General features: G+C 68.8%; 52 protein-coding genes and 1 pseudogene (2 of these 53 cut by a window edge). 17 read left to right on the top strand and 36 right to left on the bottom strand.

Features of this window, described 5'->3' with window-relative positions:
* Positions 1 to 27: the 3' end of a dicarboxylate/amino acid:cation symporter gene (locus tag AC3A84_RS00255; RefSeq protein ID WP_487967766.1), read on the top strand. It extends 1317 nt beyond the left edge of the window; 27 of the gene's 1344 nt are visible here — the last part of the coding sequence; its start codon lies off the left edge, out of view; the stop codon is at positions 25 to 27.
* Between the two features lie 177 nt (positions 28 to 204).
* Positions 205 to 1422 (top strand): MFS transporter, encoded by a 1218-nt coding sequence (locus AC3A84_RS00260; protein WP_487967767.1) that lies wholly within the window; start codon positions 205 to 207, stop codon positions 1420 to 1422.
* Between the two features lie 26 nt (positions 1423 to 1448).
* On the opposite strand, the gene AC3A84_RS00265 is transcribed toward AC3A84_RS00260, so the two are convergent.
* Positions 1449 to 2282 (bottom strand): phosphatase PAP2 family protein, encoded by an 834-nt coding sequence (locus tag AC3A84_RS00265; RefSeq protein ID WP_487967768.1) that lies wholly within the window; start codon positions 2280 to 2282, stop codon positions 1449 to 1451.
* Between the two features lie 246 nt (positions 2283 to 2528).
* On the opposite strand from AC3A84_RS00265, the gene AC3A84_RS00270 reads away from it, so the two are divergent.
* Together AC3A84_RS00270 and AC3A84_RS00275 are read left to right on the top strand one after the other, a co-directional pair.
* The gene (locus AC3A84_RS00270) at positions 2529 to 3614 is read left to right on the top strand and encodes a diacylglycerol/lipid kinase family protein (RefSeq protein ID WP_487967769.1); all 1086 of its coding nucleotides are present in this window, start codon (positions 2529 to 2531) and stop codon (positions 3612 to 3614) included.
* Between the two features lie 10 nt (positions 3615 to 3624).
* On the top strand, positions 3625 to 4437 hold the full coding sequence (locus AC3A84_RS00275) for a metallophosphoesterase family protein (RefSeq protein ID WP_487967770.1): 813 nt from the start codon (positions 3625 to 3627) through the stop codon (positions 4435 to 4437).
* 15 nt (positions 4438 to 4452) lie between these two features.
* Here AC3A84_RS00275 and AC3A84_RS00280 read toward each other — a convergent pair whose 3' ends face one another.
* The 3 genes from AC3A84_RS00280 to AC3A84_RS00290 form a co-directional block, all read right to left on the bottom strand.
* Positions 4453 to 5283: an urease accessory protein UreD gene (locus AC3A84_RS00280; RefSeq protein ID WP_487967771.1), complete on the bottom strand. Its 831-nt coding sequence runs from the start codon at positions 5281 to 5283 to the stop codon at positions 4453 to 4455.
* Between the two features lie 81 nt (positions 5284 to 5364).
* Positions 5365 to 5889, bottom strand: a complete 525-nt coding sequence (locus AC3A84_RS00285) for a nucleoside deaminase (protein ID WP_487967772.1) — start codon at positions 5887 to 5889, stop codon at positions 5365 to 5367.
* Positions 5886 to 6932, bottom strand: coding sequence for an ABC transporter substrate-binding protein (locus tag AC3A84_RS00290; protein WP_487967773.1), 1047 nt, complete (start codon positions 6930 to 6932; stop codon positions 5886 to 5888). The genes AC3A84_RS00285 and AC3A84_RS00290 overlap by 4 nt, the downstream gene beginning before the upstream one ends.
* A 603-nt stretch (positions 6933 to 7535) precedes the next feature.
* Between AC3A84_RS00290 and AC3A84_RS00295 the strand changes: the two genes are divergently transcribed.
* On the top strand, positions 7536 to 8477 hold the full coding sequence (locus AC3A84_RS00295; RefSeq protein WP_487968209.1) for an isopenicillin N synthase family dioxygenase: 942 nt from the start codon (positions 7536 to 7538) through the stop codon (positions 8475 to 8477).
* A gap of 58 nt (positions 8478 to 8535) precedes the next feature.
* Here the strand turns inward: AC3A84_RS00295 and otnI are convergent, their stop codons facing one another.
* The 7 genes from otnI to AC3A84_RS00330 all read right to left on the bottom strand — a co-directional run bounded on the left by otnI (position 8536) and on the right by AC3A84_RS00330 (position 14312).
* Positions 8536 to 9345 (bottom strand): 2-oxo-tetronate isomerase, encoded by an 810-nt coding sequence (otnI, locus tag AC3A84_RS00300; RefSeq protein ID WP_487967774.1) that lies wholly within the window; start codon positions 9343 to 9345, stop codon positions 8536 to 8538.
* Positions 9346 to 9408: 63 nt separating this feature from the next.
* Positions 9409 to 10161, bottom strand: a complete 753-nt coding sequence (locus AC3A84_RS00305) for an AAA family ATPase (RefSeq protein ID WP_487967775.1) — start codon at positions 10159 to 10161, stop codon at positions 9409 to 9411.
* Between the two features lie 9 nt (positions 10162 to 10170).
* Positions 10171 to 10653, bottom strand: a complete 483-nt coding sequence (locus AC3A84_RS00310; protein ID WP_487967776.1) for an N-acetyltransferase family protein — start codon at positions 10651 to 10653, stop codon at positions 10171 to 10173.
* 50 nt (positions 10654 to 10703) lie between these two features.
* Positions 10704 to 11495, bottom strand: coding sequence for an ABC transporter permease (locus AC3A84_RS00315; protein ID WP_487967777.1), 792 nt, complete (start codon positions 11493 to 11495; stop codon positions 10704 to 10706).
* Positions 11492 to 12316, bottom strand: coding sequence for an ABC transporter ATP-binding protein (locus tag AC3A84_RS00320; RefSeq protein ID WP_487967778.1), 825 nt, complete (start codon positions 12314 to 12316; stop codon positions 11492 to 11494). Before AC3A84_RS00320 ends, AC3A84_RS00315 begins: the two co-directional genes overlap by 4 nt.
* Before the next feature lie 118 nt (positions 12317 to 12434).
* Positions 12435 to 13469: an ABC transporter substrate-binding protein gene (locus AC3A84_RS00325; protein ID WP_487967779.1), complete on the bottom strand. Its 1035-nt coding sequence runs from the start codon at positions 13467 to 13469 to the stop codon at positions 12435 to 12437.
* A gap of 219 nt (positions 13470 to 13688) precedes the next feature.
* Positions 13689 to 14312: a LysE family translocator gene (locus tag AC3A84_RS00330; protein WP_487967780.1), complete on the bottom strand. Its 624-nt coding sequence runs from the start codon at positions 14310 to 14312 to the stop codon at positions 13689 to 13691.
* 93 nt (positions 14313 to 14405) lie between these two features.
* Between AC3A84_RS00330 and AC3A84_RS00335 the strand changes: the two genes are divergently transcribed.
* Complete coding sequence (locus tag AC3A84_RS00335; RefSeq protein ID WP_487967781.1) at positions 14406 to 14864, top strand: Lrp/AsnC family transcriptional regulator; 459 nt, start codon at positions 14406 to 14408, stop codon at positions 14862 to 14864.
* A gap of 49 nt (positions 14865 to 14913) precedes the next feature.
* Here the strand turns inward: AC3A84_RS00335 and AC3A84_RS00340 are convergent, their stop codons facing one another.
* The 14 genes and pseudogenes from AC3A84_RS00340 to cydD all read right to left on the bottom strand — a co-directional run bounded on the left by AC3A84_RS00340 (position 14914) and on the right by cydD (position 33729).
* Positions 14914 to 17220, bottom strand: a complete 2307-nt coding sequence (locus tag AC3A84_RS00340) for an NADP-dependent malic enzyme (protein ID WP_487967782.1) — start codon at positions 17218 to 17220, stop codon at positions 14914 to 14916.
* 180 nt (positions 17221 to 17400) lie between these two features.
* Positions 17401 to 17580 (bottom strand): annotated as a pseudogene (locus AC3A84_RS00345) (purine permease); the annotation flags it as partial.
* A 14-nt stretch (positions 17581 to 17594) separates the two neighbouring features.
* Positions 17595 to 18350, bottom strand: a complete 756-nt coding sequence (locus AC3A84_RS00350) for a GntR family transcriptional regulator (protein WP_487968211.1) — start codon at positions 18348 to 18350, stop codon at positions 17595 to 17597.
* Between the two features lie 104 nt (positions 18351 to 18454).
* Entirely contained in the window at positions 18455 to 19201 is a 747-nt protein-coding gene (locus AC3A84_RS00355; protein WP_487967783.1) for an aspartate/glutamate racemase family protein, read from the bottom strand.
* Positions 19202 to 19225: 24 nt separating this feature from the next.
* Positions 19226 to 20728, bottom strand: coding sequence for an NCS1 family nucleobase:cation symporter-1 (locus AC3A84_RS00360; RefSeq protein WP_487967784.1), 1503 nt, complete (start codon positions 20726 to 20728; stop codon positions 19226 to 19228).
* Between the two features lie 332 nt (positions 20729 to 21060).
* Complete coding sequence (locus tag AC3A84_RS00365) at positions 21061 to 21750, bottom strand: GntR family transcriptional regulator (RefSeq protein WP_487967785.1); 690 nt, start codon at positions 21748 to 21750, stop codon at positions 21061 to 21063.
* A gap of 31 nt (positions 21751 to 21781) precedes the next feature.
* Positions 21782 to 23614: a methyl-accepting chemotaxis protein gene (locus tag AC3A84_RS00370; RefSeq protein ID WP_487967786.1), complete on the bottom strand. Its 1833-nt coding sequence runs from the start codon at positions 23612 to 23614 to the stop codon at positions 21782 to 21784.
* A gap of 162 nt (positions 23615 to 23776) precedes the next feature.
* Positions 23777 to 25054 carry a C4-dicarboxylate transporter DctA gene (locus AC3A84_RS00375; RefSeq protein WP_487967787.1) on the bottom strand — a complete coding sequence of 426 codons (1278 nt, stop codon included), beginning with the start codon at positions 25052 to 25054 and terminating at the stop codon, positions 23777 to 23779.
* 286 nt (positions 25055 to 25340) lie between these two features.
* The gene (gene ggt / locus AC3A84_RS00380) at positions 25341 to 27194 is read right to left on the bottom strand and encodes a gamma-glutamyltransferase (protein WP_487967788.1); all 1854 of its coding nucleotides are present in this window, start codon (positions 27192 to 27194) and stop codon (positions 25341 to 25343) included.
* 153 nt (positions 27195 to 27347) lie between these two features.
* Entirely contained in the window at positions 27348 to 27470 is a 123-nt protein-coding gene (gene cydX / locus AC3A84_RS00385; protein WP_487967789.1) for a cytochrome bd-I oxidase subunit CydX, read from the bottom strand.
* Between the two features lie 43 nt (positions 27471 to 27513).
* Entirely contained in the window at positions 27514 to 28668 is a 1155-nt protein-coding gene (gene cydB / locus AC3A84_RS00390; protein WP_487967790.1) for a cytochrome d ubiquinol oxidase subunit II, read from the bottom strand.
* Positions 28665 to 30290: a cytochrome ubiquinol oxidase subunit I gene (locus AC3A84_RS00395; protein ID WP_487967791.1), complete on the bottom strand. Its 1626-nt coding sequence runs from the start codon at positions 30288 to 30290 to the stop codon at positions 28665 to 28667. Before AC3A84_RS00395 ends, cydB begins: the two co-directional genes overlap by 4 nt.
* Before the next feature lie 53 nt (positions 30291 to 30343).
* Positions 30344 to 32056 (bottom strand): amino acid ABC transporter ATP-binding/permease protein, encoded by a 1713-nt coding sequence (locus tag AC3A84_RS00400; RefSeq protein ID WP_487967792.1) that lies wholly within the window; start codon positions 32054 to 32056, stop codon positions 30344 to 30346.
* Positions 32053 to 33729, bottom strand: coding sequence for a thiol reductant ABC exporter subunit CydD (gene cydD, locus AC3A84_RS00405; protein ID WP_487967793.1), 1677 nt, complete (start codon positions 33727 to 33729; stop codon positions 32053 to 32055). Before cydD ends, AC3A84_RS00400 begins: the two co-directional genes overlap by 4 nt.
* A gap of 225 nt (positions 33730 to 33954) precedes the next feature.
* On the opposite strand from cydD, the gene AC3A84_RS00410 reads away from it, so the two are divergent.
* The 3 genes from AC3A84_RS00410 (at position 33955) to AC3A84_RS00420 (ending at position 37459) form a co-directional block, all read left to right on the top strand.
* Positions 33955 to 34515, top strand: a complete 561-nt coding sequence (locus tag AC3A84_RS00410) for a GbsR/MarR family transcriptional regulator (RefSeq protein WP_487967794.1) — start codon at positions 33955 to 33957, stop codon at positions 34513 to 34515.
* A gap of 359 nt (positions 34516 to 34874) precedes the next feature.
* Positions 34875 to 35843 (top strand): glycosyltransferase family 2 protein, encoded by a 969-nt coding sequence (locus AC3A84_RS00415; RefSeq protein WP_487967795.1) that lies wholly within the window; start codon positions 34875 to 34877, stop codon positions 35841 to 35843.
* Positions 35843 to 37459 carry an ArnT family glycosyltransferase gene (locus AC3A84_RS00420; protein WP_487967796.1) on the top strand — a complete coding sequence of 539 codons (1617 nt, stop codon included), beginning with the start codon at positions 35843 to 35845 and terminating at the stop codon, positions 37457 to 37459. Before AC3A84_RS00415 ends, AC3A84_RS00420 begins: the two co-directional genes overlap by 1 nt.
* Positions 37460 to 37568: 109 nt before the next feature.
* On the opposite strand, the gene AC3A84_RS00425 is transcribed toward AC3A84_RS00420, so the two are convergent.
* The 4 genes from AC3A84_RS00425 to AC3A84_RS00440 form a co-directional block, all read right to left on the bottom strand.
* Positions 37569 to 38804 carry a M20 family metallopeptidase gene (locus AC3A84_RS00425; RefSeq protein WP_487967797.1) on the bottom strand — a complete coding sequence of 412 codons (1236 nt, stop codon included), beginning with the start codon at positions 38802 to 38804 and terminating at the stop codon, positions 37569 to 37571.
* Complete coding sequence (gene uraD / locus AC3A84_RS00430; protein ID WP_487967798.1) at positions 38801 to 40576, bottom strand: 2-oxo-4-hydroxy-4-carboxy-5-ureidoimidazoline decarboxylase; 1776 nt, start codon at positions 40574 to 40576, stop codon at positions 38801 to 38803. The genes AC3A84_RS00425 and uraD overlap by 4 nt, the downstream gene beginning before the upstream one ends.
* A 76-nt stretch (positions 40577 to 40652) precedes the next feature.
* A complete protein-coding gene (puuE, locus tag AC3A84_RS00435; RefSeq protein ID WP_487967799.1) occupies positions 40653 to 41606 on the bottom strand; it encodes an allantoinase PuuE in 954 nt (317 codons plus the stop codon).
* A gap of 17 nt (positions 41607 to 41623) precedes the next feature.
* Entirely contained in the window at positions 41624 to 42301 is a 678-nt protein-coding gene (locus tag AC3A84_RS00440; RefSeq protein WP_487967800.1) for a GntR family transcriptional regulator, read from the bottom strand.
* Positions 42302 to 42389: 88 nt separating this feature from the next.
* On the opposite strand from AC3A84_RS00440, the gene uraH reads away from it, so the two are divergent.
* Entirely contained in the window at positions 42390 to 42740 is a 351-nt protein-coding gene (uraH, locus tag AC3A84_RS00445; RefSeq protein WP_343591588.1) for a hydroxyisourate hydrolase, read from the top strand.
* Positions 42741 to 42804: 64 nt separating this feature from the next.
* On the opposite strand, the gene AC3A84_RS00450 is transcribed toward uraH, so the two are convergent.
* On the bottom strand, positions 42805 to 43281 hold the full coding sequence (locus AC3A84_RS00450; protein WP_487968212.1) for a hypothetical protein: 477 nt from the start codon (positions 43279 to 43281) through the stop codon (positions 42805 to 42807).
* 206 nt (positions 43282 to 43487) lie between these two features.
* Between AC3A84_RS00450 and xdhC the strand changes: the two genes are divergently transcribed.
* From xdhC to AC3A84_RS00465, 3 genes are all read left to right on the top strand, one after another.
* Positions 43488 to 44330 (top strand): xanthine dehydrogenase accessory protein XdhC, encoded by an 843-nt coding sequence (gene xdhC / locus AC3A84_RS00455; protein ID WP_487968213.1) that lies wholly within the window; start codon positions 43488 to 43490, stop codon positions 44328 to 44330.
* Between the two features lie 230 nt (positions 44331 to 44560).
* Positions 44561 to 45790, top strand: coding sequence for a urate hydroxylase PuuD (locus tag AC3A84_RS00460; protein ID WP_487967801.1), 1230 nt, complete (start codon positions 44561 to 44563; stop codon positions 45788 to 45790).
* Between the two features lie 91 nt (positions 45791 to 45881).
* Positions 45882 to 46541 carry a DedA family protein gene (locus AC3A84_RS00465; protein WP_487967802.1) on the top strand — a complete coding sequence of 220 codons (660 nt, stop codon included), beginning with the start codon at positions 45882 to 45884 and terminating at the stop codon, positions 46539 to 46541.
* Positions 46542 to 46630: 89 nt separating this feature from the next.
* Here AC3A84_RS00465 and AC3A84_RS00470 read toward each other — a convergent pair whose 3' ends face one another.
* The 3 genes from AC3A84_RS00470 to tsaE all read right to left on the bottom strand — a co-directional run bounded on the left by AC3A84_RS00470 (position 46631) and on the right by tsaE (position 49141).
* On the bottom strand, positions 46631 to 46855 hold the full coding sequence (locus tag AC3A84_RS00470) for a YMGG-like glycine zipper-containing protein (protein ID WP_092939704.1): 225 nt from the start codon (positions 46853 to 46855) through the stop codon (positions 46631 to 46633).
* Between the two features lie 238 nt (positions 46856 to 47093).
* A complete protein-coding gene (locus AC3A84_RS00475; RefSeq protein ID WP_487967803.1) occupies positions 47094 to 48599 on the bottom strand; it encodes an N-acetylmuramoyl-L-alanine amidase in 1506 nt (501 codons plus the stop codon).
* The gene (gene tsaE, locus AC3A84_RS00480; RefSeq protein ID WP_487967804.1) at positions 48596 to 49141 is read right to left on the bottom strand and encodes a tRNA (adenosine(37)-N6)-threonylcarbamoyltransferase complex ATPase subunit type 1 TsaE; all 546 of its coding nucleotides are present in this window, start codon (positions 49139 to 49141) and stop codon (positions 48596 to 48598) included. Before tsaE ends, AC3A84_RS00475 begins: the two co-directional genes overlap by 4 nt.
* 12 nt (positions 49142 to 49153) lie before the next feature.
* On the opposite strand from tsaE, the gene queG reads away from it, so the two are divergent.
* Positions 49154 to 50221 (top strand): tRNA epoxyqueuosine(34) reductase QueG, encoded by a 1068-nt coding sequence (queG, locus tag AC3A84_RS00485; RefSeq protein ID WP_487967805.1) that lies wholly within the window; start codon positions 49154 to 49156, stop codon positions 50219 to 50221.
* 56 nt (positions 50222 to 50277) lie between these two features.
* On the opposite strand, the gene AC3A84_RS00490 is transcribed toward queG, so the two are convergent.
* The gene (locus AC3A84_RS00490) at positions 50278 to 51183 is read right to left on the bottom strand and encodes an AEC family transporter (protein WP_487967806.1); all 906 of its coding nucleotides are present in this window, start codon (positions 51181 to 51183) and stop codon (positions 50278 to 50280) included.
* 229 nt (positions 51184 to 51412) lie between these two features.
* Between AC3A84_RS00490 and AC3A84_RS00495 the strand changes: the two genes are divergently transcribed.
* The gene (locus AC3A84_RS00495; protein ID WP_487967807.1) at positions 51413 to 52375 is read left to right on the top strand and encodes a tripartite tricarboxylate transporter substrate binding protein BugE; all 963 of its coding nucleotides are present in this window, start codon (positions 51413 to 51415) and stop codon (positions 52373 to 52375) included.
* A 198-nt stretch (positions 52376 to 52573) separates the two neighbouring features.
* On the opposite strand, the gene AC3A84_RS00500 is transcribed toward AC3A84_RS00495, so the two are convergent.
* Together AC3A84_RS00500 and AC3A84_RS00505 are read right to left on the bottom strand one after the other, a co-directional pair.
* Positions 52574 to 53485, bottom strand: a complete 912-nt coding sequence (locus AC3A84_RS00500) for a DMT family transporter (protein ID WP_487967808.1) — start codon at positions 53483 to 53485, stop codon at positions 52574 to 52576.
* A 118-nt stretch (positions 53486 to 53603) separates the two neighbouring features.
* On the bottom strand, positions 53604 to 54743 hold the full coding sequence (locus tag AC3A84_RS00505; RefSeq protein ID WP_487967809.1) for an aromatic ring-hydroxylating oxygenase subunit alpha: 1140 nt from the start codon (positions 54741 to 54743) through the stop codon (positions 53604 to 53606).
* 278 nt (positions 54744 to 55021) lie between these two features.
* Here AC3A84_RS00505 and xseB point away from each other — a divergent pair, with 278 nt between their 5' ends.
* The gene (gene xseB, locus AC3A84_RS00510; protein WP_092937226.1) at positions 55022 to 55267 is read left to right on the top strand and encodes an exodeoxyribonuclease VII small subunit; all 246 of its coding nucleotides are present in this window, start codon (positions 55022 to 55024) and stop codon (positions 55265 to 55267) included.
* A 2-nt stretch (positions 55268 to 55269) separates the two neighbouring features.
* Positions 55270 to 55491, top strand: the 5' end (the start) of a protein-coding gene (locus AC3A84_RS00515) for a polyprenyl synthetase family protein (protein ID WP_487968214.1). Its footprint extends 711 nt past the window's final position; 222 of the gene's 933 nt are visible here — the first part of the coding sequence; its start codon is at positions 55270 to 55272; its stop codon lies off the right edge, out of view.

Below are 55491 nucleotides of genomic sequence, written 5' to 3' on the forward strand. Positions count from 1 at the left end.
AGCCCCGTGCCGGTGGCTGCCGCCTGAATTTCTGGCCGGGCCGCGGGCCCGCGCCAACTCCCCCAAAGCGGTGCAGCCTGTGCGGGCTGCACCGCTTTGGCTTTTGGGGTCGCTGGCGCGAGGCAGAGAGCGTGCTAATGTCGCCGGCCCGGTCGCATTGCCGACCTCGAACCGCAACGCCGAACCCGCGCTGCGCCGCCTGCCATGTCCTCCGCGCCTCTGCCTCCCGTTTCCCCCGCTCCGTCTGCTTCCACCGAACACGACAGCCGTACGCTGCTGCGCGCCGTACTGGCGCTGGGCGTTGGAGGCTTTTCCATCGGCACCGGCGAATTCGTCATCATGGGCCTGCTGCCCGAGGTGGCGCGCGATATCGGTGTCTCCATCCCCGAAGCCGGCCACGTCATCAGCGCCTATGCGCTGGGCGTGGTGGTGGGCGCGCCGGTGCTCGCGGTGCTGGCCGCAGGCTGGGGGCGCCGCGCGCTGCTGATGGCACTCATGGCCGTCTATGCCCTGGGCAACTTCGCCTCGGCCATCGCGCCCACGTACCACTCGCTGGCCGCGATGCGCCTGCTGACCGGCCTGCCGCACGGCACCTATTTCGGCGTGGCGGCACTGGTGGCCGCCTCGCTCGCGCCGCCCGGCAAGCGCGCGCGGGCCGTGGGGCTGGTGATGCTGGGTCTCACCAGCGCCACGCTGGTGGGCGTGCCCATCGCCGCCGCGCTGGGGCAGGTCTTCGGCTGGCGCGCCGCCTTCGTCTTCGTGGGGCTGATCGCCGTGCTGGCCGTGGCGCTGGTGCGCGGCGGCGTGCCGCACATTCCGGCGCCGCAGGGAGCGAGCCCGCTGCGCGAGTTGGGAGCCCTCAAGCGCAAGCAGGTCTGGCTCACGCTGGGCATCGCGGGTATCGGCTTCGGCGGCATGTTCGCGGTGTTCAGCTACATCAAGCCCACGCTGATCGAAGTGGCCGGTCTGCCGCTGTCCGGTGTGCCTTTCGTGCTGGCGCTCTTCGGCCTGGGCATGGTGGCGGGCAACCTGGTGGGCTCGCACATGGCGGACAAGGCCCTCATGCGCACCGTCGGCCAGCTACTGGTGTGGTCGGCTGCCGTGCTGGTTTTCTTCGTGTTCGCCGCGCACCATGTGGCGACGGCGGCGGTGGCGACCTTTCTGCTGGGCACCGTGGTCGCCATCGGCCCGGCGCTGCAGATCCGGCTCATGGACGTTGCGGGCGAGGCGCAGACGCTGGCCGCTGCGCTCAATCACTCGGCCTTCAACGTAGCCAATGCCCTGGGCGCCTGGCTGGGCGGCCTGGCCATCGCGGCTGGCCTGGGCTGGACGTCCACCGGCTGGGTGGGCGTGGTGCTCAGCGTGGCCGGCATGGGCATCTTCGCCTGGTCGCTCGCGGCCGAGCGCGCCGCCCGGCGCTGAGCCGGACCCAGAACGCGTTCACGTTCTTATTGGGCCACCGGCCTGCGTAGCCGGTGCCAGTGCGTGGCGCCGCGCAGCACCAGCAGGCAGCAGGCCAGCCAGGCGCTGCCGGTGATCCAGCCGGCCAGCACATCGCTGGCGAAGTGCACCTGCAGCACCACCCGGCTCCAGCCCACGGTGACGACGATGGCCGCCGCCAGCAGCAGGGCCGGCCGATGCCAGCGCGCCGGCAGCAGCCGAAAGGCGAGGAAGGCCAGCATCCCGTAGGCCACCAGCGATGAACTGCTGTGCCCGCTGGGGAAACTGAAGCCCTCGGCCACCGCGATCTCGTGCGTGTGCACCGGCCGCACGCGCTCGAAGCTGTGCTTGAAGGCCCGCGTCAGCAGGCCGTTGCCGGCCAGTGCCACCACCCAGCCGGTGGCCAGCATGCGCCGCCCGTGCAGCCAGAGGGCCACGGCGACCACCACGGCCAGCACGGCGAGCACGGCCGTATCGCCCAGGTGTGTGAAGCGCGCGAACAGGGTCAGCGTGAACGTCGATGCGCTGGCGCGCAGGGTGGCGGCCAGGCTGTCGTCCAGCGCCGCCCAGGCAGTCGGCTGGCCCCAGGCATCGGCCAGCAGCGCCAGCACATGGGCGCAGCCCCAGAGCAGCACGCCCGCCAGCGCCATGGTGGCAGCCAGGGCCACCGGGCCTGAGGGGCGGGGCAGGCGGGTGGCCCAGGGAGCGCAGTGCGGCGCTGCGCGCGTGCTGCCCGCATGCACGAGCCAGGCCAGACCGAGCGCCAGCGCCAGCCCGGTCAGCCACACCGCGTAGGGGTGGGAGCCGGCCCAGGCGCCCCAGGCGGCGGTGGTGGCGTTCATCGGCGGCCTCCGGCGAGGCGGGGCGTTGGGGCGGGCTGGGGCAGAGCGCGGAAGGAGGTCATCGGCATGCTGGGTCGGAAATCAACCGACCATTGTCCTCAATGCGCTCGCCTAGCCCTTCGGGCCCGGTGCGCAACTGGGGGCATTTCGCGGCATTGGCTGACACGGGCTGGCGGCGCGCCGCAGTGCCTTGGGGCCTTGCGGGTTCCACAATCGACCGCTGCCTTCAAGCAAGGTGTTCACGACATGACGCAAACCTCTTCCCCCGCCTATATGCCGCCCCGGCCCGCCGCCGACGCGCCCCTGCACATCGTGGTGCCGCTGCGCCCCGGTGCCGATCTGGACGAGCTGCGCGCCAAGCTCGACGCCGTGCCGCACCTGCAGCAGCGCGCCGTGCGCTGGCATGTGCCCCGGGCGCGGGCCGATATCGTGCAGCTGTCGCAGGAGGCCGCGCGCAGCGCCAAGGCCGATGGCGGCCTGGTGGTGGCGGCCGGCGGCGACGGCACCATCAATGCCGTGGCCACCGCCGCGTGGGCCGAGGGCGTGCCCATGGGCGTGCTCCCCATGGGCACCTTCAACTATTTCGCCCGTGACCAGTCGCTCTCGCTGGAGCCGCAGCAGGCCGTGCAGGACGTGCTCACCGCGCTCGAGGGCGGGGACATGCGGCCGGTGGGCGTGGGCTTCGTCAACCAGCGCATGTTCCTGGTCAACGCCAGCGTGGGCCTCTACCCGCGCCTGCTGGACAACCGCGAGCGCGCCTCGCGCCGCTTCGGGCGCACGCGGCTGGTGGCCATCATCTCCTCGATCTGGAGCGTGCTGCGCGGCAGCGCCTCGCGCCGCTGGCGCGTGTCGGTGCAGCCCGAGGTGGGCGCGCCGCTGCAGCAGCAGGAGCACCTGGTGTCCACCCTCTTCGTGGGCAACAACCGGCTGCAGCTGGAGCAGGTGGGTATCGCCGAGGCGCAGGACGTGGCCGCTGGCGATCGGCTGGCCGTGGTGCTGCTGCGCCCGCCCGAGGGCGATGCCTCGACGGCCCGCATGGTGGGCAACGCCATCCTGGGCAAGCTCGGTCGGGACGAATCCGTCACCAGCGTGGCCTGCACCGAAATGGTGGCCGAGCCCGCGAGCTGGAAGCCGCAGCGCGTCAAGGTCGCCTTCGATGGCGAGCGCGAATGGATGCCGCCGCCCATCCGCTTCCGCGTGGGCGAGCGGCCCCTGTGGCTGATCGCGCCCACGGCCACCGCCAAGGACGACGACCCGGTGCCCGAGACCGCAGCTGCGGCCGCCGAGCCGGAACCCGTGCCCCTGCCGCCCGCCGGGCTCGCCCCCGCCTGAGGCCAAGCGCATGAGCGTTCTGCTGCACATCTCCGACCTGCATTTCGGCGCCCACGACCCGGCCGTCTGCGATGCGGTGGCCCGGCTCACCGCACGGCTGGGCGTGCGGTTGGTGGTGGTGTCGGGCGACCTGACCCAGCGCGCGCTGCCGGTGCAGTTCGAGCAGGCCCACGCCTTCATCACCGCCCTGCCGGCGGAACACCGCCTGGTGATGCCGGGCAACCACGACGTGCCGCTCTTCGCCTGGTGGGAGCGCCTGGGCGGCCATGCCTACGACCGCTATGCGCGCTGGTGGGGCGATGCGCTGGAGCCCGCGTGCGAGGCCGACGGCTTCGCGGTGGTGGGTGTGAACACCACGCGCTGGTGGCGCCACCAGCGCGGCAGCCTGTCGGTGCGTCAGATCGACGCGGTGGCCGAACGCCTGTCAGCGGCCCGGCCCGGCACCTGGCGCATCGTGGCCAGCCACCACCCGCTGGTGGCCGGGCACCCGCAGGACCGCAGCCACCGCCCGCACCGCGCCGAACGCGCCCTGGCGCGCTGGAGCGCGGCCGGGGCCGATCTGCTGCTCTCGGGCCACGCGCACGAGCCGGGGCTGGTGGAACCGATCACCGGCCTCTGGTCGGCCCAGGCAGGCACGGCGGTGTCGGTTCGGCTGCGCGCCAGCGCGCCCAACAGCCTCATCACGCTGGAGCGCCTGCCGGCGCCCGAGGGGACGGGCGACCAGCGCTGGCTGACGCGCTGGGACTATGTGCGTGACGCGGGCGAATTCCTGCCGGTCGAGCGCCACGACCTGAGCCGGACTTCGCCGCTCGCCGCTGGCTGAGGCGGCTTCCAGCAACTACATCGACCAGATGCGCGGCCGCTCGGCCGGCAGTTGCCAGAGCTTGGCGCGCCAGGCGGCCCACACGCGCTGCAGCAGCGCCATGGCGGGCTCCACCACCGGGGCCAGGGCGCGCACCACCACCACGCGGTCGTTGGGCGCGGTGGCGCCGGACAGGGGCGCCAGCGCATCGGCATCGGTCACGGCGCGCGCGCAGTCCAGCGCGGCTTCGCGCCGTTCGCGCGAAAGCGGCGAGCCCGCAACGAAGAAAAGCGATGCGAGGCAGCGGTGCCCGGCGAGACCCAGCGGCCCGTCCATCAGCAGCGCGTCGGCGGCGTCAATGCGGCCGCGTTCCAGCCACAGGCCCGGCACTTCGATGTGCTGCTGCAGGCGCCCCTGCGTGAAGGGCTTGCCCGCATGCGGCAGGCCGAAGGCGGCGACGTCCAGGCCGATCATCTCGGCGCCGGGCGCCAGCTCCATCGTCAGGCGGTTCTCGGCGTTGCAGGCGTCGAAGCACAGGGCTTCGAGCGGCAGCCATTCCAGGCGCGCGCCGGGCTCCAGCACCGCATGCGTGCGCTGCAGCGCCAGCGGTCCGAGCGAGCGGTAAAAGCGCGTGGCGCCGGGTGTGGTCACCAGGCCGTGCGCGCCTTCGCCCACGCGCAAGTCGATGTCCAGCGTGTCGCCCCCCACCAGCCCGCCGGGGGGATGGACCAGCACGTTGTGGCAGACCGCGTCGCCCTCGGGGTAGAGGCTTTGCAGGATGCGCAGCGGCCCGCTGTGCTCGAAGCGGGCGACGGTGCGGCCGTGTTCGCGGCGGTAGTCCAGTTGCAGGCGGGCGTGCCAGGTCATGCGGTGCGTGCTATCGAATGAAGAGCGGAGCGCGCATGATATACGGGCGCTGCAGCCCGCCCGGGCTGTAAACGGTGCCGCTCAGGCCTTCCACGCGCCGACGTGCGAGGCCGAGGCCTCGTCGATCAGCGCCGGGCCGATGCAGGCGATGGGGTGGGGCGAGGCGTTGAACACGTCACGGCAGGAGAGCTCGGCGTCGCGCTGGTCCTGCCGCTCGCCGCGGAAGGCGCGCAGGCGTTCGGCGTCGATGCCATAGACCACCCGGCCGATGTTGGACCAGAAGATGGCGCCGGCGCACATCACGCAGGGCTCGCCCGACGAATACAGCGTGGCCGCGGCGAGCGTGTCGCGCCCGTGCGCGGGGCTGGCGACGCGGATCGCCGACGTCTCGGCATGTGCCGTGCAGTCGCCGGTCTCGCCGTTGGCGTTCCAGGCCTCGGCCAGCAGCGTGCCGTCGGCCGCCACGATGACGGCGCCAAAGGGGCGGTTGCCGCGCGCCCGCGCCTGGTCGGCCAGGGCGATGGCCTGGCGCAGGTAGCGGCCGTCGCGCTCGTCCAGCGGGACTTCGGCCGGGAGCGGGGGCAGGGTGGTGGCGAGCGCGCTCATGCGGCCACCTTGCGCTCGGCCGCCGCGGGCAGGAAGGCGGGGTTGAAGATCTGCTCGGGCGTGGGCTTGCGCGCCAAGCCGAACACGGTGGCGACTTCATCCACCTGGCGGGCCAGCACGGCGGGGGCGACGGCGCCCAGGCCGATGGCCTGCGTCTCGGCCGTGTTCAGGTACTGGCGCGTGATGCCCCAGCGCTCGCGCTCCACATCCATGTTCAGGATGGGCTCGCGGGCCTTGATGGCGGCCAGCGCCGCATCGGGCTGGGCCAGCGTTTCGCGCAGGGCGCGGTTGCTGGCGCGCAGGAAGGCGCGGGCGGCGTCGGGTTTCTCTTGCAGCAGCTTGCCGGCCAGGAGGGCGTTGCCGTAGAGCTGCAGGCCGGCGCGGCTGTATTCCAGCACCGCCAGGTCCTTGGGCGGGATGCGGGCGAAGAGCGAGACGGCGGAGTCGTGGAAGTAGGTGGCGGCATCGACGTCGCCGCGCACCATGACGTTGTCGCGCGCGCTGAAATCGGTGGTCACCCACTCGAACAGATCGGGCCCGGTCTTGAGCGCCCGCGCCACCATGGGCCAGCTGCGGCGGGTGGATTCGACGGCCGCCGCCGCCACGCGCTTGCCCCTGAGCGAGAGGAAGTCTTCGGTGATGCCCCGGTCGCGCCGCCCGATGATGACGAAGGGCGCGCGGTTGTAGTACTGATAGACGGCCTGCACGGGCGTGTCGGGGTTCTGCGCGTGGAATTCGACCAGCGCGCTGAGGTCGCCCAGGCCCAGGTCATAGGCGCCGCTGGCCACCCGGGTGATGGAGGCCACCGAGCCCGAGCCCACGTCGATGGAGACGTCCAGCCCCTCGTCCTTGTAGTAGCCCTTGGCCAGCGCCAGGAAGAAGGGCGAGGTCTGGCTGGTCACGCGGAAGTCGAGCGTGAACTTCAGCGGCACGAGGCTGCGCTGCGCGTGGACGGCGGGTGCGAGGCCTAAGCCCAGCGGGGCGCCCACGGCGGCGGCGATGGAGGTGGAAAGGCTGCTGGAGAGGAAGTGGCGGCGTTGCATGGCGGATGCTCTTCGGTTCGGACGACAGGTCGGTCGAATGGCCGGCGCGCAGGGTGGCATGCACCCCCGCAGACGGTGCGAACGAGCAATTTCCGGGCGCCGCCGGGTGTCGCATGGCCGGCTGCGCTGAACGCTTCTACTCAGTGCATGGCGTTGCATGAAGTGTGCCGGGCCTCTTGGGTGCGCAGCTGTGCCGGCATGTGCCGCTCGGGTGCGCAGGCATTGGCCTGTGAATTGCTTGCCGGTGGCGCGAGAGTAGAAGCGTTCAGTTCGGCCGCCAGGGGTTTGCGTGCAAGCCTGCAGGGCCGGCGGGTCATTGCTCTTGAAGCCGGCGCCAGCCGGATGTGCGTGCCGCGCCCCATCGTGGGCTCGGGCCGCACCCGGCCGGTGCCTCATTCCTTCAAGAGCCCGTGGCGCCGCGAGCGTCCTGCATGCCTTGCCGGCCTTGCCGCAGCGCCATGGGTTCTTGTGCGGACCACCCCCCGAACCGAGGATCACGCCATGACCGCTCCCATGCTTTCTCCTGCCGCTGCTGCACCCACCCCCGTCTATGAACCCGCCAACGCCCAGGGCGTGATCGCCGAGCTGGAAAAGGAAGCCCGCATGGGCGGCCTGGGCGAGGAAACTACGGCCCGCGAGGTGCGATGCATCGACATCTCCGACTTCGACGCGCGCAAGGAAGAGATCGCCGAGGCGCTCTGGAGCGCGTCGGTGGAGATCGGCTTCTTCCAGGTCTCGGGCCACGGCATTCCGCTGGAGGACATCCGCGCCGCCTTCGCGCGGGCCGAGCGCTTCTTCGCGCTGCCCGCAGAGACCAAGGCGCAGTGGCCGCTGGCGCGCAATGCAGGCTGGGAGCACAAGGCGCAGATTCGCCCCTCCACCCGCACGCCGGACCAGAAGGAGTCCTACCAGGTCACGCGCCCGCGCATGGCGGGCCTGTGGCCCAGCGAAGCGGAACTGCCCGGCTTCCAGGAAGCCACGCTGGGCTTCGAGGCCCAGTGCTGGCAGGTGGCGATGCAGCTGCTGTCGTGCTTCGCCTGGAAGCTGGGATTCGCGCCGGACTTCTTCACCCGCGCCCACGACCCCTCGGTGCCCGCCTACCAGAGCACGTTGCGCATGCTGCACTACTTCGCCGTCGATCCCGCGCTGAAGGACGAGCTGGGCCTGTGGCGCGCGGGGGCGCATACCGATTTCGACTGCCTCACACTGCTCTTCCAGCGCGCCGGCCAGGGCGGGCTGCAAGTGCTGCCGGGCAAGGAGATGGAAGGCCGCGCCTGGACGCCGGTGGACCCGATCGAGGGCGTCATCACCTGCAACATCGGCGACATGCTGATGCGCTGGAGCGACGACCAGCTGCCCAGCAACTTCCACCGCGTGCGCAACCCGCTGCCGCACGAATACCAGGGCGCGCGCTACAGCCTGGCGTTTTTCGCGCAGGCCAATGAAGACGCGGTGATCCAAGGCCCGGCGAAGAAGCACGCGCCGATCACCGGGGCTGAATACCTGCGCCAGCGCATCAGCGCCAACTTCTCCAACCGGTACTAGCCAAAATGGCCTGCAGCGCTTGATTCATCAGCGCTTGCAGCTATTCATTTGATAGCTATCAGCTGCGCGCGGGTCGCCAGGGGCGCAGCCAGCCCAGCCCGTCGCTGGTGGCGTGCGGCGCCGCGCCGCGCGCGGGGCGGTATTCGCAGCCGATCCAGCCGTCGTAACCCAGGCTGTCGAGCAGCCGGAAGAGATAGGGGTAGTTCACCTCGCCCACGTCGGGCTCGTGCCGCTCGGGCACGCCCGCGATCTGCAGGTGGCCGATGCGGCCGGTGGGCACGTACTGGCGGATCTTCGCCGCCAGATCGCCCTCGACGATCTGGCAGTGGTAGAGGTCCATCTGCACCTGCACGTTGGCGGCACCCATCTCGGCGATGAGCGCATGGGCGGCGTCCTGGCGGTTCAGGAAGAAGCCCGGCATGTCGCGGCCGTTGATGGGCTCGATCAGGATGCGGATGCCGTGCGGCGCAGCCTGCGCTGCGGCATGGCGGATGTTGGCGATATAGGTGGCGCGCACGGCGGCCGGGTCGGCGCCTTGCGGCACGAGGCCCGCCATCACGTGGATGCGCGGGCACCGCAGCGCCTGCGCGTATTCGATGGCCTGGGCGATGCCGGTTCGGAATTCGGCCTCGCGCCCGGGCAGGCAGGCGATGCCGCGCTCGCCCGCCTCCCAGTCGCCGGGCGGGGCGTTGAACAGCACCTGCTGCAGGCCCAGGGGGCTGAGGCGACGGGCCAGTTCCTGGGCCGGCCAGGCGTAGGGGAACAGGTATTCGACCGCCTCGAAACCGTCGCGGGCGGCGGCGGCGAAGCGGTCGAGGAAGTCCAGCTCGTTGTAGAGCAGCGAGAGGTTGGCGGCGAAGCGGGGCATGGTGGCTCCGATTGTTGCAGGCCGCAGGCCTGCAGGCTTAGAACGTGAACACGTTCTAAGCCCTCACGCTTCCGGCGCGTCGTCCAGCAACTGCTCCAGCCGCCTCGGGTAGTTGTTCAGAAAGTCGCGCGTCACCTCGAAATGCTCGGTGTCCTCAAAGGCCACTTCGCTCACGCCCGTGCCGTCGAACAGGATGATCTTCGCGTGCGGGTACGACAGCAGGATCGGCGAGTGCGTGGCGATGACGAGCTGCGAGTGGTCCTCGACCAGCTGGTGGATGGCGCACAGCGCCGCCAGCTGGCGGTTGGGCGATAGCGCGGCCTCGGGTTCGTCGAGGAAGTAGATGCCGTCGCCGCGCAGCTTCTGCGTCAGCACGCTCATGAACGATTCGCCGTGCGACTGGGCGTGCAGTTTCCGGTGGCCGTAGCCGTTGTGGCCGGGCATGTCGTCCATGTAGGTCGCCACGTTGAAGAAGCTCTCGGCCCGCAGGAAGTAGCCGTCTTTCGGAATGGGCGCGGCGCGGGCCAGCCGCAGGTCGCCGTGCAGCGGCGAGACGGAAGCTTGCTGGAACGTCGTCTGCAGCCGCACGGATTTTGTGCCGCCTTCCTGCCCGAATCCCAGGCCCACGGCCAGCGCTTCCAGCACGGTGGATTTGCCCGCGCCGTTCTCTCCGACGAAGAAGGTGACGTTGGGATGGAAGTCGATCTGGTCTATTTGCGCGACGGCCGGGATGCTGTAGGGGTAGGTGCTCTCGTCGATGTCGGCGTCGGGCCGGAAGCTGGCGCGCAGCAGGTGGGGTCTTGTGCGGCGGGGCATTTGCGTTCCCTAGGCCTGGGCGCCCAGCGGCTTGACCAGGAACAGCGAGCGGACCTCATAGCCCAGCTCTTCATACACATGCAGCGCATGGGTGTTGAACGCCCAGACGTTCAGACGCACTTCGACGCCTCCCCCCTGCGCCACCCAGTCCTGGGCCCGCTGCATCAATTCCCTGCCGATGCCCCGGCCCCGCTGGCTGGCGGTGATGCCCACGCTGCCCACGCGGCCGAAGCGCATGGGCTTCAGCAGCGTGTGGGATTCCGAGACGATGCTGACGGTGACGAAGCCGACCAGCCCGCCCCGGGACTCGGCGACGAAGGTCGTGGCGTCTTCCCGGCCGATGCTGCTGCGCCAGTGCGCTGCGTCCCGGTGCGGTTCGCCCGGGCCTGCGAAGATGCCGGGAAAGGCCTCGTGGTGGACCGCGTTCACTTCCTCGCCGAGCGCGCAGATCGCGTGGAGGTCGGTTTCGGTGGCTTCGCGGTAGGTGGGCATGCGGAAATTGTAGGGTTGCGCCATGGCGCCGGGCCCGGGCCCGCGCGCCCTCACTCCCCCTGCGATCCCCGCCGTGCCCAGCCGGTGGTGTGCTTTTCCAGCACGCTGAAGAGCTCGTACATCACCATCGCCATGGCGCCCACCACCATCAGGCCCGCGAAGGCCAGGCCCATCTGCATCGACGAGCCCGCGGAGATCAGCAGGTAGCCGATGCCCTCGTTGGCGGCGGTCATCTCGCTCACCGTGGTGCCCACGAACGCGAGCGTGATGGCGACCTTCAGCGAGCCGTAGAAGTAGGGCAGCGAGCGCGGCAGACCGACCTTCATCAGCACGTCCCAGCGCTTGGCGCCCAGCACGCGCAGCACGTCTTCCAGTTCGGGCTCCAGCGTGGCCAGGCCCGTGGCGATGTTCACCATGATCGGGAAGAAGCTGATCAGGAAGGCCGTGAGGATGGCCGGGCCCGCACCGATGCCGAACCACACCACCAGGATGGGCACGAACGCGGCCTTCGGGAGCGCGTTGAACGCGGTCATCAGCGGATAGACGGCCGCATACGCTAGCCGCGAGGAGCCGATCAGAAAGCCCAGCAGCACGCCCACCACGATGGCGATGCCGAAGCCTGCCATGGTCACCCAGAAGGTGCGCCAGGCGTGTCCAGCGATGATCCACTTGAATTCGACCAGCTGGCTCCAGATGGCGCCGGGGCTGGGAAAGATGAATTCCGAGATGCCCAGGCCCGAGCAGATGACCTGCCAGAGCACGATCACGGCGAACAGCAGCACCCAGGGCGACCAGCGCTCGATGCGTCGGCGGTGCGCGGCGTTCTTCATGATGCTCGTCATTGCGTGATCTCCCCGCCGGCCTTGCGCAGCGCCCCGATGTGGCCGCGCAGCTCCAGCACGATGTCGGTGAATTCCTTGGTGTAGGTCAGTTCCAGCTCGCGCGGGCGCGGCAGGTCGATGTCGCGCCTGACGACGAAGCGGCCCGGGCTCTTGCTCATCACATAGACGGTGTCGGCCAGGAACACGCTTTCGCGCAGGTCGTGCGTGACGAGGATGACGTTGAACCGCTGCTCGGCCTGCAGGTCGCGCAGGATGCACCAGAGCTCTTCGCGCGTGAACGCGTCGAGCGCGCCGAAGGGTTCGTCGAGCAGCAGCATCTTGGGCTCATGGATGAGCGCGCGGCAGATGCTCGCGCGCTGCTGCATGCCGCCCGAGAGCTGCCAGGGGAACTGGTCTTCGTAGCCGCCCAGGCCTACCTTCTGCAGCAGGGCGCGGGCGCGGGCCTCGTATTCCTTGCGGCGGGCCTTGAACTGGCTGCGATGGGGCTCCACGATCTCCAGCGGCAGCAGCACGTTGTCCACCGTCGTGCGCCAGGGCAGCAGCGAGGGCGCCTGGAAGGCCATGCCCGAGATCTTCAGCGGTCCGGTGACGGGTTGGCCGTCGATGCGGATCTTGCCGATGGAAGGCATGCGCAGGCCGGTGGCCAGCTTCATGAAGGTGGACTTGCCGCAGCCCGAGGGGCCGACGATGGCGATGAACTCGCCCTGCCGCACCTGCAGGTCGATGGCTTCGACGGCGAAGTGGTTCTGTGCGAGCAGCTCGTCGTTGTAGGCGAGCCAGACATCACGGAAGTCCACGAAATAGGGAGCTTCGGCCTGCATGGGTGTGGTGTAGGGAATATGCCGCCGGCGCAGGTCGATCCAGTGCCTTAAGCTATTGAAATGAGAGCGACCAGCCGCAGCCCCGCGCGGGAGCCAGGCCGGCGCGCCCCAGGCGTCGTTACTTGCGCGGCAGGATGTTCAGCTCGGCGGCCGTCGGCAGGAAGCTGCCGTTCCATACCGTTTCGGGGTTGACCCGTGTCTTGGTGGAGTAGGCGTCCGACACCTGCGAAGCCATCAGCGAAAGCCGCTGCGGCTTGAGCTGGCCGAAGCCTTCGGCGCGGGCGTCTGGGCTGTTGACCACGGTGTCGATGGCCAGTTGCAGGCGGCGCGTCTCGAGCTGCGTGTTGATGATGCCGTCGCGTTCCTTCACATAGGCGATGGCGGCGGCAGGATTGGCGATGACCTCTTTGGCGCCGCGCGTGAAGGCCTTGAGGAAGGCCTTGATGGCTTGCGGGTTCTCCGTGACCAGCTTGGGGTTGACGATGATGACGTTGCCATAGAGCTTCACGCCGAAATCGGCATAGGGCATGACCACCACGTCGCTGGCCTTGGCGCCACGCGCCTCCAGGCTCAGCAGCGAGGTGAAGGTGAAGCCGGTGATGGCATCGACGTCGCCGCGCATCAGCATGGTTTCCCGCAGCGGTGGGTCCATGGCCGTCCACTGCACGGCGCCCACGCCGTTGGCCTTGACGAAGATCGGGAAGGCCCGGCGGCCTGCATCGAACACCGGAGCGCCCAACTTCTTGCCCGTGAGGTCGGCGGGCTTGGCGATCCCGCTCTTCTTGAGTGCCATGACGGCAGCGGGCGTGTTGTTGTAGACCACCATCACCGCGATGGGGCCGTTCTTGGCGTCAGGGTTGTTGGCGTGGAATTCCATCAGCGAGGCCATGTCCGCGAAGCCGATGTCGTAACTGCCCGAGGCCACGCGCTGCACAGCGCTGCCGGAGCCATTGCCGGCATCCACCGTGACGTTGAGGCCTGCATCCTTGAAGTAGCCCTTGGCGGCGGGCAGCAGGAAGAAGGCCGAAGGGCCTTCGAAGCGCCAGTCGAGCTGGAACTTGATGGGCGTCAGCGTCTGGGCGGATGCGGGCAGCGCGAATGCGCTGGCCGTGGCCAGGGCCAGCGCGGCTTGCAGCAGGGAACGTTTCTTCATGCGGGACTCCGTTGGGTCAAGGAAAGCGTGGGCCGTCGCGGGCTACAGGGCGGGCTTCGCGCGCTTGTAGGCCAAGATTTGCAAGATTGATGCCCGCCATTTGTATACAAATTCAAGTCGATGCGGCGTGCGCAAGCAAGGGGCGCCCCGTTGTGGTGCCTGCGCTGGCGCGCGGTGCCCGTCTGCTGTGGCCGCCGCTGCCTCCCGCTTGCGAAGCCCTCATCTTGCCAGCGAGACCAGCTGCCACAGGGCGAAGCCTGTCAGCATCGCTGCGCTGACCCGATGGGTCGCCCGCTGCCAGCGCGGATCGAAGCGTCCACGCAGCCGGCCCACCAGCGCGCTGAGCAGCAGCCACCAGAGCGCCGATCCGGCCAGCACGCCTGCCACCATCATGCCTGGCGATGACACGGCCGAGCGGCCTGCCAGCGCGCCGAAGAGGGCCACGAAGGACAGAATCGTCGCGGGGTTGGACAGGGTCAAGGCCCAGGTGCCGAGAAAGCTGTGCAGTACGCCCTGCGAGGGTGCTGCAGCGGCCGCCTTCGTGCCGGCGGGCGCATGCATCAGCTGCCAGGCCGTCCACAGCAGGAAGCCGGTGCCGCACAGCGTGAGCGGCACGCGCAGGCTGACCAGCGACTGCGTCAGCCAGTGCACGCCATAAGCGCCGATGGCCCCATAGACGGCATCCGCCGCGGCGGCTCCCATCCCGGCGGCCAGGCCGGCGCGCGGCCCTTGGTCCAGGCTGCGCTGGATGACCAGCAGGCCTATGGGGCCAACGGGCACGGCGATCGACAGGCCGATCAGCAGCGACGAAGCGAAGAGGTGCAGAGGCTCGGAAGAATCCATGCCTTTGATCGTAGGCCGCGTGCCGCCGATCCCGAAGCGGATTTTTACGGCATGGCTGGCCTGGCGAAAGAATCTTTATGGACAATCGGCCACATGACCGAAAGCCTGCATCTGGACGACAAGGCCTGGAAGCTGATCGAGGCGCTGCAGGCCGACGGCCGTGCGCCGCTCAAGACCCTGGCCCAGGCCAGCGGCCTGTCGATCGCCGCGACGGCGGAACGCCTCAAGCGGCTGCAGGCCAGCGGCGTGGTGCGCGGCGTGCATGCCGATCTCGACCCCGCCCTGCTGGGTCTGCCGGTGCAGGCCGTCGTCGGCATCACGGTGGCGCAGCCGCACAAGCAGGCCCTGCTGAAGGCGCTGCGTGGCCGCCCCGAGGTGGTGGAGTGCCACCATGTGACCGGTGCCGACTCCTATCTGATGACCGTCGCCGTGGCCGGCATGGCCGCTCTGGAAGACTTTCTCAGCGATATCAACCGCTGGGGCGAGACGCGCACCTCCATCGTCATGTCCACGCCCATTGCGCGGCGTGGCCCGCGCCGGCCTGCCCCATGAAAAACGCCGCGCTGGGCGCGGCGTTTGCAGGGTAGGCGCAGGCGGGTGGTCAGCCGGCCTTGGCTGCCTTGGCGGCGGCTGCATTGGCCGCGGCCAATGCCGTCATGTTGACCACGCGGCGCACGGTGGACGACGGCGTCAGCACATGGGCCGATGCCTTGGCACCCAGCAGGATCGGACCGATGGTCGTGCCGTGGCTGCCGGTGGTCTTGAGCACGTTGAACAGGATGTTCGCGGCGTCCAGGTTGGGGCAGATCAGCACGTTGGCCGCGCCGGTGAGCGTGGACTCGAGCAGCGCGTTCTTGCGCACGCTTTCCGACAGGGCCGTGTCGCCGTGCATTTCGCCGTCGCATTCGATGTGCGGCGCGGCCTGCGCGAAAAGGTCGCGCGCGGCGCGCATCTTGCGGGCCGAGGGGCGCGTGGACGAGCCGTAGTTGGAGTGCGACAGGAAGGCCACCTTGGGCGGCAGGCCGAAGCGCTGCACCTCGTCGGCCGCCATCTGGGCGATGCCGGCCAGCAGCTCGGCGTCGGGCTCTTCGTTGATGTAGGTGTCGGCGATGAACAGCGTGTGCTGGTCGAGCATGAGCGCGTTCACGGTGGCGAAGCCGGGCACGCCTTCCTTCAGGCCGATGACCTGGCGGATGTGGTCCAGATGGCTGTCGAAGCGGCCCACCAGGCCGCACAGCAGCGCGTCGGCATCGCCCAGGTGCACCATCAGCGCGCCGATCAGCGTGTTGGAGCGGCGCACGGCGGCCTTGGCGGTCTCGGGCGTCACGCCGTCGCGGCCCATCAGGCGATGGTAGGCCTCCCAGTACTGGCGGAAGCGCGGATCGTCCTCGGGGTCGCAGATCTCCACGTCGCGGCCCGGCTGGATGCGCAGGCCGGCCTTCTTGATGCGCATCTCGATCACGGCGGGGCGGCCGATCAGGATGGGCTTGGCCAGTCCGTCATCGACGGCCACCTGCGCGGCACGCAGGACGCGGTCGTCCTCGCCCTCGGCATAGGCCACGCGCTGGGGCGCGGCCTTGGCGGCGGCGAACACGGGGCGCATGAACATGCTGGTCTGATAGACGAAGCGGGTCAGGCTCTCGCGGTAGGCGGCGTAGTCCTCGATGGGGCGCGTGGCCACGCCCGATTCCTGCGCGGCCTTGGCGACGGCCGGCGCGATGCGCAGGATCAGGCGCGCATCGAAGGGCGTGGGGATCAGGTAGTCGGGGCCGAACGAGAGTTCCTGGCCGGCGTAGGCGGCGGCCACTTCGTCGCTCATCTCGGCCTTGGCCAGGTCGGCGATCTCGCGCACGCAGGCGAGCTTCATGGCTTCGGTGATCTTCGTGGCGCCGCAATCGAGCGCGCCGCGGAAGATGTAGGGGAAGCACAGCACGTTGTTCACTTGGTTCGGGTAGTCCGAACGGCCGGTGGCGATGATGCAGTCGGGGCGGATGGCCTTGGCGAGTTCGGGGCGGATCTCGGGCTCGGGGTTGGCCAGCGCCAGGATGATGGGCTTGTCGGCCATGGTTTTGACCATGTCGGCCGTCAGCACGCCGGGGGCGGAGCAGCCCAGGAACACGTCGGCGCCGTTCACCACGTCGGCCAGGGTGCGGGCCTCGGTCTTCTGCGCGTAGCGGGCCTTGGATTCGTCCAGCGGGCCGCGGCCTTCGTAGATCACGCCCTTGGAGTCCACCACGTAGATGTTCTCGCGCTTGACCCCCAGGCCCACCATCACGTCCAGGCAGGCGATGGCGGCGGCGCCGGCGCCGGAGACGGCCACCTTCACGGCGCCGATGTCCTTGCCGACCAGTTCCAGGCCGTTGAGCAGCGCGGCGCTGGAGATGATGGCTGTGCCGTGCTGGTCGTCATGGAACACCGGGATGTTCATGCGCTTGGAGAGCTCGCGCTCGATGTAGAAGCACTCGGGCGCCTTGATGTCTTCGAGGTTGATGCCGCCCAGCGTGGGCTCCAGCGCGGCCACGATGTCGATGATCTTGTCCGGGTCGCGCTCGGCCAGCTCGATGTCGAACACATCGACGCCGGCGAACTTCTTGAACAGGCAGCCCTTGCCTTCCATCACCGGCTTGCCGGCCAGCGGGCCGATGTCGCCCAGGCCCAGCACGGCGGTGCCGTTGGTGATCACGCCCACCAGATTGCCGCGCGAGGTGTAGTCGAAGGCGAGGGACGGGTCGGCCTGGATGTCCAGGCACGGGTAGGCCACGCCGGGCGAATAGGCCAGCGACAGGTCGCGCTGGTTGGACAGGGGCTTGGTCGGCGTCACGGCGATCTTGCCGCGCACGGGGCTGCGGTGGTATTCGAGCGCGGCTTCGCGCAGGGCCGCTTCGGCGGCGGAGAGTTGTTTTGTCATACGGTGTACCGAGAAAAAGCGAGGTGCGGAAAGGCTTTGCCCGTCGAGCTTAACGCCGTGCCGGCGCGGCGCCGGCGATGTCACATGCGTTTTGTGCATGACCTGCCGGCGCAGCGGGCGATGGGGGCCTTCGGTGAGAGGGCCCCCGGTGCGTTGGCTCGCTCAAGGTGCGGGCCGGCGTCAGTGCGCGCCGGCCTGCCGGGCAGCGTCCACGGCCGCGGAGGTGTCGCGGCGGGCGCCATTGAAGAAGACATTCAGGAGCACGGCGGTGATCGAGGCCAGCAGAATACCGGATTGCCGCATCCCCTTGCGGAAGCGGGGCGCTACGCCCACGCCGATGGCGACGGCCAGGATGGTCGCGCCTGGCGGATCGGTCAGGCCAGCAGCGCTTTGACCAGATCGAGCTGCCGGTCGGCCCGCTCGGAGTCGAGATCCAGGCTGGTTTCGATGCGTGCCAGGTGTTCCACCATGCATTGGACGGCCGCATCCGCATCGCCGCTGCGGCAGATGCGCAGGAAGTCGGCGTGCTCGTCCGATGCGCAGTGCGCGTCGTTGGACGAGTGGTAGAGCATGGCGATGAGCGAGCAGCGCGCCACCAGATCGCGCACCAGCTGCGCCAGGGTCTTGTTGCCGACCATCTCGGCCAGCGCGACGTGGAAGTCGCCGAGCAGCTGTTCCTGCACATGGCCGACTGCGGTGCCGCCCTTGAGCGTGGCACGCTCGAAATGGATGTGCTGCTCCAGCCGCTGGTAGTCGGCGCGCTTGCCGCGGGCGACGAAGAGGCGCACCACCTCGCTTTCCAGGATGCGGCGCACGGCGAACACCTCGCGCGCCTCCTGCACGCTGGGGCGGCTCACGAACGAGCCTTTGTCGGGGATGGTCTCGATGAGCCGGTCCTTGGCCAGCATGACCAGCGCGGCGCGGATCTTGGTACGGCTGACCGAATAGACCCGGCCCAGCGCCTCCTCGCGCAGCCAGGTGCCGGGCGGCAGGCGCTTTTCCACGATGGCGGTGGCGAGGTCGCGGGCGATGCTTTCGATGGAGGCCTGCGCCGGCTCGCCCGTGCCTTCGGCGGCGGGCGGGGCTTCTGCGGGCGGAGCGGCGCTGCGGGCCGCGCGCTTTCTGGGTATCGCAGGCGCCGGAGCGGCAGCGGTGGCGTTGGCGGGGGGCTGAGGGGCGGGGCGGGCGCGTGGCATAGCGCGATTATTGTGGTTCCGGGCCGCGCGCCGCGGTTTCAGCCCTGCGCTGCGTTCAGCGTGAAGCCGGCCAATGCGCCAGTCATGGCCTTGGGCAACGGCGGGGCCAGCTCGCCGTGCTTGCTGGTGGACAGGCGCAGCGTCACCATCGATTCGACCAGGGTGGTGGCGGCTGCCACGCCGTCGATCACCGGCACGCCTAGCACGCCGCTGATGTGCTCGCACAGGTCGGCCATGCCGGCGCAGCCCAGCACGATGGTGTCGCAGCCGTCCTCGGCCAGGGCGCGGCGGCATTCGTCCGTGATGCGCTCGCGGGCGTTCGAGCCGGGCACTTCCAGCTCCAGCACCGGCAATTCGCAGGTGCGCACGTTGGCGCAGAAGCGCTCCATGCCGTAGATCTCGGCCAGGTGCCAGGCCTGGCCCCTGGTGCGGCCCAGCGTGGTGACCACCGAAAACCGCGAGCCCACCATGCTGGCCAGATGCATGGCCGCTTCGGCGATGCCCACCACCGGACCGCGTGCCAGCTCCCGCGCGGCCTTCAGGCCGGGGTCGCCGAAGCAGGCGATCACGTAGCCATCCGCACCTTCGGCCTCGCCCCGGGCGATCTCCTGCAGCAGGCCAGGCACGGCCAGTGCCTCGTCGTAATGGCTTTCGATGGAGGCCGGACCCATGGCGGGGCTCACGGCGATGACCTCGGTGCCCGGCCGCGCCACGGCGCGCGCGCAGGCCCCGATTTTCTCGGTCATGCTCCAGGTGGTGTTGGGATTGATGATCTTGATACGCATGGGCGCTGCACGCTCCTTCTCGGGTTAGTTTTTCTTGCGGTTCAGTGCCAGGTAGATGACCAGGCCCAGGCCCATGCCGATGAACCAGGCATAGCTGGCCACGCCGCGCCAGCTGGGCACGATCACGCACAGGATGGGCACGAGCGCTGCGGGCACCATGGTCATCACGGCGCGCGGGTTGTAGCCGCCCTGGTACCAGTAGCGACCTTCGGGCTTCATGGTGTAGAGGTCATCCACGTCCACCTGCTGGCGGCGCACGAAGTAGTAGTCGGCGATCAGGATGCCGAACAGCGGACCGATGAATGAGCCCAGGATGTCCAGCGTGTAGTGGATGACCTCCGGGTTGTTGTAGAGGTTCCAGGGCGTGATGAAGATCGAGCCCACGGCGGCGATCATGCCGCCCGTGCGCCAGCTGATGTGCTGGGGCGCGACGTTGGAGAAGTCGAACGCCGGCGAGACGAAGTTGGCCACGATGTTGATGCCCACGGTGGCGATCATGAAGGTGAGCGCGCCCAGCACCACGGCGGTGGTGGAGTCGATGCGGCCCACGGTGTGGACGGGATCGGTGATGAGTTCGCCGAACACGGGCAGCGTGGCGGCCGTGGTGATGACGGTCAGCAGCGAGAAGAAAACGAAGTTGACGGGAAGACCCCAGAAGTTGCCCCTCTTCACCGCCTCGAAGCTTTTCCCGTAGCGCGAGAAGTCGCCGAAGTTGAGCATGGGGCCGCTGAAGTAGCTCACCACCAGCGCGATGGCCGAGAGCATCACGGGCACCGCGTCCCAGCCCTGGAAGCGCACGCCGCCCAGATTCAGGTCGATGTTCTTCCAGCCGGCCTTCCAGACCAGCCAGCCGCAGAGAATGGCCATCACCACATACACGCCCGGGCCGGCCCAGTCGATGAAGCGGCGGATGGCTTCCATGCCGTGCCAGAACACCAGGGCCTGCAGCACCCACATGACCATGAACGAGACCCAGCCCAGCGTGGACAGGCCCGCGAAGCCGTGCCGCGTGACATCGGCATAGGCATCGAGCGACGGGTAGAAATGCAGTGCCAGGATCATGAAGGCGCTGGAAGCCAGATAGGTCTGGATGCCGTACCAGGCCACCGCGATCAGCCCGCGGATGATGGCCGGGATATTCGCGCCCAGCACGCCAAAAGAGGCGCGGCAGATCACGGGGTAGGGCACGCCCGTCACCTGGCTTGGCTTGGCCACCAGGTTGCAGAAGAACTGCACGATCACGATGCCGATCAGCAGTGCCGCCAGCACGTGCCAGCTCGACAGCCCGAGCGCGAACAGGCTGCCGGCCGTGACGTATCCGCCCACGCTATGTACGTCGGACATCCAGAACGCGAAGATGTTGTACTGGCCCCAGGTCTGCGTCCTCAGCGGGGCGAGGTCTTCATTGGTCAGGCGCGGGTCGTATCCCGGCTTGATGAGTGCATTGCCGGAGTGCGGCGACGCGCTGTTCGAGGCGTTGGACACCGGCGCAGGCGTGGCGCTGGCAGTACTGATCACAGTGGACATGGCTTCTCCTGGTGCATGGTTTGGGGCCGGCGGGTGTTTTTGCACTCGTTTAATGCATCCATGTTTGTATACAAATTAGCCGGGCGTTCCAAGGCACTGGATCGGTGTAATGCCTGGGAGTTACCCGCTTGCCGGCGGAGTGAGCAAAATGCATGCGCGGGATGGCCGGGTGGTTTGCACCCCTTGGGCCAGGGCAAGGCCCTGGGGTGCGGGCGCCGGCTGCCGCGGATGCGCCCGGCTGGCCGGCGAGGGTGGAATGCCGGATCTGGCAGGCCCCGCAGCGGCGCGGTCGGAAAAGGGCAGGATCTGTGTGGCCCGGGCCAGGACGTGCGTCAGCTGTCGCGCGCGGCAGCCGGCAGCGGCGCCAGCGATTCCCGCAGCCGGTCGCGCACCCGCGGCTGCGCGGGGTTCAAGGCGTTTTCCACTTGGCCGATGTGCGCCAGCATGCGCTCGCGCGCAAGGGCTGTGTCGCCGGCCTCCAGGGCTTCGACGATGGAGCCATGGTCCGCGCAGGATTCGCTGGCGTCGTGCTGCGACTGGTAGAGGGACGCGGCCAGCGTGGTGCGGGCCGTGAGGTCGCGCAGGATGCCGCAGAGACTGCGGTGGCCCATGGCATCGGCCAGGCATACGTGGAAATCCGCCAACAAGAAGGCGCGGGTCGCGGCGTCGGCGCCTTCGATGGCCTGGCGCTCCTCGTCGATGTGCGCGCGCAGGCGCTTCACCACGGCGCGCTGCAGCGGCAGGCCGGCTTCGGCGAGGATGCCCGACTCGATGATGCGTCGCGCGGAGAAGGCGTCGCGCGCATCGTCCACCGAAGGCTCCACCACATACCAGCCGCGCCGCGGCCGCACCTCGACAAAGCCGCGTGCCTGCAACTGCATCAGCGCCTCGCGCACCAGCGTGCGGCTGACCTTGAACAGATCGGCCAGATCCTGCTCGCCCAGCCGTTCGCCGGGCGCAAGTTTCTGGGCCAGGATGGACTCGACGACTTGGCGGGCGATTTGTAGCGGGCTGATGGTCATGAGGCGATTGTGGGGCCGGGGCTGCTCCTTCTCAGAGCGTCAATGCCGCCAGCTGCGACCCGGGTGGGTTCTTGTCGAGCTGGAAGGTCCCCACGATGCGTGCCAGGCTGTGGGCCTGGTCGTTGAGCACGGCTGACGCTGCGGTGGACTCCTTGACCAGGGCGGCATTCTGCTGCGTGGCGCGGTCCATCTCGGCGACGGCCTGGTTGATCTGGCCGATGCCGCTGCTCTGCTCATTCATGGTGGCGTTGATCTCCCCGATGATCTGCTCGACCTGCTGAATGTCCCGCACGATCTCGCCCATGGTCTTGCCAGCTGCCTGCACGCGCTGCGTTCCGGTGGACACGCTGGCGCCCGACGCGTCGATCAGCGTCTTGATCTCCTTGGCTGCGGTGGCGCTGCGGTGCGCCAGGCTGCGCACTTCGCTGGCCACCACAGCGAAGCCTCGGCCGTTCTCGCCCGCACGGGCGGCTTCGACGGCGGCGTTGAGCGCCAGGATGTTGGTCTGGAAGGCGATGGAGTCGATGACGCCGATGATTTCGCCGATCCTGGCCGACGCTGCGGTGATCTCGTCCATGGTCGCCACGGCGCTGGCCACCACCTCGCCGCCGCGCGCGGCCGTGACGCTGGCAGACTGCGCCAGGCGCGTGGCCTGCGCGGCCGCGTCCGCCGACTGCCGCACCGTCCCGGTGAGCTCCGATAGCGAGGCGGAGGTTTCCTGCAGCGCACTGGCCGAGCCCTCCGTTCGGTTGGACAGATCCTGGTTGCCTGCGCGGATCTCATCGGTGGCGGTCTTGATGGAATCGACGCCCCGGCGAACGTCGTGCAGCACGGCGCCGATCTTGTCCACGAAGGTGTTGAACGACGCGGAGATCTGCGCGACCTCGTCCTTGCCGTGGACCGGCAGGCGGTGGGTCAGGTCGCCGTTGCCCGAGCCGACTTGGTCCATGGCGTCGCGCACTTCGGACAGGCGGCGGAACGACGCGGAGGTGAGCGCCGCCCCGATGCCGGCAGCGGACAGGGCCAGCAGAACGATGGCGATGATCAAGGTGTGCAGCACTTTGCCCAGGCCTGCCGTGGCTTCGGCCCGGTCCAGTGCCACCACCAGGATCCAGTCGGTGCCCTGGATGGGTTGCCCCTTGAGCAGTTTGGCAGCGCCGTCCAGGTCGATCTCCAGCGGCTGGCTCGATGGGGTCAGCGATGCCAGAGTGGCGGGCGTGAGCAGCGGGGAGATGTCGGCGGACGGCTTGAGCACGAGCTTGGTGTCGGCGTGGGCCAGGATCTGGCCGGCGGCGTTGACCACGAAGCCGAAGCTCTTGGGCGTGGGCCGGATGGCCGATACCACCTCGCGCACGCCGTCCAGCGGCACGGCGCCGCTCAGCACGCCTTCGAGCTGGCCGTCGCGCAGCATGGGCGCCACGAAGGCCACGTAGGGAACTCCGGTGGTCGAGTCGCCGTAGGGCTTGGTGACGGTGAGCTTGCCGGCCTCGGCGCCGGTCTTGTACCAGGGGCGAGCCGTGGGGTCGTAGCCCGCAGGGGTGGATGTGGTGGACAGGAAGGTCTTGTCCTTCCAGCCCACGGTGGCGACTGGAAAGCCGTTGGCCTTGCCCATCAGCGCCACGAAGCCCTGCGGGTCTCCGTACTGCACGGCTGCGGCGGTGGCCTTCACGGCGCCGCCCTTCGCATCCACCCAGTTGTCCACGGCCATGGCGTTGCCTGCGGCCACTGCGTTCAGGTCCTGCTCGATGGTCTCGAACGTATTGGTGCGGGTGATGTGGTAAGTGGCCGCGCCCGTGATGGCCAGTGCGCAGACCACCGTGGCGGTGGTGATGAAGAGGATGCGGGAGCGCAGTGTGTGCAGCATGGAATACCTTGTTGATGCTGGCGAAAGGCGTCGTCTATTAGAGGCGATGCATGTGTCAATAAGTATCTTTTTCAGCGAGGGATACCCATTGTGTTTTTGCGCCGTGTCCGGGTGGGCCTTGCCTGCGCGTAGCGCCGGCCTGGCCGCGAAGCGGCGTGTGCCTCAGGCAATGGGTGGGACGTTCTCGGCGTTCAGCACGGCGTGGGCGCGTTCGTGGTCGATGTCGCCCTCCCAGGCCGCGATGGCGACCGTGGCCACGCAGTTGCCGATCAGGTTGCCCAGGGCACGCGCGATGCCCATGAACCAGTCCACCGACAGCACCAGCACCAGGCCGATGGCCGGGATGGCCGGCACCGCGTGCAGCGTGGCGGCCAGCACCACGATGGCCGAGCCTGGCACGCCGTGCGCGCCCTTGGAGGTGACCAGCGAGATCGCCAGGATGGTCAGCAGGTCGGCCATGCCGATGGGCGTGTTGGTGGCCTGGGCGATGAACACGGCGGCCAGCGTGATGTAGATGGAGAAGGCGTCGAGGTTGAACGAGTAGCCGGTGGGAATCACCAGGCCCACGGTCGAATCGCGGATGCCCATGTTCTTGAGCTTGGCCATGACCTGCGGCAGTACGCTGTCGGACGAGGTGGTGGCGAACACCACCGCCAGCTCTTCTCGCAGATAGCGCAGCAGCTTGAACAGGCTGAAGCCCGACACCCGCATGATCAGGCCCAGCACCACGGTCACGAACACGATGACGGCGACGTAGAAGAGTCCCACCAGCATGCCCAGCTGTTTGAGCGAGCCGATGCCGTACTTGCCCACGGTGAACGCGATGGCACCCAGCACGCCCAGCGGCGCCAGCCGGATGAGCAGACCCATGATCTTGAACAGCACCAGCGAGAGCTCCTCGATCAGTCCCGCCACGCGCGCGCCTCGCTCGCCCAGCAGCGACAGCGCCACGCCGAAGACCACGGAGAAGAGGAGCACCTGCAGCACGTCGCCCGAGGAGAAGGCGCTGATGGCCGTGGTCGGGATGAGCTTGAGGATGAAGTCGCTGAAGCCGCCGCTCGCCAGCTTGTCGGCGTTGGAGGAATAGGCGTTCAACGCCGACCCATCCAGCAAGCGCGGGTCCACGTTCATGCCAACGCCGGGCTCAAAGAGGAAGGCCAGGCCCAGGCCCAGCATCAGCGCGATGGTGGTGACCACCTCGAAATAGATCAGCGCCTTGACGCCCACCCGGCCCACCCGCCGCAGATCGCCCGTGCCGGCGATGCCGTGCACCACCACGCAGAAGACGATCAGCGGGATGAGCATCTTGATGAGCTTGATGAAGCCATCGCCCAGCGGTTTGAGCGCGACGGCCTTGTCGGGCCAGAGCAGGCCCAGCACCACGCCGGCAATCAGCGCCAGGACGACCTGGCCGAAGAGGGATCGGAAAAGACGGGACATCAAACAGCTCCAGACGCCTACAAGACTTGTATGCAAGAACTGTAGGCAATTGTTATGCCCGTGGCGTTCGGGGAAACCGGTGGTGCTATTTTTTTAATAGCTGAAGGTCCTTTGCGATATTGGGGCTGAGCCGCTTTCTGATGAAATTTCTTGGCGGTCCGCTGCCCGGGATTGGCACCGTGCTCCTGCTGCCGCTGCGCACTACCGGGGTGCGATCGGAAAGAAAAAAGCCGCCCGAGGGCGGCTTGCGTGATGCAGGGTGGTGCAGACGTGCTGGCGGATAGCTTCAGTACCCGAGCGTCTTGCCGTCGGGGTTGCGCGGGTCCGAATAGCCGTACAGCGCGCCGCCGCGCAGCTGGATGGTCTGGGTGCGGCCCATGGTGGGCTTGACCACCACGTGGTGCCCGCGGGCCTTGAGCAGCGCGATGGTGTCGGGCGAGAGGCCCTTTTCCACGCGCAGCTCGTCCGGCGTCCACTGGTGGTGCACGCGCGGCACGCTCGCGGCCTCGGCCGGGTTCATGCCGAAGTCGATCACGTTCACCACGGTCTGCAGCACGGCGGTGATGATGCGTGCGCCGCCGGGGCTGCCCGTCACCAGCACGGGTTGGCCGTCTTTCAGCACCATGGTGGGCGTCATGGACGACAGCGGGCGCTTGGCCGGGGCGACCGCGTTGGCATCGCCGCCCACCAGTCCGTAGGCGTTGGCCACGCCGGGCTTGGCCGAGAAGTCGTCCATCTCGTTGTTGAGCATGATGCCCGTGCCGCGCGCGACGATGCCGCTGCCGAAGTTGGTGTTGAGCGTGTAGGTCACGGCCACGGCGTTGCCGGCCTTGTCCACCACCGAGTAGTGCGTGGTCTGGTCGCTCTCATACGGCTGGGGCTGGCCCGGCTTGATGCTCTTGGCCGAACGCGCGGCGTTCGGGTCGATGGTCTTGAGCAACTGCGCGGCGTAGGCCTTGGAGGTCAGGCCCTTGAGCGGGATCTTCACGAAGTCCGGATCGCCCAGGTATTCGGAGCGGTCGGCATAGGCCAGCTTCATGCTCTCGGCCAGGTAGTGGAGGGTCTGCGCGCTGTTGGAGCCCCACTGGGCGAGTGGCAGCGGCTCCAGCATGTTCAGGATCTGCACCAGGTGCGGCCCGCCGGAAGAGGGCGGCGGCATGGTGACGATCTCGTAGCCACGGTACGTGCCGGTGGTGGGGGCGCGTTCGATCACCTTGTAGTTGCGCAGGTCGGCGAGCGTGACGGCGCCGGCATGCGGCGCGGTCTCGGCGGCGATCTTCTGCGCGATCGCGCCCTGGTAGAAGGCGCGTGCGCCCTGCTGGCCGATCAGGCGGATGGAGGCGGCCAGATCTTTCTGCACCAGCGTGTCGCCAGCCTTGAGCGGCTCTCCGTTCTTCCAGAAGATGGCGCGCGTGGCGGGCCACTGGCCCATGTTCTTCTTTTCCTGCTGCAGGATCTTGGCCAGCGTCTCGCTGACCGGGAAGCCCTTGGCCGCGAGCGCGGCGGCGGGTGCCACCACCTGGGCCAGCGGCAGGGTGCCCCAGTGCTTGAGCGCGTGTTCCATGCCTGCCACCGTGCCGGGCACGCCGATGGCGTAGTGCGTGTAGAGCGACTTGCCGTCCACCACCTTGCCGTTCGCGTCCAGGTACATGTCGCGCGAGGCGCCTGCAGGGGCCATCTCGCGGAAGTCGAGGGCGATGTTCTTGCCGGTCCTGGCGTCGTGCACGACCATGAAGCCGCCGCCGCCCAGGTTGCCTGCATTGGGCAGCGCCACGGCCAGCGCGAAGCCGATGCCCACGGCCGCGTCCACTGCGTTGCCGCCGGACTTGAGGATGTCCAGGCCGATCCGGGAGGCCAGTTCCTGCTCGGTCGCCACCATGCCGTTGCGGGCGACGACCGGGTGGAAGATGTCCATGTCGAAGTCGTAGGCCGCGCTGGCCGCCTGGGCTGCAGCGGTTTGCTGCGCCGCCGGGGCGGGCGCTGCGGCGGCCGGCTCCGCCCCGGGCATGGCGGAATGCTGGGGTGCGGCGACGGAGGCCGCCGGCTGCGCGGTGGCATCGCGCTGCGGCGTACCGCAGGCGGTCAGGCCGGCCAGGGCCAGCGCAAGGCTGGTGGCCAGCAGCGTGTGGCGAAGTTGCATGGGGTGGATCTCCTCTCTGTGTCTATGGTGGGCGGTCCCGAGAGGAGTGTAGGCAATGCCGGACCAGCCCCTCGCGCGCAGCGCGTCCTGGCCGGGCTGGTCCGCAGCGTTGCCTTCAGGTGCCGGGGGAGGCCCCACCCATCGGCTAAGCCTTCAGCGCCGCGCGGCGGGCTGGCGCTTGCGCGCCTCGTCGTCCATCAGCTCGTACCACATTGCGTTCAGCACGGCGAAGGCCGCTGCCAGCGGGAGGCCGAGAAGCCAGGCGAAGTACCACATGGTTGTTTCCTTTCGATCGGTGTAGTGAGGCGCAAGGCCGTGTTCAGTAGGCGTGGTCGCCATGGGTGATGTCGTGGGTGCGCACCTTGCCCCACATCACGCGGTACACCCAGGTGGTGTAGGCCAGGATGAGGGGCACGAAGACCACGGCGCAGACCAGCATGATGAAGAGCGTCAGGTGGCTGGAGGAGGCATCCCACACCATGAGCGCCGAGCGCAGGTCGATCGAGGAGGGCACGATGAACGGGAACATCGAAGCCCCCACGCTCAGCACGATGCCCGCCACCGAAAGGCCGCTGAAGATCACCGTGATGCCTTCCCAGCGGGCGCGCAGCCCGAGCAGCGCCAGCAGCGCACCGGCAAAGCCGAGCACGGGCGCCAGCATCGTCCAGGGATGGTTCAGGTAGTTGGTGAACCAGCCGCCCGCCACGCCCGAGGCCACGGTCTTGGCCAGCGGGTTGGACGGGCCGTTGGCTACATGGGCGCTGACGAGCTCGTAGCCGCCCACGACCTTCCAGAGCAGCACGCCAGCCAGCGCGTAAAGCACGATGGTGGCGAGCGAGGCGGCTGTGGCGAAGCTGCGCGAGCGTTCGGCCACGGCGCCTTCGGTCTTGAGCGCCAGCCAGGCGCCGCCGTGCATGGCCAGCATGGCGACGGAAACCAGCCCGGCCAGCAGGGCGAACGGGTTCAGCAGGCCGAAGAAGCTGCCTTCATAGACCATGCGCATGTCGTTCGTGAAGCGGAAGGGCACCCCCTGCAGCACGTTGCCCAAGGCCACGCCGAAGATCAGCGCAGGCACGAAACCGCCGATGAAGAGCGCCCAGTCCCAGGTGCCGCGCCATGCGGCGCTCTCGTGCTTGCTGCGGTACTTGAAGCCCACGGGCCGCAGGATGAGCGCGAACAGGGTGGCGAACATCGCCAGATAAAAGCCCGAGAACGACATGGCATAGATGTGCGGCCAGGCGGCGAAGATGGCGCCGCCGCCCAGGATCAGCCAGACCTGGTTGCCTTCCCACACGGGGCCCACCGTGTTGATGACGACGCGCCGTTCCACGTCGTTGCGGGCCACGAAGGGCAGCAGCGTGCCCACGCCCAGGTCGAACCCGTCGGTGACGGCGAAGCCCACCAGCAGCACGCCCAGCAGCAGCCACCAGATGACGCGCAGCGTGTCGTAGTCGAGAAGGGTGTGAAGAATCATGCTGCGTCTCCGGCAGGTTCAAAGGTGGTGGGTTGCGAGGTGCCCGGGGGCACGGCGCCGATCAGCGGCGCCGCGGCCCCGTGCGAGAGCGGCGTCTCGGGATCGGGACCCTTGCGGATGGCCTTGAGCATCAGCTTCATCTCCACCACGATCAACACGGTGTAGATGGCAGCGAAGCCCAGCAGTGTGAACAGCACGGTGCCGGCGCCCAGTTCAGAGACGGCCACGGCCGTGGGCAGGACGCCTTCCACCGCCCAGGGCTGGCGGCCCAGTTCGGCCACGATCCAGCCGCATTCGGCGGCGATCCAGGGCAGGGGTATGGACCACACGGCCAGCTTCAGCAGCCAGGGGTAGGCATCGAGCCGGCGGCGTGCCGACAGCCAGAAGAAGACCGCGTTGAGTGCGATGAAGAAGAGGCCCAGGCCCACCATCACCCGGAACGACCAGTAGAGCGGCGCGACCTGCGGCACCGTGTCCCAGGCGGCCTGGGCGATCTGCGCCTCCGTGGCCTGGCGCGGGTCATCCACGTAGCGCTTGAGCAGCAGCGCGTAGCCCAGCCGGTGGCCGTGCAGCTCGAACACCATGCGCGCATGGTTGGGGATGGCCGCGTCGGAGCCGGCGGCGCGGATCTGCTGCAGCGCGTCGTAGGCCTGGATGCCGTCGCGGATATAGCCCTCGGACTGCTTGACCAGGTCGTTGATGCCCGGGATCTGCGTATCGAGCGAGCGGGTGCCGATCAGGCCCATGACCCAGGGGATATGCACGGCATAGTGCGTGGCGCGGGCTTGCTGGTCCGGCCAGCCGATGGCGGTGAACGAGGCCGGGGCGGGCTCGGTGTCCCACATGGCTTCGATGGCCGCGAGCTTCATCTTCTGGTGCGCGCTGGTCGCGTAGCCGCTCTCGTCGCCCAGCACCACCACCGACAGCGCGGCGGCCAGGCCGAACGATGCGGCCACCGTCATCGAGCGCTTGGCCAGCTCGACATGCCGGCCCTTGAGCAGATACCAGGCCGACACGCCCAGCACGAAGAGCGCCGCAATGGTGTAGCCGGCCGACACCGTGTGGACGAACTTGGCCTGCGCCACCGGGTTGAACAGCACGTCATAGAAGCTGTCCACCTCCATGCGCAGGGTCTGCGGGTTGAGCTTGGCGCCCACGGGGTTCTGCATCCAGCCGTTGGCGATCAGAATCCACAGCGCAGAGAAGTTGGTGCCCAGCGCCACCAGCCAGGTCACCACGCAGTGCGCCACCTTGGACATGCGTTCCCAGCCGAAGAAGAACATGCCGACGAAGGTGGCCTCCAGGAAGAAGGCCATCAGCCCTTCGATGGCCAGCGGCGCCCCGAAGATGTCGCCCACATAGTGGCTGTAGTAGCTCCAGTTCATGCCGAACTGGAACTCCATCACGAGGCCGGTCGAGACGCCCAGCGCGAAGTTGATGCCGAACAGCACGCCCCAGAACTTGGTCATCTGGCGCCAGACGGTGCGGCCGGTCATCACATAGACCGTCTCCATGATGGCCAGCAGCACAGCCAGCCCGATGGTGAGCGGCACGAAGAGAAAGTGGTAGAGCGCGGTCATCGCGAACTGCAGCCGCGATAAGCCGACGACGTCGAGGTCCATGGTGGAAATCCTTTCTGGAGGGAACGAGCGAAAAAGAGGGAGTGCGTGTGTGTTCAGTACTGGCGCAGCGTGGCCAGCACGGCATCGAATGGCGGCGTGCCGCGCAGGTGCTCGGCCGCGATGCGGCCCTGCGCCAGCACGATGAGGCGGTCGGCCAGCAGCGCCTCGCGGCGCAGGTGGGTGGCGATCAGCACCGTGCGGCTGCCGGCATGGCGGGCGAGCCGCTCCAGCACGTCGGCCGCGGTGGGGCCGTCCAGGCCCTCGGTGGGTTCGTCCAGAAGCCAGAAGCCGGCGGGGTGCAGCAGCAGCCGCGCCAGCGCCAGCCGGCGCGCCTGCCCGCCCGAGAGACCCAGGCCGCCTTCGCCCAGGGGCGTGTCCAGTCCGCGCGCCAGGCGCTGCACGTCGGCCGCCAGGCCACTGGCCTGCAGGGCGGACCAGAGCTGCTCGTCGCTCGCGGCCGGGTCGGCCAGGCGCAGGTTGTCGCGCAGGCTGTCCTGGAAGAGTTCGGTGCGCTGTGTGAGCCAGGTGCCGGCCTCGGCCTGCACGCTGCCGGCGCCCGGGCGCAGCTCGCCCGCGGCCAGGGCCAGCAGGGTGGACTTGCCCGCGCCGCTCGCGCCGACCACCGCCACCCGTTCGCCCCGCGCGATGGTCAGGGCGATGCCGCGCAGGATGCCGTCATCGTTGGCATACCCGGCGCATACGGCGTCCATGCGCAGTGCCGCATCGTTGGCGGCGGGCGGGGGCAGTGTGGCCGGTTCCGCCGCGGGTGCGGCCAGGCGCGGCGCCAGCCGCCGGGCGGCCAGAGCGCTGCGGCCGGCTTCCAGCGCGCCCCGGCGCAGCGCGGCGAAGGGCTCCAGCGCCGAGAGCGCCAGGAGCAAGGCCAGGGCGGCCAGCGGCGCGGTCACGGAGCCGGTCTGCGCCAGTGCGCCCATGGCCAGCAGCACGGCGGCGACGGTGGCGTGTCCGGCTACTGCGTAGGTCCAGCCGGTGCGGGTTTCCAGGCGGTGCAGCGCGTCTTCGGCCTGGGCCAGGCGCGCATCGGTGCGCGCGAGCCGCTGGCATTGCGCGGCCAGCCGGCCTGCCATGGCCAGCTCGGTCTGGCCGGCCACCAGGTCGATGGCCTGCTCGCGCAGCCGCTCCAGCCCGCGCGCACGGCGCAGTGCGGCGCGGCGGGCGCGGCGGGCCGCGAAGAGCGCCACGCCGCCGCCGCACAGCAGCAGCCAGGCGAAGGTGGCCAGGCCCAGCCGCCAGTCCAGCGCACCCAGCACGCAGCCGGCCAGCAGTGCGGCCCCCAAGGCAGCGCCCGCGGGTACGGCCACGCGCAGATAGAGTGATTCGAGCGCGTCGATGTCGTGCGTCAGACGGAACAGCAGGCGCGCAGGCCGCTGCTGCAGATCGCGCAGGCCCTGGGGCTGCGCCCAGCCGCGAAAGAGCCGCTCGCGCAGCGCGGCCAGCACGGCGAAGCTGGCATCGTGCGTCACCACGCGCTCCGCGTAGCGCCCGGCCGTGCGGCCCAGCGCCAGCACGCGGATGCTGGCGCTGGGCATGAACACGTTGAAGGTCAAGGCCGCCGCGGCCGAGAGGCCCGCGAGCGCCGTGCCCGTGATGAACCAGCCCGAAATGCCCAACAGAGCCATGCCGGCCAGCACCGTGATCGCGGCCAGCAGCGTGCCCAGCAGCAGGCGAGGGCCGCTGGTGGCAATGAAGAGGCGCAGCACGGCGCCCAGGCCGGGGCGCTGCGCAGCGCGGTGCGGATGCGTGTTCATGCGGCTCTCCGTGGGGCGGCATCACCCAGTTGCCCGATGTGCACCACGCGCCCGATGCGCGCGGCCAGCGCCAGGTCGTGCGTGGCGACGATCAGGGTGCGGCCTTGGGCCATGCGCAGCAGCGCATCGACCACGGCCTGCGCGGTGGCGCTATCCAGGTGGGCCGTGGGCTCGTCCAGCAGCCACAGGTCGGCGGGGCCGGCGGCGGCGGCGCGCGCCAGGGCCAGCCGCACGGCTTCGCCGCCCGAGAGGCCCGTGCCGCCTTCGCCCAGCGCGCTGCCCGGAACGACACGGCTGGCATCGCCCAGGCCAGCGTGGCGCAGCGCCGCGCTGGCGCGGTGGCGCGGCACGCCGGGGCGGTCCAGGCTGACGTTGTCCAGCGCGGTGCCCGAGAAGATGTGCGGCTTCTGGCCGATCCAGGCCATGCGGCGGCGCAGGGCGGCGGCGCTGGCTTCTTCGAGCCGCGTGCCGTCGATCACCACCTCGCCGCTGGAGACGGGCAGCAGGCCGGCGATGAGCGAGAGCAGCGTGGTCTTGCCCGCACCGCTCGCACCCACCAGCGCGACATGCTCGCCTGCGCCCACGAAAAGATCCACGCCCGCAAGAACCGGCGCTTCGCCCGCGTGCTGCAGGCTCACCTTGCGCAGCTCCACACGGGCAGCGCGTGGCGTATCGGGCTGGTGCTGTGGCTCTTCCAGAGCGCCCGGCATGCGCAGGGCATCGCGGGTCTGCAGTTGCGTCAGCGCCTGCAGCGCGGCCTGGCCGGCGGCCTTGTCGTGCCAGGCGGCGGCCAGATCGCGCAGCGGCTCGAAGAAGGCGGGCGCCAGCAGGAGCACGAAGAGACCCTGGCCCAGCGAAAGGCGTTGGCCCCAGCTGCCCGCGCTGAACTGGCCCAGCAGATGGAAGCCCACGTAGACGGCCACCAGCGCCACAGCCAGCGCCGAGAACAGCTCCAGCGATGCGGAGGAGAGAAAGGCGATGCGCAGCACGCGCATGGTGCGCTGGCGCAGGGTTTCGGCCGAGGCGCGCAGCCGGCGCGCCGTGGCATCGACGGCGCCCAGTGCGCGCAAGGTCGCCAGCCCGCGCAATCGGTCGAGCAGGAAACCGTTCATGCCGCCGAGCGCCTGCAGCTGCGATTCACTGGCGGCGCGGGCCTGCCAGCCGACCAGTGCCATTGCCAGCGGGATCAACGGAGCGGCGGCGACGAGGATCAGCGCGGCCAGCCACGACTGGCTGGCCACGGCCAGTGCCAGCACCGGCGGCACTGCCATGGTTCGCCAGCGGGCGGGCTGGTAGCGCAGCAGCCAGGGCAGCAAGGCCTCGGCCTGCTCGGCCATGGCGCTGGCGGCCTGGCCCGATGCCGCGCGGGCCCCATCCAGCGGGGAACGGCGTGCCAGCGCCGCGCAGGCTTGCGCCCGCACCGTGCTCACGTATCGCCGCGCCGCGGCGAAGATGCGCCGGCCGGCCCAGGCTTCGCCCGTGGCGCGCAACACGCCTAGCAGCGCATAGGCCAGCGCCGGCCCCGCTACGGCGGCCCAGCCCTTGCCATCGGCCAGCCGCTGCACGGCCACCGCCAGCGACGCGGCCTGGCCCACCCAGAGTAGGGCGGCCAGGGCCAGCACCGCATTGGCCAGGCGCGATTGCGGCACGGCCTGTGCCGCTGCAGATGGCACGGGGGGCGCAGCGCAAGCGGAGGCTTGCTCTCATTCATCGCCGTGTTCCGTGCCATGATGCTTCTTAAGTTTCAGTAATTTCGGAAAGTTTAAATCTTGATGGATGAGGTGCATCACTTTGTTGTGCGCATTCCACTAAGAATGCATCCGGTTTTTGATGTGAGTCAAAGGTGTGCGGGATAATTTGTTTGTCAAATTTTTAGAAAATTGTGAAAGAATCAAGCGGTGACACCTCTCGTTCAAACTTTCGTCAGCCATTTCGGGGAGATGGGCAGCCGCTGGGGCATCAACCGCACAGTGGGGCAGATCTATGCGCTGCTTTTCGTCACGGAGCGGCAGTTGCATGCCGACGACATCGGCGAGAAGCTGGGCATCTCGCGCTCCAACGTGAGCATCGGGCTCAAGGAACTGCAGGCCTGGGGGCTCGTGCGGCAAAGCCGCGTGCCGGGCGACCGGCGCGAATACTTCTCTTCGCTGGGTGATGTGTGGGAGATCTTCCGCGTGGTGGCTGCCGAGCGGCGCCGGCGCGAGGTGGCGCCCACGCTGTCGGTCCTGCGCGAATCGCTGCTGGCCGACGCCACCTCGCCCGAAGACGCCTTCGCCCAGGAACGCATGCGCCAGATGCACGGGCTGGTGGACCTGGCCAACACCTGGTTCGACGACCTGCAGCGGCTTTCGCCCGAATCCCTCGCCCAGCTGATGCGGATGGGCTCGAAGGTGCAGAAGCTGCTGGCGGCGCGCGACGTGCTGTTCGGCACGGGCGGGCGGGGCGACGATCCGGCCTGATGCCCTGCGCTCGCGCCCGTGCTCGCGACTGATGATTGCAGCGCGGCAGGGGCTTCACGGCGAGAGGCTCCGCACGCATCTCCCAGGTCTCATTGACGACCCTCGGCGAGATCGTCAACACGTTCTAAGGTTGCGTTAAGGCAGTCGTACCAATATCGGGCCGCACCGTGTCCTATTGGGTTCCCGTCGATTGCCATGCCGCTGGATCATGCTCTCTTCCTCGCTTTCAACGGCCGGGCTTCGGTGCCCCTGCGGCCGGGTGCGGTCGCGCCTTGCGCGTCGGATCAGCCGCAGCAGTGGATAGCGATGCGCCTCCCTCCGGGGGCTGGCCTGGCCGCTGCCGCCAGGAAGGCGCTCTGATGGCCGTGCAAGCCAAGCCTCGGCAACTCGCATGCCTCTCCTGCGTCGTGCCCTGCCACAACGAGGCAGCCAATCTGGAAAAGCTGCTGCCGCAGCTCCAGGAGGCGCTGGCGGCCTGCGTCGAAAGCTGGGAGATCGTCCTGGTGGACGACGGCAGCTCCGATGCGACCAGCATGGTGCTCGCTCACTGGGCGCAGCAACCGGGCTTTCGTGCGCTGCTGCTGTCGCGGAACTTCGGCAAGGAAGCGGCCCTCATGGCCGGCCTGGAGGCGGCGCAGGGCGATGCCGTGGTGACGATGGACGGCGACCTGCAGCATCCCCCGTCCCTCATTCCCGTCTTCATTCAGCACTGGAGCGAAGGCTCCGACATGGTCTATGCGCAGCGCCAGGATCGGCACGATGAAGGTGCCTTCAAGCGCTGGGGCGCGCGCTGCTTCTACGCCATCGTCAACATGGGCGGGCGCTTCGCAGTGCCCGCCGGGGCGGGGGATTTTCGGCTCATGGATCGCAGCGTGGTCGATGCCCTGCTGTCCCTGCCCGAGCGCAATCGCTTCATGAAGGGCCTCTACGCGTGGGTCGGCTTCGATGCGACCGCCGTTCCGTACATGCCCAGCGCCCGGCTGCACGGCCGCACCAGTTTCAGCCCCTTGGCGCTGATCCGGCTTTCGCTCGACGGGTTGACCGGCTTCACCGCCTGGCCCCTGCGGGCCGTGAGCGCCATGGGCCTGGTGCTGGCGGTGCTGGCGCTGCTCTACGGGGCCTATCTGACGATCGCCTACCTGCTCTATGGCCACGCCATCAGCGGCTGGACGACCATCGTGGTCGGCCTGATGGGCTTTTCCGGGGTGCAGTTGCTGTCGCTGGGCATCGTGGGCGAATACGTGGGGCGGATTGCGGAAGAGGTCAAGGCACGGCCCCTCTACGTGGTCAAGCGTGAACTGGGCCAGGGTCTGAAGAGGGCGGATTGATGACGGTGAACAAGAAGAACCCAGCGCCGCTGGGAATGATGGCGGTCGCCCTGCTGGTGCTGGCCTGGTGGGCCGCCACGGCGTGCCTGCGTCCGCTGATGCTGCCCGATGAGGGCCGCTACGTGGGCATCGCGTGGGAAATGCTGCGCTCGGGCGACTGGCTGACGCCCACCATCAACGGCTTGCCGTACTTCCACAAGCCGCCGCTCTTTTACTGGATCACGGCCAGCTCGCTCTGGTTGTTCGGCAACCACGAAGGCGCGGCACGCGTGGCGCCTCTGCTCGGCGCGCTGGCCGGTTCCTGGGCTTCCTACGCCTTCCTGCGCCGCTGGTGGAGCGAGCGGGCGGGGCGGATGGGCCTGCTGGTGCTCATGGCACAGCCCTTCTGGATCATGGGCGCGCAATTTGCCAACCTGGATACGCTGGTGGCCGGCTGCATCGTCGCCACCATCTGCCTGCTCGCGCACGCCGTGATGCTGGCCGAGCATGCGCTGCCGTATCGCCGGGTGCTGCTGGCTGCCTGGGGCATGGCCGCGCTGGGCGTGCTGGCCAAGGGCCTGATCGGCTTCGTGCTGCCCGCGCTGGTGGTGTTCCTGTGGCTCGCCGTGCAGCGGCGCTGGCGCCGCCTGGGCAGCCTCTTCTGGTGGGCCGGGCCGCTGCTGTTTTTGTGCCTGGCGGCGCCGTGGTTCGTCGCCATGCAGCAGCGCTTTCCTGATTTTCTGTACTACTTCTTCGTGGTGCAGCATTTCAAGCGCTTCGCGGAAACCGGGTTCAACAACGTGATGCCCCTGTGGTTCTACCCGGCCGTGCTGGCGCTCTTCTTCCTGCCGTGGCTGCCGTGGATGGCCCGCGCCTGCAGGCCCCTCGGCAGCGGCGCGTCGCCTGAGCACCGTTCGGTTCGTCTGCTGCTGTGGATCTGGGCGGCCGTCATCGTGGGCTTTTTCTCGCTGCCCCAATCCAAGCTGCTGGGCTATGTCATGCCTGCGGTGGTGCCGCTGGCCGCCCTGGCGGCGCAGGGCTATCTGTCGCGGGAGCGCGTCTCCCGCCTCCAGTCGGGCCTGTGGTTCCTGGCGGCGGGCACGGGCACGGCGCTCGCGCTGGGGGCGCTTACGTGGCTGACCGTGCATCCGCAGAAATCCATGCGCGCCTTCGCGCAGACGCTGAGCGAAAGCCGCGAGGCGGCAGAGCCCGTCGTGATGCTCGACACCTACTATTTCGACCTGCCGTTCTATGCAGGGCTGCGCACCCCGGTGGCGGTGATCGAGAACTGGGACGATCCGGCGATCCAGCGGCGAGATGACCAGCGCAAGGAAATCGCGGATGCCGGCCAGTTCGATCGGGCCGCCGCGTCCGTGCGCCTGCTGCTGCCGGCGTCCTTGCCACGGCTGCTGTGCCGTTCCGGCGTCGTGTGGGTGCTGGGGCCTTCCAGGGAGATGGAGCGCTATCCGTATCTGGCGGAGGCCGCCAGCGCCTACCGCGGCAACGCGATGACGTTGTGGCGCCTCGAAACCGGGCGCCCGGCCGTTGCCGCGCAGCTGGGGTGCAGCCAGATGCCGTACGACGATGCGCTGCGCCAGTCTCCTGCGCCGCTCTCCGAGGCCCGGGTGCCGGGGTGAGCGGTGTCCATGGACCGCCCCTGGACCGCCCCAGGGCGGCCCGCCTGACGCAAGAAAAAAGCCGGTCCGGGCAGCGCTGCCCGGGCCGGCTTTTTCGTGTGCGGTGTGGTTAGGCCAGCAGGTCGCTCAGCGCCCGCGCGATGACCTTGGTGGCGCGGCGCAGGTCTTCGAGGTCCAGGCGCTCGTCGGCGCGCTTGGCGTGCGATTCCAGCACCGTGCGCGGGCCGGCGCCGTAGATCACGCCGGGGATGCCGGCTTCGCCGTAGAGGCGCACATCGGTATAGAGCGGCGTGCCCATGGCGGGCACGGGCTGGCCGAAGAGGGCTTCGCCGTGGCGCTGGATGGCGCTCACCAGCGGCGCGTTGCCCGCCAGCGGCTTCATGGAGTTGGCCAGCAGCAGGCGCTTGATCTCCACGGTGATGCCCGGCTGGCCGGCGGCGGCCTCGGCGATCACGCGGCGGATGTCGGCTTCCACGGTGGCCGGGTTCTCTTCGGGGATCATGCGGCGGTCGAGCTTGAACACCACCTTGCCGGGCACGACGTTGGTGTTGGTGCCGCCTTCGATGCGGCCCACGTTCAGGTAGGGGTGCTTGATGCCCGCGACCTTGGACGTGATCTGCTTGTAGGCCGTGTTCTGCGCGTAGAGCGCCTTCAGGATCTGCACGGCGCCCTGCAGCGCGTCCACGCCGGTGTCGGGCACGGCGGCGTGGGCCATCTTGCCGTTCACGGTGACTTCCATCTGCAGGCAGCCGTTGTGGGCGGTGACGACTTCGTAGCTGAAGCCGGCGGCGATCATCAGGTCGGGCCGGGTGAGGCCCTTCTTCAGCAGCCAGCCGGGGCCGAGTTCGCCGCCGAATTCCTCGTCGTAGGTGAAGTGCAGCTCCACCGCGCCTTTGGACGGCCTGGCCACCGCTTCCAGCGCGCGCACGGCGAAGGTGAAGGAGGCGAAGTCGCCCTTGCTCACGGCCGTGGCGCGGCCATACATCTTGCCGTCCACGATCTCGGCGCCATAGGGGTCGTGTGTCCAGCCTTCGCCGGGCGGCACCACGTCGCCGTGGGCGTTGAGGGCGATCATGCGGCCGCCATCGCCGGCCTGGCCGTAGGGGCGGCGCACGATCAGGTTGGTGATCGACTGCATGCCGTAGTCGCGCACCTCGGCCTCGGGCACGGCGTGCTTTTCGGCCTCGAAGCCGAAGCCCTGGAGCAGCTCGGCCGTGCGCTCGGCGTGCGGCGCGTTGTTGCCCGGCGGCGTATCGGTGGGCACCTGCACCAGGGCTTGCAGGAAGCGCACTTCCTCGTCGAAATGCTGGTCGATCCAGGCGTCGAGTTGCTGGTAGTTGCTCATGGGGTTTCCGTGGCGAGTTGGTTCAATACGTGAGTGAAGGCATCGACGGCCAGCTGCATGTCGTCGGCCGTGGTGCTTTCCAGCGGGTTGTGGCTGATGCCGCTGTTCAGGCCACGCGTGAACAGCATGGCCTGGGGCATGATTTCGTGCAGTTTCATGGCGTCGTGGCCGGCGCCGCTGGGCATGCGGAAGACGGGCAAACCCAGCGCCTCCACCGCGCGTTCCCAGCGCTGCTGCCAGGCCGGCGCGCTGGGCGCTGCGGCGGCCTTCATGGCCTGCTCGCAGGTGTAGGACAGGCCCCGGCGCCGGGCGATGGCGGCGAGTTCTGCCAGCACGTCGCGCTCCAGCGCGTCGCGCTGCGGGTCGGTGGGGGCGCGCAGGTCCAGGCTGAAGAGGCAGCGGCCGGGCACCACGTTGATGGAGCCGCTGGGCACCTGCAGCTGGCCGATGGTGCCGACCGAGTCGCCATCCTGCGCGGCGCGCTTTTCCACGTAGAGGGCCAGCTCGGCCACGCCCACGGCGGCGTCGCGGCGGCGGTCCATGGGCGTGGTGCCGGCGTGGCTGGCCATGCCGGCCATCTCGCACACATAGCGCACGCCGCCGTTGATGGAGGTGACCACGCCCAGGGGGATGTCCAGCTCGTTGAGCACCGGGCCCTGTTCGATGTGGACCTCGATGAAGCCCAGGTAGCGGGCCGCGTCGCGGCGCAGCTTGGGGATGTCGTCGATGCACAGGCCCGCGTGCTGCATGGCCTCGCGCATGGTGATGCCGTCCGCGTCCTGCTGGTCGAGCCAGGCGTTGTTGAAGTGGCCGATGAGCGCGCCCGAGCCCAGGAAGGTGGCCTTGTAGCGCTGGCCTTCTTCCTCGGCGAAGCCCACCACCTCGATGCCGAAGGGCAGGCGGCGGCCGGCGCGGTGCAGCTCGCGCACGCAGGCCATGGGCACGAAGATGCCGAGGCGCCCGTCGTACTTGCCGCCGTTGCGCACGGTGTCGTAGTGGCTGCCGGTCATGAGGATCTTCGCGTCGGGCGTGGCGCCGTGGTAGCGGCCCACCACGTTGCCCACCGCGTCCACCTCGACCTCGTCGAAGCCGCAATCGCGCATCCAGTGGCTGATGCGCTGGGCACACGCGCGGTGCGCGTCGGTGAGGTAGGTGACGGTGAGCTGGCCCAGCTCGGCAAAGCCCGGGTCGCTGTGCGCGGCGAGCTTCTCCTGCCAGTCCCACACGTCATTGCCCAGCGCGGGTTCGTGGCCGAACTTGTCGTTCAGGCGGATCTCGGCGATGCGGTGGATGTTGCGCAGCGCCTCGGCCATCTCGAAGTCCACCGGGTTGTCCAGGCGGCGGGCGAAGGTGTCGATGATTTCCTGCTTGGGCAGACCCGTGCCGCGTGGCCCGCGCACGGCCAGGATGAACGGGAAGCCGAAGCGGGCGTTGTAGTCGGCGTTGAGCTGCTGGATGCGCGCGAACTCTTCGGGTGTGCACTGCGTGAGGCCGGCCTTGCTCTGCTCGTGGGTCGATTCGGCCGTGAGCGCGTTGGCCACCATGGCCTTGCCGGCCAGCTCGGGGTGGGCTCGGATGAGCGCGAGCTTGGCCTCGTGCGGCGCCTGCGCCAGCACGCGCACCATGGCGTACTTCAATTGCGCGAGCGAGCGAAAGGGCCGCTCGGCCAGCGCGCCTTGGGCGATCCAGGGTGAATGCTCGTAGAGCCCGTCCAGCAGCGCCAGGGCCTGGTCGGCCGGCGCGGCGTTGAGTTGTTCCAGCGTCAGTGGCATGGGTGGTTTGCTCCTGAAAAGTGAGCGTATGGCGCAGGTGGAATGCGCGCTAGAGGCCGATTCGGTCGTGTTTCGATCAGAGGGAAGGTGCCGGGTGCTGCGCGGCCCAGTGCTGCGCCAGGTCGAGCCGGCGGCAGACCCATACCTTGTCGTGCCGCTGGATGTGGTCCAGGAAGCGCTGCAGCGCGGTGATGCGGCCGGGCCGGCCCAGCAGGCGGCAGTGCATGCCGATGCTCATCATCTTGGGCCGGTCGTCGCCAGCCGGGTCGCCTTCGGCGTAGAGCGCGTCGAACGTGTCTTTCATGTACTGGAAGAACGGGTCGGCATGGGAATAGCCCTGCGGCAAGGCGAAGCGCATGTCGTTGCAGTCCAGCGTGTAGGGCACGATGAGCTGGGGCACCGTGCTGCCGTCGGTCTTCTGCACCTTCATCCAGAAGGGCAGGTCGTCGCCGTAGTAGTCGCTGTCGTAGGCGAAGCCGCCGTAGTCGGCCACCAGGCGGCGCGTGCGCGGGCTGTCGCGGCCCGTGTACCAGCCCAGCGGGCGGTTGCCGGTCAGCGTGCGGAGGATGTGCATGGCCTCGGCCATGTGGGCGCGCTCCACGTCTTCGGGCACGTTCTGGTAGTGGATCCACTTCAGGCCGTGGCAGGCGATGTCATGGCCCAGCTCGCCGAAGGCGGCCGCTACATCAGGGTGGCGCTGCAGCGCGGTGGCCACGCCGAACACGGTGAGCGGCAGGCCGCGGCGCTCGAATTCGCGCAGCAGGCGCCACACGCCGGCGCGCGAGCCGTATTCGTAGATGCCTTCCATGCTGATGTGGCGCTCGGGGTAGGCGGCGGGGTTGAACATTTCCGAGAGGAACTGCTCGCTGCCCGCGTCGCCGTGCAGCACGCTGTTCTCGCCGCCTTCCTCGTAGTTCAGCACGAACTGCACGGCGATGCGCGCACCGCCGGGCCAGCGGGCGTGCGGTGGGTTGCGGCCGTAGCCGATCAGGTCGCGCGGGTAGGGCAGGGTGGAGTCGTAGAGCGTCATGGCGGTGGGGTGTCAGGTCAGAGGGGCAGCGGCGACAGCGCCGCCGAAAGCTCGTTGAGCGGGCGCTGCTGGCCGAAGGCGAGGCTTTGCTCCACATGCAGCAAATGGGCCTGCATCAGCTGCACGGCCCGCGCCTCGTCGCCGTGGTCCAGCGCATCGACGATGGCGCCGTGTTCTTCATGCGAATGCGCGGCGGCGCTGGCGGACTGGTACATCAGGGTGATGAGGGCGCAGCGCGAGATCAGATCGCCCAGCAGCTGCGCCAGCACCTCGTTGTCCATCAGTTCGGCCATGCGGACGTGGAAGTCGCCCAGCAGCTCGGTGCGGCTGCTGGCGTCGGTGCCTTCCACGGCGGCCTGCTCGCGCCGCACGTGCTCGCGCAGCGCGGCGATCTTGTCCGGCGTGCGGGCCCGCACGAAGGCGCGGGTCATCTCCACTTCCAGCATGCGGCGCACGGCGAAGACCTGCCGTGCCTCGTCTTCCGACGGGGTGGAAACGAAGGCGCCACGCGCGGGCTCCAGCGTCACCAGCCGGTTCTGCGCCAGCTGAAAGAGCGCTTGCCGCACCAGGGTGCGCGAGACGCCGAAATGATCTGCCAGCTTCTGCTCGGCCAGCTTGGTGCCGGGCTGCAGGCGCTGCGTGGCGATGGCGCGCGTGAGCGACTGGACGATCGCGCTGGTGGACGAGGGTTCCATGGGCGAAGAGGGTAATTGCTCAAAAGTGTATACACTTTTGGTCCACACGGCGCTGCATCCCGTGGGCCGTTATTACAGGAGATTCCCTATGGGCCTGAGCACCCACGTTCTCGACACCATGCACGGCTGCCCCGCCGCGGGCATGGCAGTGGCGCTGTATGCCACCGACGGCGGCGCGGCCACCCTGGTCAAGCAGCTGGTGCTCAACCACGACGGCCGTACGGACGCGCCGCTCTTCGACAACGCCAGCCTGCGCCCTGGCACCTATCGCCTGAGCTTCGATGTGGCGGCGTATTTCCGCGCCCGGGGCGTGGAGCTGCCCGAGCCCCACTTCCTGAACGTGGTGCATCTGGACTTCGGCGTGGCCCATGCGGACCAGCACTACCACGTGCCGCTGCTGGTGAGCCCCTGGAGCTATTCCACCTATCGAGGCTCCTGACACGCGCGAGCGTGGGCGAAACACCCTGCAGCCCTTTTCTATTGAGCGCAGGGTGCTCTTCTTTTCATAGCTGGCCTTCGGTCAGCGTATCGAGCTGGAAGCGCCCCGACTTATCCCACAGCCAGGTGTCGGTATAGGTGACGCGGCCCATGCGCGCAGGCACGGGGAAGGGTGCCGCTTCGCGCACCGTGCGCTCGATCTCCTTCATCACCTCCGGCGCATGGCGTGGCGCGCGCATCCAGCGCACGGCGGTCACGCGGCCCGCCCGGTCGATGTCCACTTCCAGCACGCCGATGGCGTAGAGCAGCGGCTGCAGCTTGCCCTTGTAGATGCGGTCGGCGTTCAGGCCGTAGAGATGCGCGGCTGCATCCTTGCGGTAGGCACGGGGCGTGGTGGCGCCAGAAGGGCTGGCCGGCCCGCGCACGGCCGGCGCCGGGCCCACCGCGGCGGGCGACTGGCCGGCATCGGCGGGGCTATGTTGCTGCGCAGGTGGGGCGGCGGGCGGGCGGCAGGCGCTCATCAGCGTGGCCAGGGCGGCCATCAGGCCGGCGGGCAGCCACAGAGGGCGCTTGCGGCGTGGCTGCGGTGCTTCGGGGGGCTGGATCATGGCGTGTGATGCGGCAAGGTAGGTGGGACGGGGCCGGCGTATGCGCGGCGCCTCGCTATGCTTGAAGCCTGGTGCGCCAGCTGGCGCGGTGGCAGGGCTCACGAAAAGGATGCATGCGGATGGGTGGTGATGATGGCGACATGACGGCGTTGCAGCGCCTGCTGGACGGGCTGGCATCGGCGCCGGCATGCCTGGTGACGGTGGAGTCTATCCAAGGCTCGGCCCCACGCGAGCCTGGCGCCTGGATGGCCGTGTTCGGCGCACCGGAGTCGCCGGTCATCGGGACCATCGGCGGCGGGCATCTGGAGTGGCAAAGCATCGCCGATGCGCGCGAGTGGCTGACCGCCGCACCTGCGGGCGGCGCGCCCGACACCCGGCGGGTGCGCCATGCGCTCGGCCCCAGCCTGGGGCAGTGCTGCGGCGGCGTGGTGCAGGTGCGGCTCGAGCGGATCACGGCGGCGCAGGCGCCCGCGCTACGGGAGCGGCTGGCTCCGCGACTCACGCCCGTGGCGCTCTTCGGCGGTGGCCACGTCGGCCATGCCCTCGCCCGCGTGCTGGCGCCGCTGCCCTTCGCGCTGCACTGGATCGACAGCCGCGACGGCATCTTCCCGCCCCATTCGGCGCCCGGCACCGTCTGCGAGCATTCCGAACCGGTGCAGGGTGCGGTGCCTACGCTCACCGCAGGCTCGCTGGTGCTGGTGATGAGCTTCAGCCATGCCGAGGACCTGGACATCGTCGCGGCCTGCCTGCAGCGCCGCCGCACGCAGGGTGATCTGCCCTTCATCGGCATGATCGGCAGCCGCACCAAGTGGGCCACCTTCCGCCGGCGCCTGGCCGAGCGCGGCTTCACCGAGGCCGAGCTGGCCGGCGTGACCTGCCCCATCGGCGTGCCCGGCATCGCCGGCAAGGCGCCGGAGGTGATCGCCGTGGCCGTGGCGGCGCAACTGCTGCAGCAGCTAGCCCGGCCGGCCGCGGTGGGTTGAGTCCTCACGATTCGCCTGCCGCGGTAGCTGGCCGTGGGAACAATTCCTGCATACACTTTGCGACAGAACAACAACAGGTCGCAGCGGTGCCCCGGCAGATCGGCTTTTCGATGAAAAGCTGAGGTTCGCCAAGGTGCGCGGCCCCATTCGACTGCTCAGAGCGCCCGCAGTGGTGAGCAGGTTGCACGAGGCGGCGCCCCACGCGCCGCCCCACGTTGAGAGAAGAACCCATGGAAAGCTATCTCCTCGACTGGGCCAACCTGCTGCTGCGCTGGGTCCACGTCATCACCGCCATCGCCTGGATTGGCTCGTCGTTCTACTTCGTCTTCCTCGACTCCAGCCTCACCCCGCCGCTCGATGACGACCTCAAGAAGCATGGCGTGAGCGGCGAGCTCTGGGCCGTCCACGGCGGCGGCTTCTACCACCCGGTCAAGTTCGCGGGTGCGCCGCCGCAATTGCCGAAACACCTTCACTGGTTCTTCTGGGAAAGCTACAGCACCTGGATCAGCGGCTTCGCGCTCTTCACCGTGTCGTATCTCTGGAGCGCCAGCACCTATCTGATCGACAAGTCGCGCATGGACTGGGCGCCGGCCACCGCCATCGCCGTGGCGCTGGCCTTTTTGGTCGTGTTCTGGCTGCTCTACGACGGCATCTGCCGCGTCTTCGGCGAGAAGAAGAAAGGCGATGCCATCGTCGGTGCGCTGGTGTTCGTGCTGGTGTGCGTGGCGGCCTGGCTGGCGTGCCATTGGTTCGCGGGGCGCGCGGCCTTCCTGCTGGTGGGCGCGATGATCGCCACCTCCATGAGCGCCAACGTGTTCTTCTGGATCATTCCCGGCCAGCGCACGGTCATCGCGCAGATGAAGGCCGGCCAGCCGGTGGACCCGATCCACGGCAAGCGCGGCAAGCAGCGCAGCGTGCACAACACCTACTTCACGCTGCCGGTGCTGTTCTGCATGCTGTCCAACCACTACAGCTTCACCTGGAGCCACCCGCAGAACTGGCTGATCCTCATCCTGATGATGTTCGCGGGCGCGGCCATCCGCCAGTTTTTCGTGATGCGCCACGGCTGGAAGCTGGGCCGCAACGCCCATCCGCTGCCTTACGCCTTGGTGGGCTGCGCGGTCATCGTGGGCGCCATCGTCGGCCTGAAACCGTCCATCGCACCGGCCGCCACCGGTGCTGGCGCTCCCGCTTCGTCGGGTGCCGCCGCCGCCCCGGTGGGCTACGCTCAGCTGCAGCCCGTGCTGGCCCAGCGCTGCTACCTCTGCCATGGCGCGCAGGTGCAGATGAAGAATCTGCGGCTGGATTCCGCCGAATCCGTCCAGCAGCATGCCCAGGCCATCTACCAGCAGGTGGTGGTGCAAAAGCTCATGCCCATGAACAACGCCACCGGCATCACCGACGAAGAGCGTGGGCTGGTCAGGCGCTGGTTCGAGGGCGGCGCCGTGATGACGAAGTGAGGAATTCCGGGCGGCAAAACCAAGCCCGGGGCCGGGGATTCGCAGCCGCTGCGCTACAGTGGCGCGCTGCATTTTTTTCAAAGGAACCGGCTTGGAATTCGTGAGCTTTCTGATCGACTTCATCCTGCATGTCGACAAGCACATCGCGGCCTTCGTGGCCAGCTACGGCCCCTGGGTCTATGCGCTGCTGTTCGCCATCGTGTTCGTGGAGACGGGCGTGGTGGTCATGCCCTTCCTGCCGGGCGATTCGCTGCTCTTCATCGTGGGCGCGCTCTGCGGCGCCGGGCTGATGAGCTTTCCCATCGCCTGCGCCGTTCTGCTGGCTGCGGCCATCCTGGGCGACCAGTGCAACTACACCATCGGGCGCACCATCGGGCCCAAGGTGTTCCAGTGGGAGGATTCGCGCTGGTTCAACCGCCGGGCCTTCAACCAGGCACACGACTTCTACGAGCGCTATGGCGGCATCACCATCGTGATCGCGCGTTTCATGCCCTTCATCCGTACCTTCGCGCCCTTCGTGGCTGGCGTGGCGGCCATGGGCCGGGCCAAGTTCACGGCCTTCAACGTGGGCGGGGCGCTGCTGTGGGTGCTGGGCATCTGCACTGCGGGCTACTTCTTCGGCAACTTCCCGTGGGTGCAGAAGAACCTCGACAAGATCATCTGGGCGATGATCCTCATCCCGGGCCTGATCGCCCTCTTCGGCGCCTGGCGCGCCGGACGCAAAGCGCCGGCCGAGGCCGTGCCGAAGTAGAGGCGCGGCGACCCCACCACCAACAAAAAAGGGCACCTTGCGGTGCCCTTTTTCTTTGCGTTGAAGCGGCGGCTCGTGAGCCGGCGTGATCAACGGCGGCGGTCGCGGTCCTTGCCCAGTTCGTTACCGATCAGGGCGCCGGCAGCGGCACCACCCACGGTCGCTGCCGTGCCACCCACTGCGCTACCCAGCACGCCGCCAGCCACGGCGCCTACGCCGGTGCCGATCTGGGCATTGGAGGGGTTGGTCGAGCAGCCGGCCATGCCGAGTGCGGCAACGCAGGCAGCTGCAGAGAGAAGGTGGCGGTAGTTCATGGTGTGCTCCTTGATGGTTGTCTTGACGACAGGATTCGAAACGTCTGGTGCGCAATGAAAGCCTGTCGTGCACGCCTTCATTCATCGCATGGCCGCAGTATTGCCCCCGCCGCTGCCGCGCCTTGTCAGCAGAAGAAACCGCGAACTGTAGGACGGTGACCGGGTTGCCCGAGTGCGACTGCAGGGCAGCGCCCTGCGGACCGTCGAACACATCGACACACCCGATGTGGGGTGTGCGCTACACCGTGCGGCTGCGCGCGAGAGGCGGATTGCGGGCGAAGTAGCGCGTGATGCCGCGCATCAGCGCGTCGGCCAGTTGCTGCTGGTACAGGGCAGTGCGCAGGCGGGCTTCTTCTTCGGGGTTGCTGATGAAGGCGGTCTCCACCAGCACGCTGGGAATGTCGGGTGCCTTGAGCACCGCGAAGCCGGCCTGTTCCACGCGTGCCTTGTGCAGCTTGGCCATGCTGCCGATCTCGCCCAGCAGCACGCTGCCGAGCTTGAGGCTGTCGTTGATCTGCGCGGTGGTGCTCATGTCGAGCAGGGCGCGCTGCACGTGCTGGTCCTGCGTGCGCACGTTCAGCCCGCCCACCAGGTCGGCCTGGTTTTCCTTGTTGGCCAGCCAGCGCGCCGCGGAGCTGGAGGCGCCACCCTGGCTCAGCGCGAACACGCTGGCGCCGCTCGCCGCCGGGGTGGTGAAGGCGTCGGCATGGATGGAGACGAAGAGGTCCGCCTGCACGCGCCGGGCCTTGTCCACCCGCGTGCCCAGAGGCACGAAGAAGTCGGCATCGCGCGTCATGAAGGCGCGCATGGGGTTGCCGCCGACGGTGGTGGCATTGATGCGGTCGCGCAGCAGGTGGGCCACCTTCAGCACCACGTCTTTTTCGCGCGTGCCGGACGGGCCGATGGCGCCGGGGTCTTCACCGCCGTGGCCGGGGTCCAGCGCCACGATGATGAGGCGGTCGGTGGCCCGGGCGATGGCGGGCGCGGCGGGTGGTTGCGGCTGCTGTTGTGGCGGCTGCGTGGGCGGCTGCAGAGCCCGTGGTGGCGCAGCCGGCGGCCGGGCCGGGGCGGCGGCGATCAGCGGCGCAGGCGGGGGCGCGATGCCGGGCGCGGGCGCATCCGGGCGCTCTCCGTGCTGGGCGATGAGTTCGCCCAGCGGATCGGTCGGCGTGCCGGGCTTGGCGGCGATGTGCGGCAGCGGCGCCTGCGCTGGCGCTTCGCGCAGGCGTTCGGAGATCAGCGCTTCGAGCGGGTCTTCGGGCACGGCGGGGTACAGGTCGAACACCAGCCGGTGCTGGTAGGCCGCCACGGGCGCGAGCGAGAAGACCTGGGGCAGCGCAGCGCGCTTGAGGTCGATGACCAGGCGCACCACGCCGGGCGCGTTCTGGCCCACGCGGATGCCGGCGATGTTGGGGTCGTCGGCCTTGACCTTGGCCACCAGTTCGCGCAGTTCGGGGTTGAGGTCGATGCCTTCGATGTCCACCGCCAGCCGGGGCGGCGTGGCCACGAAGAACTGCTTGGCGGAGAGCTTCTGGTCGGATTCGATGGTGACGCGGGAATAGTCCTGCGCGGGCCATACGCGCACGGCCACGATGCCGGCGCCCCGGGCGATCTGCTGGGCACCCAGCAGCAGCACCAGGGAGCCCGCCTGCATCAGCAGCTTGCGGCGGGAGGGCGCGGCGGCTTCGCGGGCCGGCCGTGGGGCGGCGGTGCTTTCGTCCGGGCCGGAGGGGTGGTCGCTCATGCGTTGAGTCCTTGCAGCAGGGTGTGGCCGTGGGCGGTGGCGGCCCGCAGGGTGACGCGGCGCTCGGTGTCGTCCAGGGCTTCGATGTGGAGGGCCAGGTCTGCCGGCGGCAGCAGGGCCGCCGCCTGGTCGGGCCATTCGGCCAGCTTCAGGCCGGGGCTGGCGAAGATGTCGCGAAAGCCTGCGTCTTCCCATTCGCGCGGATCGCTGAAGCGGTAGAAGTCGAAGTGCCAGATGGCCAGGCCCGGCGCTTCGTGCGGCTCGACCACGGCATAGGTCGGGCTCTTGATGCGGCCCTGCACGCCGAGCGCGCGCAGCAGGTGGCGCACCAGCGTGGTCTTGCCCGCGCCCAGGTCGCCGTGCAGGGTGACGAAGGCGTTGGCCAGGCCCGGCAGCGCGGCCAGCCGGGCGGCGAAGCGGGCCGTGTCGTCCTCGCCGTGCCAGCGCATTTCGGCGCTGGCGGGCTGCGGCGATGCCGCCGCTTCGGGGGCATCGGCCTGGGGGCTTTCTACAATCGGGCCGTGATGGTGTGCAGCAGTCAACTCGTTCCTCAAATGCAAGGCTGGGCGCGCGAACTGGGATTCTCCCAAATCGGCGTGGCGGGCGTGGATTTGTCCTCCGCCGAAGCTGGATTGATGCAGTGGCTGGGCCAAGGGTTCCATGGCGATATGCATTACATGCAAGCGCATGGGCTCAAGCGCGCGCGGCCGGCCGAGCTGGTGCCCGGCACGGTGAGCGTCATCACCGCCCGGATGGACTATCTGCCCGCCGCAACGTTCCCCGCAGCCGGCGATGCTCCCGGCTGGCAGGCGGTCGAATTTTCGCGGCTGGAGCGCCCGGCCGAAGGCATCGTCTCGGTCTATGCCCGGGGGCGCGATTACCACAAGGTGCTGCGCAGCCGCCTGCAAAAGCTGGCCGACCGCATCGCCCAGGCCGTGGGGCCGATCGGCCACCGCGTGTTCACCGATTCTGCGCCCGTGCTGGAGGCCGAGCTTGCCAGCCGCAGCGGCCAGGGCTGGCGCGGCAAGCACACGCTGGTGCTCAACCGCGAGGCCGGCTCCATGTTCTTTCTGGGCGAGATCTACGTGGACATGGCCCTGCCCGCCAGCGCGCCCGTCACCGCGCACTGCGGCAGCTGCAGCGCCTGCATCGACGTCTGCCCCACGCAGGCCATCGTCGCCCCGCACCGGGTGGATGCGCGGCGCTGCATCTCCTACCTCACCATCGAGCATGCCGGCCCGATCCCTGAGGCGCTGCGCCCGCTGATGGGCAACCGCATCTACGGCTGTGACGACTGCCAGCTGGCCTGCCCCTGGAACAAGTTCGCGCAGCCGAGCGTGCTGCCCGACTTCGACGCCCGCCCGGGGCTGGCGGGTCAGCAGCTGGTGCATCTTTTCGGCTGGGATGAGCCAACCTTCCTGCGGCTGACCGAAGGTGGTCCGATCCGCCGCATCGGCCACGAACGCTGGCTGCGCAACGTGGCCGTGGCCCTGGGCAACGCGCTGCGTGCCACGGGCGACGAAGCCTTGCGCGCCGCGCTCGCGGCCCGGGCAGACGACCCGAGCCCACTGGTGCGCGAGCACGTGGCCTGGGCGCTCGCGCAGCGGCCTGGTTCGCAATGAAAATGCCTCATGGCGCTTGATTTGTAAGCGCCTTCAGCTATCAAAAGTGTAGCTTTCTAGCGCAATACGCCCAGCGCGAAGGGCAGGCTGAGCACGCCCAGGAGGGTCGATAGCGTGACCAGCCCGGCCACGTACGGCCCGTTGTAGCCCATGCGTGCGGCCAGCACGTAGCAGGTGGATGCGGTGGGCAGGGCCGAGAACGCCAGCAGCACGGTGGTCTGCACGGCGTCGAGTCTGAAGAGCCGCGCGAGGCCCCAGGCCAGCAGCGGCAGCAGCAGATGGCGGATCAGCAGCACAGCCACCGCCAGCGTCTTGCCGCGCACCAGGCTGCCGAACTGCATGCCGGCGCCGGCGGCCATCAGCCCCAGCGCCAGCGACGAGGCGCTGATGCGGCTGACCGTGGGCTCGATCCAGCCCGGGATGCGAAAGCCCAGCAGGTTGGCCACCAGGCCCGTGGCCGTGGCCAGGATGAGCGGGTTGCGCACCAGCTCCCGCACGAAGCCGGTCTGCCCGGCCCGCGCCATGGGCCAGACGGCGGCCACGTTGAAGAGCGGCACACACACGCCGATCAGCACCGCGATCAGCAGCAGGCCCTGGGGCCCGGCCAGCCGATCGGCCAGCGCCAGTCCGATGAAGGAATTGAAGCGGAAGGCCACCTGGGCGCTCGCCGCATGGTCGCGCGCATCGAGCCGGCCGCGCAGGCCCGGCAGCCGGGGCAGGACATAGGCCAGTCCGATGCCCGCCAGTCCCATCAGCACGCCGGCTCCGATCAGGCCCGATGCTTCGCCTACCTGGATGGGGCTCTTGACGATGGACTGGAAGAGCAGCACCGGAAACAGCAGGTAATACACCAGCGTCTCCACTGGCTGCCAGATGGGCCGGCCCAGCGGGGTGTAGCGGCAGAGCAGGTAGCCGATCGCGATGAGGGAGAAATCCGGGAGCAGGAGCTGGGCGTAGTTCACCCGGCCAGCATACCCGGCGCGGCGGGCCGCGCGGGGCGCGCGCCGCTATGCGGGGGGTGTCACTCTACTGAAGGACATGCGGGGATTTCCCGGGAAATCCCTCATGGATGAGAGCCCCTGCACACCCGATTTCGGTGAGGCCCGCCATTAGGATGCGTCCATCCCGTACCAACGCGTATCGACGCGTGTCACCGTGCCCATGACGCACATGCCTTTCAGGAGATCAACTATGCACCGCCGAAACTGGTTCGCACTGGCCCTTGCCCTGGCCGCCGGCAGCTCGCTGGCCCAGACCTATCCCAACAAGCCCGTGCGCCTGGTGGTGCCCTTCGCTCCCGGCGGCACGACCGACATCATTGCCCGCGTGATCGCCGACCCGCTGGGCCGCGTGCTGGGCCAGACCGTGGTGGTGGAGAACAAGGCCGGCGGCGGCGGCGTCGTCGGCGCATCGGAAACCGCCCGCGCCACGCCCGACGGCTATGCGCTGGGCATCGCCACCGTGTCCACCACGGCGGCCAACCCGGCCATCAACCCCAAGGTGCCGTACAACCCGCTGACCGACTTCACGCCGATCATCAACATCGCGGCCACGCCCAACATCATCGCGGTGAACCCGAGCTTCCCGGCCAAGGACTACAAGAGCTTCGTCGCCGAGATCAAGAAGGTGCCGGGCAAGTATTCGTATTCGTCTTCGGGCACGGGCGGCATCGGCCACCTGCAGATGGAGCTCTACAAGAGCCTGACCGAGACCTTCGTCACCCACATCCCCTACCGCGGCGCAGGCCCGGCCCTGAACGACACGGTGGCTGGCCAGGTGCCGATGATCTTCGATAACCTGCCCTCGGCGCTGCCCTTCATCAAGGAGGGCCGGCTGGTGCCCATCGTGGTCGCCGCGCCCCAGCGCGTGGCTGCCTTGCCCAACGTGCCCACCTTCAAGGAAGTGGGCCTCGAGCCGGTGAACCGCATGGCCTACTACGGCATCCTGGGCCCCAAGAACCTGCCCAAGGAGGTGGTGGACAGGATCAATGCCGGCGTGCGCAAGGTGCTGGAGGACCCGGCTGTGCGCAAGCGCATTGAAGACACCGGCTCCATCATCGTGGGCAACACGCCCGAGCAGTTCGCCGACCAGATCAAGGCCGAGTACGCGGTGTATAAGCAGGTCGTGCAAAAGCAGAAGCTGACGCTGGACTGAACCCCGGCTCCGGACGTGTGCCGCTCGCCGTGGCGCAGTGGCGTGTCACCGGGTTTTTCAGGCCGCCTTCGGGCGGCTTTTTCGTGGGGGACGGCCTCCGGCTTCGCGCCACGGCGGCGCGGGCTGAAGCGACACTCGGCGCGGGGCTCAAGGGATCGCCGCGGCGCCGCGCTTCATTTCGCTGACTGGTGATCCCGCCTAGTGCTCCTCGGCCGGCGTGCCGGGCGCGGCCTTCGTGCGCAGCACCGTCGCCGCGATGCCGCTGGCGATGATCAGTGCCATGCCCGCCCAGCCGATCAGCGGGATGGCGTCTCCGAACAGCACCACGCTGTAGATGGCCGCAAAGACAATGCCCGAATACTGCAGGTTGGCCACCACCAGGGTGCCGCGATGCGAACCCGCACGCGAATAGGCGCGCGTCATGCACAGCTGGCCGCCGGCCGCCAGCAGGCCGATGGGCAGCAGCCACAGCGAGTGCCAGCCGGGCCAGTCAGACAGACCCGCCAAGGGAATGGCCAGCGCGCCGGCCACCGCCGAGCCGACGGCAAAGTAGAAGACGGTTCGGGTTTCGGGCTCGTTCAGGCGTGAGAGGGCCACCACCTGCATGTAGGCGAAGGCCGCGCTCATGCCCGAGATCAGCCCCACCATGCCGGCGAAGCCCTGGTTGTCGCCGATGCTGGGCCGCAGCATCATGATCACGCCCGCGAAGCCGGCCAACACGGTCAGCAGCAGCGGCGCCTGTAGCGGCGGACGGGGCTGCGCGCCCGAGGGGCGCCAGGTCAGCAGCGTGCCGCCGATCAGGAAGGCGGCCACCCACACGCTGCTCATGTAGTTGAGCGTCATGGCCGTGGCCAGCGGCAGGTGGGCGATGGCGTAGAACCACGCGCCCAGCGACACCACGCCGATGGTGCTGCGCCAGGCATGCATGCCCGGGTAGCGTGTGGCCAGCGAGATGCCCTGCGAACGGGCCAGCGCCCAGAGAATGACCATGCCGATCAGGCCTCGGTAGCAGACCAGTTCGGCGGGGTTGAAGTAGGCTGATGCGACCTTGATGCATACGCCCATGCTGGCGAAGAGGAAGGCGGCCAGAACCATCCAGAGGGCTTGCATGCGGGGTGTCCTGAAACGGTGGGTGAGTCTGTCTGGAAATGAAAAAGGCTGCCAGCGTTCCCGGTGGGGACGCTGGCAGCCTGCGGTGCCTTACGTGGAGCAGTGGCTCATCGGAGCGTCATCGCTGTTCGATGCCCTCGCCCATCTGGGCCCGGTACCACTCGTGGAAGTGCTGCATGCCGTCTTCCATCGGGCTCTGGTAGGGGCCGACCTCGTTGTCGCCGCGCTCGTAGAGGGCGCGGCGGCCGGCGTCCATGCGCTCGCCGATCTCATCGTCCTCGATGCAGGTTTCCATATAGGCTGCCTGCTGCGCCTCGACGAACTCGCGCTCGAAGGCGGTGATTTCCTCGGGGTAGTAAAACTCCACCATGTTCAGCGTCTTCGTGGGGCTGACCGGGTGCAGCGTGGAGACGGTGAGCACATGCGGATACCACTCCACCATGATGTGCGGGTAGTAGGTGAGCCAAATCGCGCCGCGCTCGGGCAGCTTGCCCTCGCGGTAGTTCAGCAGCACGTCGTGCCACTTCTTGTACACGTCGGAGCCCGGCCGCGCGAAGGTCGAGGCCACGCCCACGGTCTGCACCGAATAGTGCTTGCCGAATTCCCAGCGCAGGTCGTCGCAGGTGACGAAGTTGCCCAGGCCCGGGTGGAAGGGGCCGACGTGGTAGTCCTCCAGATAGACCTCGATGAAGGTCTTCCAGTTGTAGTTGCACTCGTGCAGTTCCACGCGGTCGAGCGAGAAGCCCTCGAACGAGAGCTGCGCGAGCGGGCCCATGCCGGCCAGCTCGGCGTGGATGTCGCGGCCGTTGTCCTCGAACAGCAGGCCGTTCCATTCGCGCAGGCCGTAGTTGTTCAGGTTCAGGCACGGGTCGTGCGCGAAGTGCGGCGCGCCCAGCAGCTCGCCGCTGGGGGCGTAGGTCCAGCGGTGCAGCGGGCAGACGATATTGCCGCCGGCATGGCCCTTGCCCTGGCCCTGCAGCGTGCCGCGGCCCTTGAGCATCACGGCCTGGCGGTGCCGGCACACGTTGGAGATCAGTTCGACGCCGCCCTGCGCATTGCGGATCAGGGCGCGGCCTTCCTTTTCGTGCGGCAACGCGTAGTAGTCGCCCGCATGGGGCACGGAGAGTTGGTGCCCCACATAGCGGGGCCCGCGCTGGAAGATGGTCTCCAGCTCGCGCTGGAACAGCGCCTCATCGAAATAGCTTGAAACTGGTAGTTGGCTTGCGGCCTGCTGCAGTTGAAGACTTAAATCAGACATGGGTGACCTGACCTAAAGACTCCCCACAGGGAGGGTGCGCTTGACGCACGGGACTTGGAAAAAACGAAACCGGCCGAGCAAAATACCCACAGCCGGTTCGTCGAGAGGAATGGGATTGTAGCCTGTGGGGTTATTTCCGGCCCTGCGGTGCGTGTATTGCGGCCTGCGAACCCGCCCGCCAGGCGCGCCGCCCCAGGGGGCGCATGGCTCGGCTGGCGCAGGCTCAAGCCCTAGAATCAGTGGTTTTGACCGCGCGCTCCCTCCGCCGCACTCCACCCATGCCCAAGGCCGCCGCCGCTTCCGCCAAGACCCCCTCTGATCCCGTCAGCTACGAAGCCGCTCTGGAAGAGCTGGAGCAGCTCGTGGGCCGCATCGAATCGGGCCAGTTGCCGCTCGACCAGATGCTGGCGGGCTACCAGCGTGGGGCGGCGTTGCTCGAATTCTGCCGGGGCCGCCTGCAGGCCGTGCAGGACCAGATCAAGGTGCTGGACGAAGGCACGCTGCAGACATGGACGCAGGAATGACGATGGCCCACGCCACGCCCGGGGCGCAGCCGCCGGCCGTTCCCGCTGCCGCTTTCGATCTGAACGGCTGGAGCCGCGAACAGCTCGGGCGCGTCGAAGAGGCCCTGTCGCGCTGGGTGAGCGCCGAGGCGCCTGCGGGGCTGGGCGAATCCATGCGCTACGCCGTGCTGGACGGCGGCAAGCGCCTGCGCCCGCTGCTGGTGCTCGCCGCGAGCGACGCGGTG

It is taken from the genome of Paracidovorax sp. (assembly GCF_057642795.1).

Coding starts and splice junctions, on each gene's coding strand:
- AC3A84_RS00260 (WP_487967767.1), top strand. CDS start 205: ATGTCCTCCGCGCCTCTGCCTCCCGTTTCCCCCGCTCCGTCTGCTTCC.
- AC3A84_RS00265 (WP_487967768.1), bottom strand. CDS start 2,282: ATGAACGCCACCACCGCCGCCTGGGGCGCCTGGGCCGGCTCCCACCCC.
- AC3A84_RS00270 (WP_487967769.1), top strand. CDS start 2,529: ATGACGCAAACCTCTTCCCCCGCCTATATGCCGCCCCGGCCCGCCGCC.
- AC3A84_RS00275 (WP_487967770.1), top strand. CDS start 3,625: ATGAGCGTTCTGCTGCACATCTCCGACCTGCATTTCGGCGCCCACGAC.
- AC3A84_RS00280 (WP_487967771.1), bottom strand. CDS start 5,283: ATGACCTGGCACGCCCGCCTGCAACTGGACTACCGCCGCGAACACGGC.
- AC3A84_RS00285 (WP_487967772.1), bottom strand. CDS start 5,889: ATGAGCGCGCTCGCCACCACCCTGCCCCCGCTCCCGGCCGAAGTCCCG.
- AC3A84_RS00290 (WP_487967773.1), bottom strand. CDS start 6,932: ATGCAACGCCGCCACTTCCTCTCCAGCAGCCTTTCCACCTCCATCGCC.
- AC3A84_RS00295 (WP_487968209.1), top strand. CDS start 7,536: ATGGGCGGCCTGGGCGAGGAAACTACGGCCCGCGAGGTGCGATGCATC.
- otnI (WP_487967774.1), bottom strand. CDS start 9,345: ATGCCCCGCTTCGCCGCCAACCTCTCGCTGCTCTACAACGAGCTGGAC.
- AC3A84_RS00305 (WP_487967775.1), bottom strand. CDS start 10,161: ATGCCCCGCCGCACAAGACCCCACCTGCTGCGCGCCAGCTTCCGGCCC.
- AC3A84_RS00310 (WP_487967776.1), bottom strand. CDS start 10,653: ATGCCCACCTACCGCGAAGCCACCGAAACCGACCTCCACGCGATCTGC.
- AC3A84_RS00315 (WP_487967777.1), bottom strand. CDS start 11,495: ATGACGAGCATCATGAAGAACGCCGCGCACCGCCGACGCATCGAGCGC.
- AC3A84_RS00320 (WP_487967778.1), bottom strand. CDS start 12,316: ATGCAGGCCGAAGCTCCCTATTTCGTGGACTTCCGTGATGTCTGGCTC.
- AC3A84_RS00325 (WP_487967779.1), bottom strand. CDS start 13,469: ATGAAGAAACGTTCCCTGCTGCAAGCCGCGCTGGCCCTGGCCACGGCC.
- AC3A84_RS00330 (WP_487967780.1), bottom strand. CDS start 14,312: ATGGATTCTTCCGAGCCTCTGCACCTCTTCGCTTCGTCGCTGCTGATC.
- AC3A84_RS00335 (WP_487967781.1), top strand. CDS start 14,406: ATGACCGAAAGCCTGCATCTGGACGACAAGGCCTGGAAGCTGATCGAG.
- AC3A84_RS00340 (WP_487967782.1), bottom strand. CDS start 17,220: ATGACAAAACAACTCTCCGCCGCCGAAGCGGCCCTGCGCGAAGCCGCG.
- AC3A84_RS00355 (WP_487967783.1), bottom strand. CDS start 19,201: ATGCGTATCAAGATCATCAATCCCAACACCACCTGGAGCATGACCGAG.
- AC3A84_RS00360 (WP_487967784.1), bottom strand. CDS start 20,728: ATGTCCACTGTGATCAGTACTGCCAGCGCCACGCCTGCGCCGGTGTCC.
- AC3A84_RS00365 (WP_487967785.1), bottom strand. CDS start 21,750: ATGACCATCAGCCCGCTACAAATCGCCCGCCAAGTCGTCGAGTCCATC.
- AC3A84_RS00370 (WP_487967786.1), bottom strand. CDS start 23,614: ATGCTGCACACACTGCGCTCCCGCATCCTCTTCATCACCACCGCCACG.
- AC3A84_RS00375 (WP_487967787.1), bottom strand. CDS start 25,054: ATGTCCCGTCTTTTCCGATCCCTCTTCGGCCAGGTCGTCCTGGCGCTG.
- ggt (WP_487967788.1), bottom strand. CDS start 27,194: ATGCAACTTCGCCACACGCTGCTGGCCACCAGCCTTGCGCTGGCCCTG.
- cydX (WP_487967789.1), bottom strand. CDS start 27,470: ATGTGGTACTTCGCCTGGCTTCTCGGCCTCCCGCTGGCAGCGGCCTTC.
- cydB (WP_487967790.1), bottom strand. CDS start 28,668: ATGATTCTTCACACCCTTCTCGACTACGACACGCTGCGCGTCATCTGG.
- AC3A84_RS00395 (WP_487967791.1), bottom strand. CDS start 30,290: ATGGACCTCGACGTCGTCGGCTTATCGCGGCTGCAGTTCGCGATGACC.
- AC3A84_RS00400 (WP_487967792.1), bottom strand. CDS start 32,056: ATGAACACGCATCCGCACCGCGCTGCGCAGCGCCCCGGCCTGGGCGCC.
- AC3A84_RS00415 (WP_487967795.1), top strand. CDS start 34,875: ATGGCCGTGCAAGCCAAGCCTCGGCAACTCGCATGCCTCTCCTGCGTC.
- AC3A84_RS00420 (WP_487967796.1), top strand. CDS start 35,843: ATGACGGTGAACAAGAAGAACCCAGCGCCGCTGGGAATGATGGCGGTC.
- AC3A84_RS00425 (WP_487967797.1), bottom strand. CDS start 38,804: ATGAGCAACTACCAGCAACTCGACGCCTGGATCGACCAGCATTTCGAC.
- uraD (WP_487967798.1), bottom strand. CDS start 40,576: ATGCCACTGACGCTGGAACAACTCAACGCCGCGCCGGCCGACCAGGCC.
- puuE (WP_487967799.1), bottom strand. CDS start 41,606: ATGACGCTCTACGACTCCACCCTGCCCTACCCGCGCGACCTGATCGGC.
- AC3A84_RS00440 (WP_487967800.1), bottom strand. CDS start 42,301: ATGGAACCCTCGTCCACCAGCGCGATCGTCCAGTCGCTCACGCGCGCC.
- uraH (WP_343591588.1), top strand. CDS start 42,390: ATGGGCCTGAGCACCCACGTTCTCGACACCATGCACGGCTGCCCCGCC.
- AC3A84_RS00450 (WP_487968212.1), bottom strand. CDS start 43,281: ATGGCCGCCCTGGCCACGCTGATGAGCGCCTGCCGCCCGCCCGCCGCC.
- xdhC (WP_487968213.1), top strand. CDS start 43,488: ATGACGGCGTTGCAGCGCCTGCTGGACGGGCTGGCATCGGCGCCGGCA.
- AC3A84_RS00460 (WP_487967801.1), top strand. CDS start 44,561: ATGGAAAGCTATCTCCTCGACTGGGCCAACCTGCTGCTGCGCTGGGTC.
- AC3A84_RS00470 (WP_092939704.1), bottom strand. CDS start 46,855: ATGAACTACCGCCACCTTCTCTCTGCAGCTGCCTGCGTTGCCGCACTC.
- AC3A84_RS00475 (WP_487967803.1), bottom strand. CDS start 48,599: ATGAGCGACCACCCCTCCGGCCCGGACGAAAGCACCGCCGCCCCACGG.
- queG (WP_487967805.1), top strand. CDS start 49,154: ATGCAAGGCTGGGCGCGCGAACTGGGATTCTCCCAAATCGGCGTGGCG.
- AC3A84_RS00495 (WP_487967807.1), top strand. CDS start 51,413: ATGCACCGCCGAAACTGGTTCGCACTGGCCCTTGCCCTGGCCGCCGGC.
- AC3A84_RS00500 (WP_487967808.1), bottom strand. CDS start 53,485: ATGCAAGCCCTCTGGATGGTTCTGGCCGCCTTCCTCTTCGCCAGCATG.
- AC3A84_RS00505 (WP_487967809.1), bottom strand. CDS start 54,743: ATGTCTGATTTAAGTCTTCAACTGCAGCAGGCCGCAAGCCAACTACCA.
- xseB (WP_092937226.1), top strand. CDS start 55,022: ATGCCCAAGGCCGCCGCCGCTTCCGCCAAGACCCCCTCTGATCCCGTC.